This window comes from Sphingobium sp. DC-2 (assembly GCF_000722555.1).
GTDB lineage: Bacteria > Pseudomonadota > Alphaproteobacteria > Sphingomonadales > Sphingomonadaceae > Sphingobium > Sphingobium quisquiliarum.
In genome coordinates this window covers 1-56,558 of record NZ_JNAC01000028.1, presented here as the reverse complement: position 1 = coordinate 56,558, position 56,558 = coordinate 1, and the positions used below count along the sequence as shown (strand labels likewise).

Here is a 56,558-nt window from a genome sequence, read left to right as displayed (position 1 = left end):
ATGGTACTTCTTCGAACGGCGGATGATCTTGCCGTAGAGCGCATGCTTCACCTTGCGCTCCACGCGAACCACCACCGTCTTGTCAGCCTTGTCGGAAACCACCGTTCCCGTCAGCACGCGCTTGGGCATCGTGTGTTTCCTTTACTTCGCGGCCGAGCGCGAACGCTCGGTCTGCAGGGTCTTGATCTGCGCGATCGACCGGCGGACTTCACGCACGCGGCTGGGCTTTTCCAGCTGGTTGGTGGCCGCCTGGAAGCGCAGGTTGAACTGCTCGCGCTTCAGGTTGTTGAGTTCGGCCGACAGTTCGTCGTCCGTCTTGGTCTTGAGGTCGGCAACGTTCGCCACGGCTTAGCCCTCCAGGTGCGAGGTGTCGCCGAGGCGGGCAACGACCTTGGTCTTGATGGGCAGCTTCATCGCGGCGCGCGAGAATGCCTCTGCTGCGAGCGGGCCGGGAACGCCGTCCAGTTCGAACAGGATGCGGCCCGGCTTGACGCGAGCGGCCCAATATTCGACCGAACCCTTGCCCTTACCCTGACGGACTTCGGCGGGCTTCTTGGAAACCGGCACGTCGGGGAACACGCGGATCCACAGACGGCCCTGACGGCGAAGGTGACGCTGGATCGCGCGGCGCGCCGCCTCGATCTGGCGGGCGGTGACGCGCTCGGGTTCAAGAGCCTTCAGACCATAGGCGCCGAAGTTCAGAGCCGAACCGCCCTTGGCGTCGCCCTTGATCCGGCCCTTGAAGGTCTTGCGGAACTTCATTTTTTTCGGTTGCAGCATGACGCTATACCTACCTTATTCTCAGCGCGCCGGGCGCACGCCGGAGGTCTGAGCCTCCAGCATCAGCCGGTCGGTAGCCATCGGATCGTGACCAAGGATTTCGCCCTTGAAGATCCAGACCTTGATGCCGCAGACGCCATAAGCGGTGTGGGCTTCGGCTTCGGCATAATCGACGTTCGCGCGCAGCGTGTGCAGCGGAACGCGGCCTTCGCGATACCATTCCACGCGGGCGATTTCCGCGCCGCCCAGACGGCCGCCGCAGGTGATCTTGATGCCCTCGGCGCCAAGACGCAGAGCCGACTGCACCGCGCGCTTCATGGCGCGACGGAAAGCGACGCGGCGTTCCAACTGGTCGGCGATACCCTGCGCAACGAGCTTGGAATCGATTTCCGGCTTGCGGATTTCGACGATGTTCAGGCTGACGTCCGAAGAGGTCAGGCTGCCCAGCTTCTTGCGCAGCTTTTCGATGTCCGCGCCCTTCTTGCCGATGATGACACCGGGACGGGCAGCGTAGATCGACACGCGGCACAGCTTGGCCGGACGCTCGATCACGACCTTCGAGATCGCGGCCTGCGGCAGGTTCTTCATGATATACTGGCGGATCTTCAGATCCTCCAGCAGCAGGCGGCCATAGTCCGCGCCTTCGGCGAACCAGCGGCTGTCCCAGGTGCGGTTGATCTGCAGGCGCAGACCGATCGGATTGCTCTTGTGACCCATAGTCTTACGCCTCCGCTTCTTCCGCTGCCTCACGCACGACAATGCGCACGCGGCTGAAGGGCTTCAGGATCCGGGTCGACTTGCCGCGGCCGCGGGCGTGGAAGCGCTTCATGGTGAAGCTCTTGCCCACCGATGCTTCCGCGACGACCAGCGCGTCGACGTCCAGATTGTGATTGTTTTCCGCATTGGCGATGGCCGAAGCCAGCACCTTGCGCACATCGACCGCCATCGCCTTCTTCGAGAAGGCAAGGATGTTCAGCGCGTCCTCGACCTTACGGCCGCGAATAAGCGTGGCGACCAGGTTCAGCTTCTGGGCCGAACCACGGATCTGCGTGCCAACGGCCAGCGCCTCATTGTCGGCGACGCGACGGGGAGCCTTTTCCTTGCTCATTAGCGCTTGCCCTTCTTGTCGGCAGCGTGGCCGGGGAAGTAGCGGGTCGGGGCGAATTCGCCCAGCTTGTGACCCACCATGTCCTCGTTCACCGAGACCGGCACATGCTTGCGGCCGTTATAGACGTTGAACGTCAGGCCAACGAACTGCGGCAGGATGGTGGAGCGGCGCGACCAGGTCTTGATCGGACCAGCACGGCCACCGGCATCCTGAGCGACTTCCGCCTTCTTCAGAAGGCTGAGGTCCACGAACGGACCTTTCCAGACGGAACGAGCCATCTCGCTTACCTCTTCTTCTTCGCGTGGCGGCTACGGATGATGAACTTGTCCGTCGCCTTGTTGTGGCGGGTGCGCGCACCCTTGGTCGGCTTGCCCCAGGGCGTGACCGGATGACGGCCGCCCGAGGTCCGGCCTTCACCACCGCCATGCGGGTGGTCGACCGGGTTCTTCGCCACACCGCGCGTCAGCGGACGCTTGCCCAGCCACCGGTTGCGGCCGGCCTTGGCGAGGTTGGTGTTGGCGTTGTCCGGGTTCGACACGGCACCGACGGTGCCCATGCAGTCCGAACGAATGTAGCGCTGCTCGCCCGACGACAGGCGGACCATCACCATGCCACGATCGCGGCCGACCAGCTGGGCATAGGTGCCCGCCGAACGGCAGAGCTGACCGCCCTTCCCGGGCTTCATTTCGATATTGTGGATGATGGTGCCGACCGGCATCTGGCCGAGTTCCATCGCGTTGCCCGGCTTCACGTCAGTCTTCTTGCCCGCGACGACCTTGTCACCGGGAGCCAGACGCTGCGGCGCCAGGATATAGGCCTGGGTGCCGTCGGGATAGTTGACCAGCGCGATGAAGGCGGTGCGGTTGGGGTCATATTCCAGACGCTCAACCGTGCCCTCGACGTCCCACAGGCGGCGCTTGAAGTCGATGATGCGGTAACGCTGCTTGTGACCGCCCGCGATGCCGCGCGAGGTCACATGGCCCTTGTTGTTGCGGCCGCCGGTCTTGCGCTTGCCTTCGGTCAGCGCCTTGACGGGCTTGCCCTTGTGCAGGCCGCTGCGGTCGACGAGGATCAGGCCGCGCTGGGCCGGGCTCGTCGGGTTGTAGCTCTTAAGCGCCATGGTCAGCGCACTCCTTCGGTGATGTCGATCGACTGGCCGTCAGCCAGGCGAACGATCGCCTTCTTCACGTCAGACCGCGTGTAGGGCTTGCCCTTCCACTTCTTGGTCTTGCCCTTGGCGACCAGCGTGTTCACGCTCTTGACGGTCACGCCCCAGAGCGCTTCGACGGCGGCCTTGATCTCCGGCTTGGTCGCGTCATTGGCAACCTTGAAGACCACGGCGTTGTTCTCGGAGAGAAGGGTCGACTTCTCGGTGATGACCGGCGCGACAACCACGTCATAATGACGGTTGTCGACCTTCGTGGCTTCTTTCTTAGCCATTGAAACGCGCCTCCAGCTTTTCGACCGCGGCGCGCGTCAGCACCAGCGAATCCGCCCTAAGGATGTCGTAGACATTAGCGCCGACAGCCGGCAGCAGGTCCACGCCGACGATGTTCGCCGAAGCCTTCGCAAAGCTGACATTCACCGCGTCGCCGTCGATGAACAGCGCCCGATTGCCAGTTGCACTGAGGTTCAGCTTCGCGAGCTGCGCGACCAGAGCCTTGGTCTTGCCTTCCGCCACGTCGAGATTGTCGAGAACGATCAGCGATCCGTCCTTCGCCTTCGACGACAGGGCCATTTTCAGGCCCAGCGCACGCACCTTCTTGTTGAGGTCGTGACCGAAGGTGCGGGCGCGGGCGCCGTGTGCCTTACCACCGCCGATGAACACGGGCGCCTTGCGGTCGCCGTGACGAGCCGTACCGCCGCCCTTCTGGCGGCCGAACTTCTTGCCGGTGCGGGCAACGTCCGAACGCTCGCGGGTAGCGCGAGCCGGGGCGCGACGCTTTTCAAGCTGCCAGAGGACGACGCGGTGCAGGATGTCGGTGCGGGGCTCGACGCCGAACACGGCATCGTTCAGCTCCACATCGCCAGCGGCCTGCGCGTCGAGGGTCTGTACCTTGACCTTCATGATTAGCCCTCCTGGCCTTCGGTGGCTTCGGGAGCGGCGGCTTCTTCAGCCGGCGTCTCGGCCGGAGCGCTGTTGCTGTTGGCAGCCTGCTTCAGGCTGGCGGGATAGGGGGCATCCGCCGGGCGCTTCACCTTGACGGCGTCGCAAACGGTGAGCCAGGTGCCCTTGGCGCCCGGAACGCTGCCCTTGACGAACAGCAGGCCGCGCTCGACGTCGGTGCGCACGATTTCCAGATTCTGCTGAGTCCGCTCGCGGTCACCCATGTGACCTGCCATCTTCTTGTTCTTGAAGACGCGGCCCGGATCCTGACGGTTGCCGGTCGAACCATGGGCACGGTGGCTGATGGACACGCCGTGGGTGGCGCGCATACCGCCGAAACCCCAGCGCTTCATGGCGCCCGCGAAACCCTTGCCCTGGGTATGACCGGCGACATCGACCAGCTGACCGGCGATGAAATGATCGGCCGCGATCTCGGCGCCGACATCGAGGAGCGCATCCTCGGCGACACGGAATTCGACCAGACGCGCCTTGGGCTCCACTTCCGCCTTGGCGAAGTGGCCGCGCTGCGGCTTGGCGACATTCTTGACCTTCGCAACGCCCGCGCCGAGCTGAACCGCGACATAACCGTCACGATCGACTTCCTTGCGGGCTACGACCTGATTACCCTCAAGGGCCAGAACCGTAACCGGAACGTGCCGTCCGTCCTCCTGGAACAGGCGGGTCATCCCGACTTTCTTAGCGATCACGCCTGTGCGCATCACTGATTACTCCCATAGAGGCCCGCCTTAGCAGCGGGCGTATCCAACGAAAAAACCGCTCAGGATCTCTCCTTCGCGGCCCAACCCAAATAGCGATCACCCCGTCAGGGTTGGATGCCGACCCCTGCTCGGGGAAGGCGACGGGGGACCGGAGACCACGGACCTTCCAGTTCACCGGAGGAGCCGTGCGGTATCCCTTGTGCCGTTTTGAGCTTCCGGTCGCCCGGAATGCCCGATACCCTGCCCTCCCCAGGGAAAGCAGGGACTTGCCAGCCTTTTAGGCCAGCTTGATTTCGACGTTCACGCCGGCAGCCAGATCCAGCTTCATCAGCGCGTCGACCGTCTGCGGCGTCGGCTGCACAATGTCAAGCATGCGCTTGTAGGTGCGGACCTCGAACTGCTCGCGCGACTTCTTGTCGATGTGCGGGCCACGGTTGACCGTGAACTTTTCGATGCGCGTCGGAAGGGGAATCGGACCGCGGATAAGAGCGCCGGTGCGGCGGGCGGTGTCGGCGATGTCGCCGGTCGCCTGATCAAGCACGCGATGATCGAACGCCTTCAGGCGAATGCGGATATTGCTGTCCATTGTTCCTGTACCGATGCGAAAGAGCCAATAACAAACCGCCCCATCTGCTGCCCTTCTAGCTCATTCGAGCCGGAGAAAGGCGATCCGGGGCGGTGAAAATTCCGAGCGGCGCGAATCAGGCGATTCGCGCCACTGCGGTCCTATATTACTTCGAGATCGTGCCGACAACCCCGGCGCCGACGGTGCGGCCGCCTTCACGGATGGCGAAGCGCAGGCCCGCATCCATCGCGATCGGAGCGATCAGCTTGACGCCGAGCTTCACATTGTCGCCGGGCATGACCATTTCGGTGCCTTCGGGCAGGATCACTTCGCCGGTCACGTCAGTGGTGCGGAAGTAGAACTGCGGACGATAGTTCGCGAAGAACGGGGTGTGACGGCCGCCTTCTTCCTTCGAGAGGACATAGACTTCGGCGTCGAACTCGGTGTGCGGGGTGATGGTGCCGGGCTTGGCCAGAACCTGGCCGCGCTCGACTTCTTCACGGCCCACGCCACGGATCAGCGCACCGATGTTATCGCCAGCTTCACCCTGGTCGAGCAGCTTGCGGAACATTTCCACGCCGGTGACGGTGGTCTTGCGGGTATCCTTCAGACCGACGATCTCGACTTCTTCGCCAACCTTGACGATGCCGGTTTCGACGCGGCCGGTGACCACGGTGCCGCGGCCCGAGATCGAGAACACGTCTTCGATCGGCATCAGGAACGGCTTGTCAACCGGACGCTCCGGCTGCGGGATGAACGAGTCGACAGCAGCCATCAGCTTCAGAACGGCGTTCTTGCCGATTTCGTCGTTCGAACCGTCGAGAGCCTTCACAGCCGAACCGGCGATGATCGGAATATTGTCGCCGTCAAAGTCATAGGACGACAGCAGTTCGCGGATTTCCAGCTCGACCAGTTCAAGGATTTCCGGGTCATCGACCAAGTCGACCTTGTTCATGAACACGACCAGCTGGGGAACGCCGACCTGGCGGGCGAGCAGGATGTGCTCGCGGGTCTGCGGCATCGGGCCGTCGGTGGCCGACACGACCAGGATGGCGCCGTCCATCTGGGCCGCACCGGTGATCATGTTCTTGACGTAGTCGGCGTGGCCGGGGCAGTCGACGTGCGCGTAGTGGCGGGCTTCGGTCTCATATTCGACGTGCGCGGTCGAAATGGTGATGCCGCGCTCGCGCTCTTCGGGAGCCTTGTCGATATTGGCGTAATCAACGAAGGTCGCGCCGCCGGTTTCGGCGAGAACCTTGGTGATCGCCGCGGTCAGCGAGGTCTTGCCATGGTCGACGTGACCGATGGTGCCGATGTTGCAGTGCGGCTTGTTCCGCTCAAACTTAGCCTTAGCCATTTTTTCCTACCTTCTAATCAAATCAGCTTGGTCAGACCGCTCGGCCGCGCCTCGCGAAGGCGCGTCCATAGCAGCAAATTCACAGATTACCAGCCCCTAACCGAGCCGTTTGCACGGCCCGGTCAAGGAAATCGTCAGGCCATCTTCGCCTTGACTTCGTCCGCAACATTCTGCGGCACTTCGTCATAGTGGGAGAAGATCATCGAGTAGTTCGCGCGGCCCTGCGTGAAGGAGCGCAACTGGTTCACATAGCCGAACATATTGGCCAGCGGGACCATCGCCTCGACCACCTGCGCGTTGCCGCGGCTGTCGGTGCCCTGGATCTGGCCGCGGCGGCTGTTCATGTCGCCGATGACGTCGCCCAGATATTCTTCCGGGGTCACGACTTCGACCTTCATGATCGGTTCGAGCAGCTTGATGCCCGACTTCGACGCCGCTTCGCGCATCGCGCCACGGGCGCAGATTTCGAAGGCCAGCGCCGACGAGTCGACATCGTGATAGGCGCCGTCCGTCAGATGGACTTCGAAGTCGATGATCGGGAAGCCGATCAGGTGGCCCGTCTCGGCCGTCTCACGGAAACCCTTTTCCACTGACGGGATATATTCGCGGGGGATGTTGCCGCCCTTGATCTCGTCGAAGAACTGGAAGCCCGATCCACGCTCGCCGGGGATGACGGTAACCTTAACGCGGCCAAACTGGCCCGATCCGCCCGACTGCTTCTTGTGGGTGTAGTCGATGTCGACCTTCTTCGCGAGATATTCGCGATAGGCGACCTGCGGCGCACCGACATTCGCCTCGACCTTGAACTCGCGCTTCATGCGGTCGACGAGGATTTCGAGGTGAAGTTCGCCCATGCCCTTGATGATGGTCTGGCCCGATTCGTGATCGGTCGACACGCGGAAGGACGGGTCCTCGGCAGCCAGGCGGTTGAGGGCGATGCCCATCTTTTCCTGGTCGGCCTTGGTCTTGGGTTCGACCGACAGTTCGATGACCGGCTCGGGGAATTCCATCCGCTCCAGGATGATCGGCTGGCGCTCGGCGCACAGCGTATCGCCGGTGGTGGTTTCCTTGAGGCCCGCCAGCGCGACGATGTCGCCCGCATAGGCGGTGTCGATGTCCTCACGCGAGTTGGCGTGCATGAGGAGCATGCGGCCGATCTTTTCCTTCTTGTCCTTGACCGAGTTCAGATAGCTGCCCTTGGTCAGCGTGCCCGAATAGACGCGCAGGAAGGTCAGCGAGCCCACGAACGGATCGTTCATGATCTTGAACGCCAGGCCTGAGAAGGGCGCATCGTCCGCGGTCTTGCGGCTGTCGGGCTGATCGGTGTCGGGGTTGATGCCCTGCACGTCCTCGATGTCGAGCGGGCTCGGCAGATAGTCGACGACCGCGTCGAGCAGCGCCTGCACGCCCTTGTTCTTGAAGGACGAGCCGCACAGCACCGGCACGAAGGCATGGCCCAGCGTCCCCTTGCGGATCAGCTTCTTGAGCGTGGCGATGTCGGGCTCATTGCCTTCCAGATAGGCTTCCATCGCCTCGTCATCCTGCTCGACGGCGAGTTCGATCAGCTTTTCGCGATATTCGGCCGCCTTGTCGGCGAGATCGGCCGGAATCTCTTCATAGAAGAATTCGGCGCCCAGGCTCTCATCCTTCCAGATGATCGCGCGGTTCTCGACCAGGTCGACCAGGCCCTTGAAGTCCGATTCCGTGCCGATGGGCAGGTACAGGACGGCCGGGGTCGCGCCCAGGCGATCGATGATCGTCTGCACGCAATAATAGAAGTTGGCGCCGGTGCGGTCGAGCTTGTTGATGTAGCACATCCGCGGAACCTTGTACTTGTCCGCCTGGCGCCACACGGTTTCGGACTGCGGCTCAACGCCCGCAACGCCGTCGAACGCGGCGACCGCGCCGTCGAGCACGCGCAGCGAGCGCTCGACCTCGATCGTGAAGTCGACGTGGCCGGGCGTGTCGATGATGTTCAGGCGGTGATCGCGCCAGAAACAGGTCGTCGCGGCCGACGTGATGGTGATGCCACGCTCCTGCTCCTGCTCCATCCAGTCCATGGTGGCGGCGCCTTCATGCACTTCGCCGATCTTGTAGGACTTGCCGGTATAATAAAGGATGCGCTCGGTCGTGGTGGTCTTGCCGGCGTCGATATGCGCCATGATACCGAAATTGCGATAGCGTTCGAGCGGATGGCTGCGGGCCATGATGCTTCTCCGTTGCCGGCGCGCCGGCGGTCAAGTGAATGAGTCTTGCGGCTGGCCCCTAAACCAATCCGTCCGCCATGGGTAGTCCCACGGCGAACGGACCGATTGTCAAAACCAGAAAAGCAAGGCGGGCACGTAAGCGCCCGCCCTGAATTACCAGCGGTAGTGCGAGAAGGCGCGGTTCGCTTCCGCCATGCGGTGCGTGTCCTCGCGCTTCTTGACGGCATTGCCGCGGTTGTTGGCGGCGTCCAGCAGCTCGCCCGACAGGCGGGCGGCCATGGTGGTTTCGCTGCGGTTGCGCGAAGCCGTGATCAGCCAGCGGATCGCCAGCGCCTGGGCGCGCTCGGGGCGCACTTCGACGGGAACCTGGTAGGTCGCACCGCCGACGCGGCGGCTGCGGACTTCGATGCCGGGCTTCACATTGTTGAGGGCATCATGGAACATCGCGATCGGGTCCTTCTTGGACTTCGCTTCGACAGTGTCGAGAGCGCCGTACACGATGGACTCGGCGACGGCCTTCTTGCCGTCCTGCATGATGCTGTTCATGAACTTCGACAGCACGACATCACCGAACTTGGGATCGGGCAGGATGACGCGCTTTTCGGGGCGACGGCGACGTGACATATTACTGGTCTCCCCTTCTTACTTCGGACGCTTGGCGCCGTACTTCGAACGGCTCTGCTTACGGTCCTTGACGCCCTGGGTATCCAGAACGCCGCGCAGCACGTGGTAACGCACACCGGGAAGGTCGCGCACTCGGCCGCCACGGATCAGCACGACGCTGTGCTCCTGAAGATTGTGGCCTTCACCCGGAATATAGGTGATGACTTCGCGCTGGTTGACCAGGCGCACCTTCGCCACCTTGCGCAGAGCCGAGTTCGGCTTCTTCGGAGTCGTCGTGTAAACGCGGGTGCAAACGCCGCGCTTCTGCGGGTTTGCTTCCATTGCAGGGACCTTCGACTTGGTCTTCTGCAGTTCGCGGCCCTTGCGGACCAGCTGGTTGATCGTTGGCATGAAGCCCTTCACCTTTTTCAGTTACTTTACCGCCTGCATTCCCGTTTCCTGCCGCAGGAAGGCGATAGCCTCCAAACAGCAAAGGCCCCGGGCGGGCATATGCCCCCTGGAGCCGCAAGAGCAGCCGGCAATGTTCAGCTCTGTATTCACCCCGCATGTCGTCGACTGGGAAAGACGAATCTTTGCAACCGCAGGCCGCCGGGCAGGCGCGCCTATAGCGGCGGCGCTGGCCGGGGTCAAGAAAGGGCGCCGTGGCCGTTCGCCCCATGGTGAACGGAAAATTAGGAGAATGATAAGATTCTATAAAGTAACGCAATTATATGGCTTTAACCAGGAACGCCGGCTTGGAACGGATGTGACGCAGATTTCCCGCCTGACGGGCGAATTCATCAGCGCAGCGCAAGAGGCGGCTTTTCAGAAAGAGCGCCTGTCCGAATCGCGCCGCCACGCCCGCACGCTGTTCGCCCTTTCCGCCTTGCTGAACACGCTGTTCCTGCTCAGCGACTGGCGTTTCGCCGGTACGCCGCATTTCTGGGTCGCGGTGCCCGCGCGCGTCTTCGTCATCGTCAGTTCGGTCATGTGCTTCCTGCTGAGCAGGCGGATGGGCAGCTTCAGGACGGTGGAGCGCTACTGCTTCGCCTGGCAGATGACGACGGCGCTGGGCGTCGCGGTTCTGGTCTCTGCCCGCACCGATCTTGCCCTGTTCGTGCTGGCGATGCTGCCCCTTCTCTTCTATCTGGTCGTGCCCACCAGCTTCCGCGGCAATTTCGGCGGCGGTCTGGGCTGCGGCATCGCCTTGCTGATCGGCTATCTCAGCCCGGCGCCGCTCTCGCCCACCGCGCCCGGCCTGATCATCGGCTTGCTGACGCTCCACTGCGCCATGTGGATCGCCATCACCCGCACCAACCGGTTGCAGCGCCAGGAATGGACGGCGCGGCAGGTGGCGCAGTCGGCGCGGGCGGCGCTTGCCAGCAACAGCGAAACGCTGGAGCGTATGTTCATGAGCGTGCCCATCCCCCTGCTCGTCACGCGCGAGGGGACGGTGATCCGCTTCAACGATGCCGCAGCGGCCATGTTCGGGGCGGACGGCGATATTTCCGATGTGCATGTGCTGCGGGAACGGTCGCCCCTGCTTTCGACCCTGCGCGATTATGTCGCGACGGGCGAGGAGGTGAGCAATCATGAATGCCGCCTCTTCGGCCGGGGCGCCGTCGCCCATGATGTCCTGCTCGCGTCCCGCCCCATCCTGATCGGCGGGGAGGAATGCATCCTCTCCAGCATCGTCGATATTTCGGACCGCAAGGAGGCTGAGCGCCATCTCGCCCATCTGGCGATGACGGACGCGCTGACCGGTCTTGCCAACCGATCGCACTTCATGGCGACGCTGGGCCAGATCGCGGGCGCGCGGAGCCATGGCGGCAGCCAGACGGCGGTGGTGCTGATCGATGTCGACGAATTCAAGCGGATCAACGACAGCGCCGGGCATGATGCAGGCGACGCCCTGCTGCGCGCCGTCGCCCAGCGGCTGCAACAGGCGGTCCGGCCCGGTGATCTGGTCGCGCGAATGGGCGGTGACGAATTCGCCGTGCTGCTGACCCGGCTCACCTCGGCAGCGGACCTGCAAGGCATTCTGGGGCGGATGACGGCGTCGCTGCACCAGCCGCTATCCTACGGGAAGCGCGACCTCGACTGCCGCGTCAGCATGGGCGCGGCGCTGTTCCCCGAACATGCGGCCAATATCGCCGACCTGATGAAACATGCCGACATCGCCCTGTATGAAGCGAAGAATGCCGGGCGCGGCCGCGCCTGCCTGTTCGAACCGGGGCTGCTGGTGCGCTGGCAGCGCGAGGCGCGCATGCTGGACTGCGCGCGCGAAGCGCTACTCCAGGCGCCGCCCCGGCCCTGGTATCAGCCCAAGGTCGATCTGGTCACCGGCAATATCATCGGCTTCGAAGCGCTGCTCCGCTGCGTGCGGCCGGACGGCACGGTGATCATGCCCGGCGATATCGCCGCCGCGTTCGAACATTGGGAACTTGGCCGCACCATTACGGAGCGAATGGTCTCGCAAGTGCTGGCCGACTGCCGCAGGTGGCAGGACCAGGGCGTCGATTTCGGCCATGTCGCCATCAACGTTCCCGGCGTGGAACTGCATGACAGCAGCTTCCCCGGCCGCCTGCTCGCGCAATTGCGCTGCGCCGACGTGCCGCCGCACAGGATCGAGCTGGAAGTGACCGAGTCCGTCTTCCTTGGCCGCAATACCGAAGTGGTGGAACGCAGCCTTCACCGCTTGAGCCAGGAAGGCGTGTCGATCGCGCTTGACGATTTCGGCACCGGCTTTGCGTCCCTTTCGCACCTCAAGCAGTTCCCGATCGACATCATCAAGATCGACCAGCGCTTCGTGCGCGATCTTGAAACCGATCCCGATGACGCGGCGATCGTGCGCACAGTGCTGAACCTCGCCTACAGCCTGGGCATCCGCACCGTCGCGGAAGGCGTCGAAAATGAGCATCAGCTCGATTATCTTCGCGCGGGCGGGTGCCATTATGGGCAGGGTTTCCATTTCGGCGCCGCCATGCCCTCGGCCAAGATCCCCGCCATGCTCAAGCGGAACGGGGGCGAATCGACCGCCGGTAAAATTGCCTGACTTTTTTTGGAACTGAATGACGGCGCGATCGTTTCAACCCGCTTCACGTTCGACTCGTCACGAGTCCGGCGCGGTGGATTCGCGCGCCCTTCCTGGTTTTGTTAGCGGCCCCTGGTCTTTGAAAACATGCCGGGGTCGCAATTGCCATATCAGTTCAAGAGGAGGGCAGCCGCCCTTCGGGCCTGGATCATCGCCCTGTGCCCGGAGAGGGAAGTTGCGCTGCGTTCCGCCGGGCACGTCAGATCCTTCCGCCTTTCCACACGCATGCAGCTCGTCGCGGCCGCCCTGCTGGCAGGGCTGGCGCTCGCCTGGCTGGCGTTCACCGTCTCCCTTGTCAGCGCCCGGATGGAAATGGCGCGCGAACGCACCAGCCTGACAGCCAAGAAGCAAGCGGTCGAAGGCGCGGCGAGCAAGGTCGACAGCTATCGCCAGTCGATCGATGCGCTCGCCCGCGACCTGCGGCAGCGGCAGGACTTCATCGACGACCTGTACCGCACTCATTTCGGCGAAGCGGACGGGCAGCCGGGTGACGGCGCGACCTCCAGCCCCGTCACGCAAGGCGCCGTCGAGCCCCGCATTCCCGCCGATGCCTCGCCCCAGGCGGCCGCCCTGCTGAAGATCGATGCCCGCCAGCGGCATTTCGCGCTGCGCCTGACCGAAGCGGTCGAACAGCGCGCGGACAGGACAGCCGCCGCCATCCGCAGCTTCGGCCTTAACCCCAATGCGCTGGCGCGGCGGGCTGCGCAGGCGCAGGGCGGGCCCTTCGTTCCATGGCGCGGCCAGGGCGGCGATCTGCCCGGCGAATTCGAAAAGCTGGCGAGCGCCCTTGCGCGGATGGAGCGGCTGGAAAGCGGCCTTCTGTCGATTCCCTCCGGCCTTCCGACCGCAGCGCCGATGCAGTCCAGCTCCTATGGCTATCGCCGCGATCCGTTCAACGGCCATGCCGCCTTCCACGCGGGCATCGACTTTCCGGGCCGCCGTGGCCAGCCGATCCTTGCCGCCGCCGCGGGACGGATCATCTTCGCCGGGCAGCGCAGCGGCTACGGCAATGTGATCGAGGTCGAACATGGCAACGGCCTCACCACCCGCTACGCCCACCTGTCCGCCTTCGCCGCGCGCGCCGGGCAGCGGGTGCGGCGCGGCGACAAGATCGGGCTGATGGGATCGACGGGCCGCTCCACCGGCGACCATCTGCATTTCGAGGTGCGGATGAACGGCGAGGCCATCAATCCCCGCCGCTTCCTGGAAACGCCGGACGATGTGATCCGCGCGCAGAAGATGGCGCGCGCCCGCTTTGCGGAGATTGGCGGCCGGGGCTGATCCGGCGGATCAGTTGACCGGAGGCCGCCTGCGATAGCTGAGCGCTTCGGCGACATGCACGCGGCCGACCTTTTCCGCCCCGGCCAGATCGGCGATCGTCCGCGCCACGCGCAGCACGCGGGTATAGCCCCGCGCGGACAGCTTCATCGCGACCGCCGCCTGCGCCAGCAACTCCCGTCCCGGCGCATCTGGGCCCGCCACCTCCTCCAGCCTCTCGCCATCCACCTCGGCGTTGGTCCGCGTGGGCGTCCCTTCATAGCGGCGGGTCTGCCGGTCCCGCGCCTGCGCCACCCGCGCCGCCACCTCGGCCGATCCTTCGGAGGGCGGAGGCAGCACCAGATCGGCGGCGGTCACCGCCTGCACCTCCACATGCAGGTCGATGCGGTCCAGCAACGGCCCCGACACCTTCGCCTGATAGTCCGCCGCGCACCGGGGCGCGCGCGAGCAGGCAAGCGCCGGATCGCCCAGATGGCCGCAGCGGCACGGGTTCATGGCGGCGATCAGCTGCACCCGCGCCGGGAAGGTCACATGCGCATTGGCGCGCGCGACCGTCACCTCGCCGGTCTCCAGCGGCTGCCGCAGGGAATCGAGGACAGATCGCTGAAATTCGGGCAGCTCGTCCAGGAACAGCACGCCCAGATGCGCCATGCTGACTTCCCCCGGCCGCGCGCGCAGTCCGCCGCCCACCAGCGCCGCCATCGACGCGCTGTGGTGCGGGTTGCGGAACGGCCGAGCCCGGCTGATCCGCCCGCCTTCCAGCGTGCCTGCGACGCTGGCGACCATTGATGTTTCCAGCGCCTCGCCCGGCGTCAGTTCCGGCAATATGCCCGGCAGGCAACTGGCCATCAGCGATTTGCCAGCGCCAGGCGGCCCGACCATCAGCAGATTATGGCCGCCAGCCGCCGCAATCTCCAGCGCCCGCTTGGCGCTTTCCTGACCCTTGACCTGCCTGAGGTCCGCCGTGCGCGGCGGCGGTTCGACCGCCCCGGCCTGCGGCGGAGAGAGGGCGGCCGTCCCCTTGAAATGGTTGAGCAGGCCCAGCAGGTCCGGCGCGGCGATCACCTCGATCCGCCCGGCCCAGGCCGCTTCGGGTCCCTGCGCCACCGGGCAGACCAGGCCCAGATCCTTTTCCCCCGCATGCAGCGCCGCCAGCAGGACGCCGGGCGTGGAGGCGATGCGGCCATCCAGCCCCAATTCGCCCACCACCACATAGCCGGACAGGGTTTCGGCATCGATCACGCCCATCGCCCCCAGCAGCGCCAGGGCGATCGGCAGGTCGAAATGCGACCCCTCCTTGGGCAGGTCCGCAGGCGACAGGTTGACGGTGATCCGCTTGGGCGGAAGCGAAAGGCCGATGGCCGCGATCGCGTTGCGCACCCGCTCGCGGCTTTCGGCCACCGCCTTGTCGGGCAATCCCACGACGATGAAGTTGGGCAGCCCGGGGACGAGCTGACACTGAACCTCCACGCTGCGCGCCTCCAGCCCCAGATAGGCGACCGTCGATACCGTCGAAACCAAATTGCCCCCAATATGTGAAATGCCCCCGCGCGCGCGGGATCAGCCCGGCTCGTCCTGCCGTCCCTTGAAGCCCTGCGCCACCACATACCATTCGACGCTGCCCTTCCGGCTGGCGGGGGGCTTTGCATGTTTGATGGTGGTGAAATGCTTTTTCAGCACTGCGAGCAGATCGGCATCGGTGCCGCCCGCGAACACCTTCGCGACGAAGGTGCCGCCCTTGCGCAGGTTTTCGACCGCGAACCATGCGGCCGCCTCCACCAGCGCCATGGTGCGCAGATGGTCCGTCTGCGGATGGCCGACCGTGTTGGCCGCCATGTCGGAAATGACGAGGTCCGGCGCTTCGCCCAGCGTTTGCGCGAGCAGCGCTGGCGCCTTGTCATCCATGAAGTCCATCTGGAACAGGGTGACATCGGGGATCGGATCGGTCGGCAGCAGGTCGATGCCCACCACCTTCGCCTTGGGCGACAGCTTCTTCACCACCTGCGCCCATCCCCCCGGCGCGACGCCCAGGTCAACGACCGCGCGCGATCCCTTCACGAAATGGAATTTCTCGTCCAGTTCGATCAGCTTGAACGCGGCGCGGCTGCGCCATCCTTCCGCCTTGGCCTTGCGCACATAAGGATCGTTCAACTGCCGTTCGAGCCAGCGCGTCGATTGGGCAGTGCGCCCCTTCGCCGTCTTCACCCGGACCTTGCCTGCGCCAGCGCCCCTCACATCCTTGCTCCGTCGCGATCCATCAGGCCGCGCAATATGCCTTCCCTGATGCCGCGATCAGCGACGCCCAGCCGCTCGGCGGGCCAGATGTCCAGGATCGATTCCAATATGGCGCACCCCGCCACCACCAGGTCGGCCCGCTCTGTGCCGATGCAGGGCAGCTTCTGCCGCTCGGCCAGCGGCATGGTGGCGAGGCGGCTGGAAATGGCGCGCATCGATGCGCAAGGAACGATCAGCCCGTCGATCGCCTGCCGGTCATAGCGGGGCAGGTTGAGGTGCAGGCTGGCGAGCGTCGTCACCGTGCCGGACGTGCCAAGCAGCCGCACCGAGGACAGCTGGCGCGGCAGGCGGCGGGCGAGCGGCGCGAAGGCGTCGGCGACGCGGGCGCGCATCCGCGCATAGGCGTTCAACCGCTCGGCCGGGTCGGCATGGTCGAACATCTCGCTTTCGGTGAGGGAAACTACGCCCCAGGGCGCGCTCACCCAATCGACGATATGCGGCACGCCCGAACAATTGGCGTCCACCAGCACCAGTTCGGTCGATCCGCCGCCAATGTCGAAGATCAGCGCCGGGCCGTCCCCCGGCTCCAGCAGCACATGGCATCCCATGACCGCCAGCCGCGCTTCCTCCTGCGCGCTGATGATGTCGAGCGCGATGCCGGTTTCGCGATAGACCCGCTGGATGAAATCCGCGCCGTTGGACGCGCGGCGGCAGGCTTCGGTCGCGACCGACCGGGCCAGCGTGACATGGCGGCGGCGCAGCTTGTCCGCGCATACCGCCAGCGCTGAAATGGCGCGCTCAATGGCTGAGTCGCTGATCCGGCCGGTAGCGGCCAGCCCCTCGCCCAGGCGGACGATCCGCGAAAAGGCATCGACGACGATGAACCCGTCCGACGACGGCTTGGCGATCAGCAGGCGGCAATTGTTCGTCCCAAGGTCGATCGCCGCATAAGAGCGCCTGCCGCGCGCCGGATGAGGCGAGAGGCCCCGCTGCTTCGACGGGGGAGTGATGGCCGCAGCCTTGCTCCCATTACCCTGGCCGGACCGGGCGCTTTGGCCCGAAACACCTCCGGCGGGACCGGAACTCTGCGGCAATGGGCGGCTGTGCTGCACCATGGCCGTATCTCTTTTCTATCTTCGCCGACACCGATGGGGTGCGGAACTTGGTCCCAAGACTATGCGGATGCGCGGCAAAGCGCAAGACAGGGCCGGAAAAGCAATGGCATGCCGCGCCACAGACGGTGAAGCGGCACGGCGGCGCGCTTCAAAGCGGCATCAGCGCGGCGGCGATCCAACGTTCCTCCGCCCGCAACACGCCCCAGGCGCGCGCGGCGGCGCGGCTGTCCATCGCTTCGATGCCGATGTCCATCGCTTCCAGTTCGCGGACGAACGGCCGGGGCGGTTGCGCCAGACGCGCGCCGGTGCCGAGCAGCAGGAATTCGGGCCGTGGCTGCATCTCCAGCACGGTGCCGAGCGCCGCCAGCGCCAGCCCCTCGACAAGCGGCGCGTCGTCCCATGCCCAGGCGCCGTTAGGGTTGAGCAGCAGCCCCGCCGGAAAGACGTCATCCCTGACGCGGAAACCGCGCCCGGAAAAGCCGGTGACGATCGGACCCTGCCCGGTTTCGTCCCGGCGCAGTTCGATCCCGCTGCGCTTGCCGTTCAGGGCCTTGCCCCGTCATCGCGCGGGCCCATCCGCTCCGCCTGGGCGGCAAGGCCGGACTTGCTGCCCTTGCCCTCGATCTGCGGCTTCAATCCCAGGGTGATGAGCAGCGAGGAGGACACATAGACCGACGAATAGGTGCCGACGACGATGCCCAGCATCATCGCGGCGGTAAAGCCGCGCAGCACATGGCCGCCGAACAGCAGCAGCGCGCCGAGCGCCAGCATGATCGTGACCGATGTCATGACGGTACGCGGCAGCGTCTCGTTGACGGACAGGTCGATCAGCGACTTCATGTCCATCTTGCGGTACTTGCGCATATTTTCACGGATGCGGTCGTCGATCACCATCTTGTCGTTGATCGAATAGCCCACGATCGTCAGGACGGCGGCGACGATATTGAGGTCGAACTCCAACTGGGTGACGGCGAAGAATCCCAGCGTCATCAGCACGTCGTGCATGATCGCGACGAAGGTGGACACGCCGAACTGCCATTCATACCGGAACCAGGAAAAGACCGCGATGCCGATCACCGCCAGCATCACGGCCAGCACGCCATTCTGGATCAGCTCGCCCGACACCTTGCCCGACACGGTGTCGTAGCGGGAGAAGGTGACGCCGGGGAATTCCGCCGTCATCGCCCTGCGCGCCTTTTCCACGATGGCGTTGGCAGCGCCCGCGCCGCCCTCTTCGGGCAAGGGCAGGCGGATCTGCACCGTCCGGGGGTCGCCGAACTGCTGGAGCGAGCCATCGCCCACGCCCAGCCGGTCGATCGTGGTCCGCACCCGGTCGAGTTGTGCTGGCTGCTGGAACCTGGCCTCGATCATGAGGCCGCCGACGAAATCGACGCCCAGGTTCAGGCCGCGATAGGCGGTGGCTCCGACCGCCAGCACCGTCAGCAGCGCCGTCAGGGCAAAGGCCCAGTGCCGCAGCTTGACGAAGCCGATATTCGTATTGTCGGGGACGAGCTTCAGAAGTTTCATGATATTAGCCTAGGACCGATCGACATTCAGGAGATGGCGAGCAGAAAATCGTGGTTTTTCGCGTCCCGGCGCGCAGCGTATTCAAGGTATGCGAGCACCGGAAGCGCGAAGAACCGCCATTTGCAGGCCGCCAGGACGGCATGCCGATCGGTCCTGACCCCTTCGGGCCTAGGGAAGCCGGAACCCCGCGCCGGACGCGGCGAAGCGGCTTCGCCTGCGGTTCAGCCGCGCCCTTCGGCGCGCTCAGGGCGAACGGACATGCGGCGGACGCCCCTGTCATATGTGGATCTCCGTCGGGCGATGGGTGCGAAGCCAGCGCGCCACGAGCAGGCGGGTGAAGGTGACGGCGGTGAACACGCTGGTCGCGATGCCGATCAGCAGCACGATCGCGAAGCCCTTGACCGGGCCGGAGCCCAGCGCCAGCATGATGCCGCCAGCGATCGCATGGGTGACGTTCGCTTCGAAGATGGTGCGGCTGGCTTCCTTGTATCCGAACTGGATGGCCTGCACGACGCCGCGTCCGCGCCGCCGCTCCTCGCGAATACGCTCGTAGATGAGCACGTTGGCGTCGACCGCCGTGCCGATGGTCAGCACGAAACCGGCGATGCCCGGCAGTGTCAGCGTCGCGCCCAATATGCCCATCACGCCCAGGATGACCAGCACGTTGATCGCGACGGCCAGGTTCGCATACATGCCGAAACGGCCGTAGCTGACGAACATGAAGGCGGCGACCGCGACCACTGCGATGATGGACGCGACAAGCCCCGCACGGATCGAATCCGCGCCAAGCTGCGGCCCGACAGTGCGCTCCTCCACCACCGTCAGCGCGACCGGCAGCTTGCCCGACCGCAGCGCGATGGCGAGCTGGTTGGCGCTCTCCACGGTGAAATTGCCGCTGATCTGGGCGGACCCGCCCAGGATCGGCTCATTGATATTGGGGGCGGACAGCACCTTGCCATCCAGGATGATGGCGAAGGGGCGATTGACATTCTGCGACGTCACCTGGCCGAACTTGCGTCCGCCCGATCCGTTGAAGCGGATGTTGACGATCGGCTGGTTGTTCTGGTCATATCCCTGCGTCGCGTCGGTCAGGTCCTCGCCCGACACCATGACCTGCCGCTTCACCGCGATGGCCAGAATGCCGGATGGATTGTCGGGATAGGGCAGCACCTCGCTGCCCACCGGCGCGCGGCCCTGCGCGGCTTCAGCCGGATTGGCGGTCGTGTCGACCAGCTTGAATTCCAGCTTGGCGGTCTGGCCGAGAAGGTCCTTGAGCGCCTTGGGGTCCTGAAGCCCCGGCACCTGGACGACGATGCGGTTGCCGCCCTGCTGCTGGATCGTCGGTTCGCGCGTGCCCATTTCGTCGATGCGCTTGCGGATGACCTCCGTGGCGACCTCCATCGCGCTCTTGACCGCATTGTCGATGCCCGCGCTGGTCGGGGTGACGACGATGGTGGAGCTGTTCACCACCTCCACATTGAAGTCGCGCTGGCCGGTGAGCCCCGCGCCCTGCGTCAGCGGGCGGATGCGCTCGACGGCGGCGTCCACCTGCGCGGGGTTGCGGACCATGAAGCTGAGCTTGCCGCCACGGCTGGAAATGTCGCCGATCGCGATGCGCTCCCCCCCCCGGCGCAGTTCGGTGCGGACCTGCTCCTCCATATTGGCGAGGCGCTGCTTCGCCACGTCCTGGGTCGACGCTTCGAGCAGCAGGTGGCTGCCGCCCGACAGGTCGAGCCCCAGATTGACGCGCGTTTGCAGCGGCTGGGGCAGCCTGCTCACCACATTGTCGGGCAGGAAGCTGGGGATGGCGCACAGCACGCCGATCAGCAAGGGCAGCAATATCCCGGCAACGGCCCAGCGCGAGAAGTTCAGCATCTGGCGTTCAGTCGTTCGCAGGCTTGGCAGCAGCGGGATCGACGACGTCGGTCAGCGTCGCCTTGACCGCCTTGACCTTCATCCCCGGCGCGAGTTCGACGTCGCAATAGATGTCGTCCACGCGCACGACCTTGCCGACGAGACCGCCGCCGGTCACGACCTGATCACCCTTCTTCACCGCGTCGATCTTGGCCTTGTGGTCCTTCATCCGCTTCTGCTGCGGACGGATCAGGAGGAAGTAGAAGACGACGAAGATGAGGACCAGCGGGGCCAGCTGCACCAGCATGGATGCGCCGGACGATGGTTCGCCCGCAGTCTGAGCAAAGGCCGGAGTAATGAGCATGAGTGGGACTTTCGCCTTATTCTCTTGTCCAGCCGCAGACGGGAAAGTGCCTGCGGATCAAGGGCGCGCGGCTAACACAGATGCAGCTTTGGAGGCAACATGATTAGGGATTGCGCCGGACGGTAAAAAGCCTGCGCCTAATGTCTTGCATGTTGTTCGACATGCTTCTATGTGCCGCCCCTCCGGTCGGGACGTAGCGCAGCCTGGTAGCGCATCACACTGGGGGTGTGGGGGTCGGAGGTTCGAATCCTCTCGTCCCGACCAAATCATGCCGGAGAAGCGCTTGCGGCTTCTCCTCCCCTCTGATTTCCAAGCCATTCACCCGCCTCAAAGGACGCGCATTTTTCCGCTGTCCTACAACGAACCAAATGGGATAACTGATTCGCCTTCAACAACAGGGAAGGCGGATCGATGGACATTTCGGCACTGATAGATGAAGTGATCGCGCGGGAAGGCGGCTACAGCAACCATCCCGCCGATCTTGGCGGCCCCACGCGCTTCGGGATCACCCAGGTGGTGGCGCGGGCGAACGGCTATGCCGGGGACATGAAGGTAATGCCGCGGACCGTGGCCGAAGCCATTTACCGCAGGGTTTATTGGGAACGCCCCGGCTATGCCTTCGTCGCGGAAATGGCGCCGCGCCTTGCCGCCGAACTGCTGGATACGGCAGTGAATATGGGGCCCGGCACCGCCACCGGCTTCCTGCAACGGGCGCTGAACGCCTTCAACCGGAACCAGCAGGATTATCCCGATTTGAAGGTCGACCGGCGGATCGGCGCCAGGACGCTCGCCGCGTTGCGCGCCTTCCTCGCCCTGCGCGGAAAAAAGGGCGGCGAGGCGGTGCTGCTCAAGGCCGTCGATATCCTCCAGGGCGAGCGCTATCTGTCGCTGGCGGAACTGCGCCCGGCCAACGAAGCCTTCCTCTATGGCTGGTTCGCCAACCGGATCGGTTAAGGGAGGGAAGCCATGGCGGTCATCAAAAGGCGGCGGCCCGCGCGGGATGTCTGGACGTTGCGCGCGCGACCGGCCTTTCTCTACGTCATGTACGGGCTGCTTCTCTGGTCGGTGCCGCTGGGCCTGATCGGCGGCGTCAGGCCTGACGTGGCGCAAGCGATCATCGCGGCGACCCAGGCCTATTTCAACGCGCTGCCCGAACCGCTCTACGCTTTGTTCGGCACGGGTTATCTCGGCTACACGGCTGCGCGCACCTGGGGAAAGGCGAAGGGGGTGGAGCGCTGAGGCGCCCGGCCTCCTGACACCGCGGACATGAGAGGGGCCGCCGGGACAGATCATCCCGACGGCCCTTCATTGACATGGTCAGCGGCCGGAAGCGCCGCCCAGGGAAACGTTTGTCGCGCTATTTTCGATTGAGCGGCGGTGTCCGGCGGACGGCCGGTGCGACCCGAATGACAGCTCCATCGGAAATCGACGCAGATGGCGTCGCTCAGCGGCGCGTTTCCCGAAGGGACTTGACCGACCTCACTGCTGAACCATGAGACATCGGATCACCTCCTTTCGCTTGTTTAAGCCCGCGCGACCCGGCTCAAAACGACCTTTCACCTGGCCACGAACCGGACTGTGAATCAGACGGGATGCACGATCAAGACTTGTAAAATTCTTTTTTCGAATCATACTTTCGCGTCCGCCAAAACGCTTGATATGGCGTTTCGCGGCTCGAACGGGCACCAGATGTACGGTCTGGCGTCCGCCGTTCAGCCCCGGCAATCCTCTATCACGCGGCTGACCTCCGCCCACACCGGGAGGATCAGCATGTCGCCCCCCGCCACCTCCAGCGCGAAGCGGCCCCGGCTGTAGGCGATCTGATCCAGCGTCGCGTCGGCAGCAGCCCGCGTCGCGACCATGCCCGCTGGCGAAGCGCTTGCAGGCCAGCTCACCGCGCCATAGCTGGTGCGTATGATCATCGCGCCCTGACCGCCTCCGGCACGCGTCAGGCTGATCCGCCGCCCCGCCCTGTCGCAGCGCAGGACCGCCAGCGGCGCGGCGGACGCGGCTGAGAAGGTCGCGGCCGATCCCGCCGGGTCCGTGCGATAGCTCCAGTTCCCCGGCGTGGTGGCGCGATATTGCCATTCCACCGGCGCTGGCGGCGGGGCGGACGGAGCGGGCGCCGGCGCCGGAGCGCGCTCCGGCTGCGGCGGGGGCGGCTGCCGGGGAGCTCCCACGCAGGACGCGAGCAGGAACGCCAGACAGGCGGGGACGGCGGAGAGCAGTGGAAAGCGCATTGCCCCTCCATGCCCGACTGCCCCCTCCCGCTTCAACCCGAAAAGGCGCGGCGGCAGTGCGCGGGGGCTTGGATGAGCGCGGTCCCTTCCGCCGACCGGATTGACAGTCCAGCGCGGAATCGCTAGGGCGCTGCGCATCCCGGACACGCTGGTGAGCGGCAGTGCATGGCACTGGCCGTCTTTTTTGCGTCTCGGGGTCTATCGAATCGGCCGAAGTCTCTATAGGGGTCTCGGCCCGGACGCTTTGAGATGGGGCGGCGCCAACCGCCCTGTGGAGCAGGAGTACAGAATACCATGGCACGTATTGCGGGTGTCAACATCCCGACCAACAAGCGCGTGATCATCGCGCTCACCTACATCCACGGCATCGGCCGCAAGACCGCCGTCGACATTGCCGACAAGCTGGGCATCGACCACAGCCGCCGCGTTCAGGACCTGTCGGACGCCGAAGTCCTCCAGATCCGCGAGACGATCGACTCCGACCTGACCGTCGAAGGCGACCTGCGCCGCGAAACCGCGATGAACATCAAGCGGCTGATGGACCTGGCCTGCTATCGCGGCCTGCGTCACCGCAAGGGCCTGCCGGTTCGCGGCCAGCGCACGCACACCAACGCGCGCACCCGCAAGGGCAAGGCGAAGCCGATCGCTGGCAAGAAGAAGTAATTCGTCCGGGGGACGAATTACTCCGCCGGAGGCAGCACTCCTTGGGCGCAGCCTCGGTCACTCAAGATTTCAGTAGGATAGAGCAAAATGGCACGCGAACCCCAGCGCATCAAGCGGCGCGAGCGCAAGAACATTTCAGCCGGCGTCGCGCATGTGAACGCCAGCTTCAACAACACCATGGTCACCATCACCGACGCCCAGGGCAATGCGATCAGCTGGTCCTCGGCCGGCATGATGGGCTTCAAGGGCAGCCGCAAGTCGACCCCCTACGCCGCGCAGGTCTGCGCCGAAGACGCTGGCCGCAAGGCCGCCGAACATGGTGTGCGCACCCTGGAAGTCGAAGTGAAGGGTCCGGGGTCAGGCCGTGAATCGGCGCTGCGCGCGTTGCAGGCGGTCGGCTTCCACATCACCTCGATCCGCGACGTGACGCCGATCCCGCACAATGGCGTGCGTCCTTCCAAGCGCCGCCGCGTCTAATCCGGCGAGGCTTGCTGTCGGGCGGCGGACGCGTCGCCCGGTCACCCATCTGCATCGGCCGGAACGTCCTGTCTGGGTCCAGGATTTAAGCGTTTCGGCCTCATCCCCAGGGGAAATACATGACTGTCAACATGAAGAACTGGCAGGAATTGAAGAAGCCCAACAGCCTTGAAATCAAGGCGGCGGGCGACGGCAGGCGCAAGGCGACCTTCGTTGCCGAACCGCTGGAGCGCGGCTTTGGCCTGACGCTCGGCAATGCGCTGCGCCGGGTTCTTCTCTCCTCGCTCCAGGGCGCGGCGGTCACCTCGATCAAGATCGAGAACGTGCTCCACGAATTCTCGTCGCTGGCGGGCGTGCGTGAAGATGTGACGGACATCGTCCTCAACATCAAGCAGGTCGCGCTCAAGATGGAAGGCGATGGCCCCAAGCGGCTCCAGCTCTCCGCCACCGGCCCGGCCGAGGTGAAGGCTGGCGACATCAGCGTCGTGGGCGACATCGAAGTGATGAACCCCGATCTGGTGATCTGTCACCTGGACCAGGGCGCGACGCTGAACATGGAACTGACCGCCGACGTCGGCAAGGGCTATGTCCCCGCCGTCGCCAACCGTCCGGCCGATGCGCCCATCGGCCTGATCCCGGTCGATGCGCTCTACTCGCCGGTGCGCCAGGTCGCCTACAAGGTGGACAATACCCGCGTCGGCCAGGAACTGGACTATGACAAGCTGTCGCTGACCGTCGAGACCGACGGCACCGTCACGCCGGAAGACGCGGTGGCCTATGCCGCCCGCATCCTCCAGGACCAGCTCCAGCTGTTCGTCCACTTCGAAGACGCGCTGCCCGCCGCCGTTCCGGCCGCTGGCGCCGCTGCTTCGTCCGCGGCCGAGGCGGAAAGCGACACCAACCAGATCAACCGCTACCTGCTCAAGAAGGTGGACGAGCTGGAACTGTCGGTCCGCAGCGCCAACTGCCTCAAGAACGACAACATCATCTATATCGGCGATCTGGTCCAGAAGACCGAAGCCGAGATGCTGCGCACCCCGAATTTCGGCCGCAAGTCGCTGAACGAAATCAAGGAAGTGCTGTCGTCCATGGGCCTGCGCCTTGGCATGGACATCCCCGGCTGGCCGCCGGAAAATATCGAGGAAATGGCCAAGAAGCTCGAACAGGAGCTGCTGGGCTAAGCAAGCGGCGGCCGTTCGCTTCCAGCGTGTCGGGAAGCGTTTCTCGACTTCGCTCGAAACGAACGGCGGTTGCGGGATGGGCTGTTGGGCGGTGGCCCTTATCACCGCCTGGTCTGGGCTACCTCACACGGGCCCTTAACGAACGAAGGAAGAAGACATGCGTCACAAGGTTGGTCATCGCAAGCTGCAACGCAGCGCCGGGCATCGCAATTCGCTGCTCCGCAATCTCGCCGCCTCGCTCATCAAGCATGAGCAGATCATGACGACCACGCCCAAGGCGAAGGAACTGCGTCCCTACGTCGAAAAGCTGATCACCCTCGCCAAGAAGGGCGGCCTGTCGAACCGCCGTCTCGCGCAGTCCCGCTTGCAGGACGATGTTCAGCTGACCAAGCTGTTCGACGTGCTGGCGGAGCGCTATGCGGACCGCAACGGCGGCTACACCCGCGTGATCAAGGCCGGCATCCGCGCGTCGGACGCTGCCCCGATCGCGATCATCGAGCTGGTCGACCGCGACGTCGATGCCAAGGGCAAGGATTCCGGTCCGGTCCAGGGCGCCGATGAGGACGAGCTGGAAGCTGCCTGATCGATAAAAGCCGCTCGCCAGCGCGGGCGGAATGGAAAACGGGAACAGGCTGCGGTTCGATGGAACCGCAGCCTGTTTTTCATTGGCGCGGCAGGTCGTTACGGTAGCGAAATATGAGCACGGGAGAGATCGCTCAAAATGACCTATTTCACTCTCTACTTCCTCCCCCCCGTTCAGCCCGCCGACAGCCTGACGGGCTTAGCGATGCACGGCGGTCGCAAGGAGGCGGAATGATGGGTAAGCCGGTGTGGATAGCGGTATCGGTTCTGGGAATGACGCTGCTGGCAAGCGGCACGGCGGTCGCGCAGAACCAGCCTCGTTACGATTACTCCGATCCTGCCGATGATCAGGACAGCACCGGTTCGGATTACGACAACCGCGCGAACGAAGACCAGGTCTCTCCCCGGGGCCGAGGATGATTTTTCCGATGTCGCCGCCGCCGATGAGGAGCGGGCCGGATCAGCTCGCCGCGACGGCCGCGACGCCAGCGCCGCCCTGAACATCGATGACGAGGAAGTCGAGGCCATGACCGACGGCTGCGCCCGCGCCGCCCGCGAGGAGGCGGAACGCAACGGCGACTATGCCGAGGTGCGCCAGATGGAAGCCCCGCGCGAAAACCGCAACGGCTTCCGCATCGACGGCGATGTCGAAAGCCGCAGCCACTGGCGCGCGCAGGATGGCCGCCTGCGCCATTTCACCTGCACGGTCGCCAATGGCCGGATCGAGGATGTTTACTTCCAGCGGGAACGCGCCGCACGCTAAGCGGCGTATACCCCGCCCTTCCCTACGGTTCCCGCGCACCAGCAACAGCGATTTCGTTCCGCGACCCGCAGTCTCCTATTCCCTCCCGCCTGCAAAATGCCTAGGCGGCTGGCTGATCAGGAGCCGTTTACCGCATGCCCCCCAATTCTTCCTCCCCTGCCCGTCCAGCCGCGATCATCTTCATCCTGGTGACGGCGCTGCTCGACGTCATGTCGATGGGCATCGTCGTTCCCGTCCTGCCGCAGCTGATCGGAGAGCTTGCGGGCTCCACCAGCGCCGCGGGATTGTGGAACGGCCTGTTCGTGGCGCTGTGGGCGGTCATGCAATTTCTCTGCTCGCCCATCATCGGTTCGCTTTCGGACCGCTTCGGCAGGCGGCCGGTGATCCTGATCTCCGTGGCGGGACTCGCCCTGGATTTCATACTGATGGCGCTCGCCCCCAATCTCTGGTGGCTTGCGGTGGGCCGGATTTTGGGCGGCATCACCTCTTCCAGCTTCACCTCGACCTTCGCCTATATGGCTGACATTACCCCTCCTGAAAAACGGGCGCGGGGCTATGGCCTTATCGGCGCGGCATTCAGCGCTGGCTTCGTCGCCGGGCCGTTGCTGGGCGGCGTGCTCGGAGAAGTCTCCTTGCGCGCGCCCTTCTGGGCCGCAGCAGGCCTGTCGGCTCTGGCATTTCTCTACGGCCTCGTCGTGCTGCCGGAATCGCTTGCTCCGGCCAAGCGCATGACCTTTTCCTGGCACCGTGCCAATCCGTTCGGCGCGTTGAAGCTGCTGCGATCGCACCCCGAACTGTCCAGCCTGGCGATGGTGAATTTCCTCCTCTATTTCGCGCACCACCTGTTCTCGGCCGTCTTCGTGCTCTACGCGGGGGACCGTTACGGCTGGGGCGCGTGGCAGGTCGGGACGCTGCTCGCGCTGGTCGGCGTCATGGACATGGGCGTCCAGGGCCTTCTGGTCGGTCCCGTCGTCAAGCGGCTGGGCGATCGCCGGACCATGGTGACCGGCCTCAGCTTCGGCGCGATCGGCATCGCCGCCATGGGCCTTGCTCCCAATGGCTGGATGTTCGTCGCGGCCATGTTCCCCAACGCGCTGTGGGGTCTCGCCATGCCGGCGATCCAGTCGCTGATGACGGTACGCGTATCCGAATCCGAACAGGGCCAGTTGCAGGGCGCCAACAACAGCGTCGCATCGATAGCGGGGGTCATATCCCCAATCTTCTTCGGCGCGATCTATTCCATGTCCGTGGGCCCAAACCCGGCGCTGTCCCATATCGGCAGCGCCTTCCTGATCGCCGCGATCGTGCTGGCAAGTGCGGCTCTGCTGGGATGGGTCGCCGGACGGAGCGGCAACGTGCCTTCGCTGGACAAGGACGGCGCCACGCACTAACCGCGCCACATCCCATTCTCTCCGGCTCGTAAAGGCGATTCGATGACGCTGCCCCTTCAGGATTCCATCCTCATCGTGGATTTCGGCAGCCAGGTGACCCAACTGATCGCGCGGCGCGTGCGGGAGGCGGGGGTCTATTCCGAAATCGCGCCCTTCAACAGCGCAGCCGAAGCTTTTGACCGCATGAAGCCCAAGGGCATCATCCTGTCGGGCGGGCCATCGTCGGTTATGTGGGAAGACAGCCCCCGCGCGCCGCAGGCCTTCTTTGACGCGGGCATCCCGATCCTTGGCATCTGCTATGGCCAGCAGACGATGATGCAGCAGATGGGCGGCCAAGTGGAAGGCGGCGAAAGCGGCGAGTTCGGACGCGCCTTCATCGAAGTGAAGAAGCGCTGCGCCCTGTTCGACGGCCTGTGGTCCGTAGGCGAGCGGCATCAGGTATGGATGAGCCATGGCGACAAGGTGACGAGCCTTGCGCCCGGTTTCGAAGTGGTGGCGGTGAGCGAAGGCGCGCCCTTCGCCATGACCGCCAATGAGGAAAAGCGCTTCTACGCCACGCAATTCCACCCCGAAGTGGTGCATACGCCCGATGGCGCCAAGCTGATCGCCAATTTCGCCCGCCATGTCTGCGGCCTCAAGGGCGACTGGACCATGGCCGAATTCCGCGCGACCAAGATCGCCGAAATTCGCGAGCAGGTGGGCGATGGCAAGGTGATATGCGGCTTGTCCGGCGGCGTCGACAGCGCGGTGGCCGCCGTGCTGATCCATGAGGCTATCGGCGATCAGCTGACCTGCGTGTTCGTCGATCATGGGCTGATGCGCGCGGGCGAGGCGGAGCAGGTGGTTTCGCTGTTCCGGGGCAGCTACAATATCCCGCTGGTCCATGTGAACGCCGAAACGCTGTTCATGAAGGGGCTGGAAGGCGTCACCGATCCCGAAGCCAAGCGCAAGTTCATTGGCAAGACCTTCATTGACGTGTTCGAGGATGAAGCGAAGAAGATCGGCGGTGCGGCGTTCCTGGCGCAAGGCACCCTCTACCCCGACGTGATCGAAAGTGTCAGCTTCACTGGCGGGCCTTCAGTCACGATCAAGAGCCACCATAATGTCGGCGGCCTTCCCGAGCGCATGAACATGAAGCTGGTCGAACCTCTGCGCGAACTGTTCAAGGACGAAGTGCGCGAGCTTGGCCGCGAACTGGGGCTACCGGACGTCTTCGTCGGCCGTCACCCCTTCCCCGGGCCCGGCCTCGCGATTCGCATTCCCGGAGAAGTGAGCAAGGAACGCTGCGACATATTGCGCAAGGCGGACCTCATCTATCTGGAGGAAATCCGCAACGCCGGGCTGTATGATGCGATCTGGCAGGCCTTCGCTGTGCTGCTGCCGGTGCGGACCGTCGGCGTGATGGGCGACCATCGCACCTATGATAGCGTCTGCGCCCTGCGCGCCGTCACCTCGACCGACGGCATGACGGCCGACATCTATCCCTTCGACGCCGCCTTCCTGAGCCGCGTCGCAACCCGCATCATCAACGAAGTGAAGGGAATCAACCGGGTGGTCTACGACTATACATCGAAGCCGCCGGGCACGATCGAGTGGGAGTGAACCGGTAAGCGGGAGAAGTTATTCCGCTCGCAGCACGCAGCGGTGACGCGTTCCTGAGAATGCAGGAACATGGGTCAAATCGGCGGACGCTATACTCCGGGCGTGAGAGCCATTACCTCTAGCCTCATGACCATCGCTCCACTTGGCCATCCCGTTTACCGGGACATGCCCGCCACCATCTTCGAAAAGATGTCCGCGCGGGCGCGGCAGGCAGGCGCGATCAATCTGGGACAGGGTTTTCCCGACGCTCCGGGACCAGCCGATATCTTGCAGGCAGCCGCAGACGCCCTGCTAACGCGGTCGAGCCAATATCCTCCGAGCGGAGGCTTGCCCGAACTGCGCGCGGCGGTGGCGGATCATTATGCGCGGCATCAGCAACTGGACCTTTCCGCCGAAGAAGTGATCGTCACGTCCGGTGCTACCGAAGCCATCGCTGCCACCCTGCTGGCGTTGATCCAGCCGGGCGACGAGGTCATCCTGTTCGCGCCGCTCTACGACGCCTATCTGCCGCTGGTCGAGCGCGCGGGGGGCGTGGCGCGCGTAATCCGGCTTGCGCCACCCGGCTGGCGGATCACGCAGGAGGCGCTGGAGGCCGCCGCAAGTTCGCGCACCCGCCTGCTGCTGCTCAACAATCCCCTCAATCCCAGCGCCGCCGTTATGGACGGGGAGCAACTCGGCCTGATCGCGCGCTTTTGCGTTGAGCGCGACCTGATCGCCATTTGCGACGAGGTTTGGGAGCATGTCACCTTCGAAGGACTGGCACATACCCCGCTCATGGGCCTGCCTGGCATGCGCGGCCGTACTGTAAAGATCGGGTCGGCAGGCAAAATCTTCTCCCTCACCGGCTGGAAGGTAGGATGGATGTGCGCCGCTGCGCCGGTTGCGACGCTGCTCGGACGCGCACATCAATTTCTAACCTTCACCACGCCGCCCAATCTGCAATGGGCGGTGGCGGAAGGGCTCGGCAAGCCGCACGCGTGGTTCAGCGCCGTGCGCGCGGATTATCAGCGATCGCGCGACCGGCTGGCAAGCGGCCTCCGCGCGGCGGGCTATGTTGTCGATCCCGGAACTGGAACCTGGTTTTCCACCATAGATCTTGCCGCGTCCGGCATCTCTCTCTCCGATCAGGCATTTTGCGAAAGAATCATCGGCGAGGCTGGAGTGGCCGCTATTCCTGTCTCGGCCTTTTACCCCCGTGATCCCATCACCCATCTGGCACGGCTCTGTTTCGCCAAGAGCGATGCGGTGATCGACGAGGCTGTAACGCGTCTTGCCCGCTTCAGGGCATCGCTTGGTTGAGCGGCAGAGAAGGCTTGCCGTGCCGACTTTAGGCGTCTAGATTCACCTTTCGTTCCGTTGAGGGGTTTACATGGACAGTCTGATCATCCTTTTGACTGCGGTGGCCCTGTTGGCGGGACTGGGTATCGGATGGCTGTTGCGGGGCAAGGCTGATGCCCCGGCTTTGGCTGAAAAAGCGGAGCTTACCACCAAGCTGGAAAGCGCGACAGCGCAGCGGAATGGCGCGTTGCAGGAGCTTGTGGTGGCGCAGGATCGCGCCGCGCAGGCGGGAGAGCTTGCGCGGCGGCTGGAGGATGAACGCGCTGCAAGGGAAGCGGCGGCCAGGGAACTTGCGGCGCTCCGCTCGGACGCCCAGGCGCGGGCCGAAGCGTTCGAGGCGCAAATCACCGCGCTCAAGGATGCCAAGGAACAGCTTTCAGCCCAGTTCAGCGAAATCGGCGGCAAGCTGCTGCATCAAGCTCAGAGCCATTTCCTGGAGCGCGCTGATCAGCGGCTGGCGCAGGCACATGAAAAAAGCGAGGCGCAGCTCAAGCAATTGCTGCACCCGGTCAATGAGACCATCCAACGCTACGACCAGAAGATCACCCAGATCGAACAGCAGCGCACCGAAGCCTATGGCATCTTGCGCGGTGAGATCGAATCGATGCGCACGGGGCAGGAAGCAGTTCGTGCGGAGGCGCAGCGGCTGGTCGATTCGCTGCGTCATGCGCCCAAGGCGCGGGGGCGCTGGGGCGAACAGCAGTTGCGCAATGTGCTGGAAACATGCGGCCTGTCGGAGCATGTCGATTTTCGTACCGAGGTAAGTGTCGAGGGGGAAGAAGGCCGGTTGCGCCCGGACGCTATCCTGCGGGTGCCGGGCGGGCGGGCTCTGGTAATTGACGCCAAGGTGTCGCTCAACGCCTATCAGGATGCCTATGGGGCCGATGGGGAGGAGGAGCGCAAACGCCTGCTCACCGCCCATGCCACTGCGATGCGCGCTCATGTCGAAACGCTGGGCCGGAAAAGCTATGCTGAGCAGTTTGAGGAAGCGCCTGATTATGTGATCATGTTCGTTCCCGGCGAGCATTTCCTGTCCGCCGCGCTGGAGCATGATCCGCAGCTCTGGGACCATGCCTTCGCCAAGCGGGTGCTGCTGGCGACGCCCACCAACCTGATAGCCATCGCGCGGACGGTGGCGGCGGTCTGGCGTCAGGAGAAGATGGCGGACGAGGCCAAGCGAATCGGCATGCTTGGCAAAGAGCTATACGAACGGCTCGCGGGCGCGGCGGCATCCTTGCGGAAGCTTGGCAACCGGCTCAACGGAGCGGTGGGCGATTATAACGCCTTCGTCGGCAGCTTCGAAGGAAGGGTGCTCGTCACCGGGCGGAAGCTGCGCGATCTCAATATCGAAACAGGCGGCAAGGAACTGGAGCAACTGGAGCCCGTTGAAGCACTTGTGCGGGAGCCTGCTTCACCCGAAGCGCTTCGTCCCCTGGAAGCGCTGCCTAGCGCCGCAGAGTGACAGCAGCGGCTCAGTACAAAATAGCGAGCGATCTAATTGATTGTGAGCATCGCTTGAGGGCGTGACCAGATTGCGCGGGGCTGCTGCAACTGGCATGGCCCGTCCCATGGCTCGCATCGGCCTTCTTGGCGGCTCCTTCAATCCTGCGCATGGCGGCCATCGCGCCATTTCTCTCTTTGCCGCCGAGGCGCTTCGCCTGGACGAAGTCTGGTGGCTGGTGTCGCCTGGCAATCCGTTGAAGCCGCGCGCTGGAATGGCGCCCTTGCCCGCCCGGTTGCAGCACGCCAAGGCCGTGGCGCGTGGGTCCATCATCCGTCCGACAGCCATCGAAAGGCAACTTCGCACGCGCTACACGGCCGATACGCTGCGGCGGTTGCAAGCGCGCTACCCGCGTCACCGCTTCATCTGGCTGATGGGATCGGACAATCTGACTCAGTTCGCCCAATGGAGGGATTGGCGCGGCATTGCGCGGCGAATGCCCATTGCAGTTATCGCCCGGCCTTCTTATGATAAGGACGCCTATGGCTCTGTGGCCATGGCATGGCTGCGGCGTTCCGTCCGGCCCGCGCGCCAGAGTGCAGACTGGACGGAGTGGAGACCGCCGGCGCTTGTGCTTTTGCGCTTTCGCCCTGATCCAAGATCGGCGACCCTGCTGCGGCAGGCCGACCCTCTCTGGCATCGCGAATATGAACATGCACGTGTGCGCGACCCGCTCACGCGCCGGATGATTGTCTAGAATGGAGCCTCTTTGACCAGAACCCAACCCGCCAACGATACGGCGCAGGACGCCGACAGCGTTGCAGCCCTGCACGCCCTGGTGCTTAAATCGCTCGATGATGACCAGGCGCAGGAAACCATCTCCATTCCCCTGGAGGGCAAGAGCAGCATCGCCGATCATATGGTGATCGCCAGCGGCCGTTCCTCGCGGCAGGTAGCGTCCATGGCGCAGAAGCTTGCCGAACGGATCAAGCAGGCCACTGGCCGCTCCGCGCGGGTGGAAGGCCTGCCGGTCGCGGACTGGGTGCTGATCGACGCAGGCGACGTCATCGTCCACCTGTTCCGCCCGGAAGTGCGCAGCTTCTACAATCTGGAACGGATGTGGGGCTTCGTCGACGCGCCGGTGGCTGGCACCGCCTAAGCCTTCGACAAGGCGCGCGATCACGGCTAGGGGCAGGACATGCTGCTCCACATCATCGCGCGCGGAAAGATCGGGCGTTCGGCCGAGGCGGAACTGGTCGAACGCTATGTGAAGCGGCTGACGATGCCGCACAGGATCACTGAACTGCCCGACAGAGGCGGCAAGGTGCCGCCCGCTCAGCCGGGAACGGTCATGGTGATGCTGGATGAAAAGGGCCGGCAGCTCAGTTCCATGGATTTCGCCCGCCGCATCGAGGGATGGCGCGATGCGGGGACCCGCGAATGCCGCTTCCTGATCGGGGCGGCGGATGGCTTTGACGATGCGGATCGGTCCGGCGCGGACCTGCTGATCGCCTTTGGCGCGATGACATGGCCGCATATGATGGCGCGTGCGATGCTCGCCGAACAACTCTGGCGCGCCTGCTCCATCCTGTCGGGCCATCCCTATCACCGGGAAGGGTGAACCGGGGCGCGCGCCCATATGCTCGACAGGAGCCCGGCTTTGCGCCTAGACCTGTTGCGGGTTTGCGGAAGACACCGCGGTCGGGGGACAGGTTGAAACGGTCGGCGATCATCGCAGCGTTACTGGCCGCGGCCGCCATGGCGGGGACAGCGCGCCTGACCGCCGCTCCCGGATCAGGCATCATCCTGCAAGGCACCGGTCGCACCAGCCTGCAACAGGAGCAGGAAGCGCTAAGGACGGCAAGGCTGCAATACCGGCCCCGCCGTTCCGCCGCCGCCATGGCCGCGCGCATCCAGCAGGCGGAGGCGGACATTCAGGCAGCCCAGGCGCGCATCGCCATCATCGCCAGGTTGCAGCGCGCGCAGGCGGAGCGGCTGGCCGCCAAGCAGCAGCCGGTCGTGCGCCTGACCGCCGCATTGCAGATGATCGTGCGCCGGCCCTTGGCGCTTGCGCTGGTCCAGCCCGGATCGATCAGCGACGCCGTGCATATGCGTGCCGTGCTGAGCCAGGTGCTGCCCGTCATCCGCGAACGGACGGCCGGGCTGCGCGCCGAACTGGAACGCAGCCGGGCGCTGAGGGAAACGGCCGAGCAGGCGGCGGGCGCGCTGGCGCAGAGCCGCGCTGACCTTCGCGAACGGCAGGCGGCGTTGCGCACGCTGGAAACCCGCAAGCGGATGGCCGAACGGGACTATCAATCCAGTGCGGGGCTGGAGAGCGAACGCGCGCTGGCGCTGGGGGAGCGGGCGCGCGACATTGCCGACCTGATGGACCGGATCGAGACGGCGGGCGACCTGCGGGAGCGGCTGGCGCAACTGCCCGGTCCGATGCTGCGCCCCGCCCAGCCGCACCTTGCGCCTGCTTCCAACGCGGTGCGCGAACGGACGCAGGGCGGGCCGCCACCCTATCGCTTGCCGGTGGTGGGGCAGCTGGTGACCGGATTGGGGGAGATGTCCGAAAGCGGGGTGCGGTCGCGCGGGCTCACTATCGTCACGCAGGCAGGCGCGCTCGCGGTCGCGCCCACCGGCGGGCGCGTGGCTTTTGCGGGCCCCTATCGCGGCTATGGGCAGATCGTGATCATCGACCATGGCGGCGGATGGACGACGCTGATCACGGGCCTGTTGCGGCTGACCGCGGAAGTCGGCGACGTGGTGCGGCAGGGCGATCCGCTGGGCAATGCCGGACCGGGGCGGCCCAGCATCACCGTGGAATTGCGGCGCCACGGACAGCCGGTCGACATCGTGCCGCTGGTCAGCGGCTAGGCGCCCGCGGGACGCCGCCCGGCACCTTATGTAGTGAGTGAACTCTATCGCTTTTGCCTCTATTCATAAACGCGCCTATATTGACCGCTTGATGCCAGGACTCAGGACAGCAATGACTTCCAATTTCTTCCGGGGCGCGATCGCCCTTGGCGCGCTTGCGCTCATCCCCGCCACCACCGCGGCGCTCGCCGACGGGGAAGCGAGCAGCTACAAGGCGCTCGACGAGTTCATGGACGTGTTCCAGAAAGTACGCAGCGACTATGTAGAAAAGGTCGACGACGAGAAGCTGATCAAGGGCGCGATCGACGGCATGCTGGCCGGCCTGGACCCGCACAGCAGCTTCCTGGACGCGCGCGATTTCCAGAATCTGCGCACCCAGACGGAGGGCAGCTATGGCGGCCTGGGTCTGTCGGTCACTCAGGAGGATGGCGCGGTCAAGGTGATCGCGCCGACGCAGGATACCCCGGCCTGGCGCGCGGGCATCAAGGCGGGCGACTATATCACCCATCTCGACGGGCAGCTCATCTATGGCGGCACGCTGGACGAGGCGGTGGACAAGATGCGCGGCGCGCCGGGCACCGCGATCAAGCTGACGATCGTGCGGCCGGGCCGCGACAAGCCGATCGAACTCACCCTGACGCGCGAGATCATTCAGTTGAAGCCCGTCAAATGGGAAGTGAAGAACAATGTCGGCGTGATCAACATCGTCAGCTTTTCCGCCAATACCGGCGCGGACGTGCGCCAGGCGATCCGCAGCATCGACAAGGCGGTGGGCGGCAAGCCAACCGGCTACATCCTCGACCTACGGTCCAACCCCGGCGGCCTGCTGGACGAAGCGGTGGCGGTCAGCGACAGCTTTCTGGAGCGGGGCGAGATCGTGTCGCAGCGCGGGCGCAACAAGGGCGATGTCGAACGCTATTACGCCAAGCCCGGCGACGATGCGAAGGGCCTGCCGGTGATCGTGCTGGTCGATGCGGGATCGGCTTCGGCGTCCGAGATCGTCGCGGGCGCGTTGCAAGACCAGCATCGCGCGCTGGTGATGGGCGAGCGCACCTTCGGCAAGGGCAGCGTCCAGACCATGCTGCCGCTGACCAACACCACGGCGCTCAAGCTGACGACCGCGCGCTATTACACCCCGGCGGGACGGTCGGTGCAGGAAGGCGGGATCGAGCCGGACATCCGCGTGCCGCAGTTGAGCGACCCGGATTACAAGAACCGTCCCAAATTCCGCGAAAGCGACCTGCGCCGCCACCTGATCAACGAGATCAAGACGGACAATGCCGCGCTGGAAGAGGATGTGAAGGACGATCCCCGCTTCGCCGCCACAGCCGAGGAGTTGAAGAAGAAGGGCATCGAGGACTTCCAGCTCGACTATGCGCTGAAGACCATCAACCGGCTGGCGGCGCGGCCGGGCGCGGTCGTGGCCCAAGCCGAGCCCCAGCCCCAGCCGGTGGCGGCGAAGAAGCCCGCGGCCCGGTGACAGGGGCGCGGGCATCCGTCACCCCCGGCGGCGCGATATAATTGCGCTGCCGGTCCAAGTTCAGCATGACGAAAGGCGTGCGGGCGTTTAAGCGGGCGGTATGAAAAGCCTGCCCCTCGCCCGCGCGATCGCCCTGGCCGTGCCGCTGCTGCTGCTGGGGGGCGCATACGCCTTTCAATATCTGGGCGGGCTTCATCCTTGCGAAATGTGCTGGTGGCAGCGTTACCCGCATATGGCCGCCATGGCACTGGCGCTGATCGCCTATGGCGTGCGCGGCAAGCCGTGCGTCAGCGCCCTGTTCGCTGGCCTCGCGGGTCTGGCGATCGGGATCAGCGGCCTGATCGGCCTGTTCCATGCGGGGGTCGAATATGGCTGGTGGGAAGGGCTGACGTCATGTTCCACCACGCCCGCGAGCGGGGGAGCGGGGGACATATTGGAGCAGATCATGGCCGCGCCCATCACCCGCTGCGACGTTGCCCCCTGGAGCCTGCTGGGGATATCGATGGCGGGCTATAACGGCCTCTTGTCGGGGGCAAGCGCGCTCGCCATCTTGGCCCTGCTGATCAAGGGAAGGAAAGAGGCATGAGCGCGCCCAAGGATTTTCCGCGCCCCGGTCGCAAGGCGACGGCGCGCGAGCGCGCGTCCATGCTGCGGGTCGATCAGGCTGGCGAGTTCGGCGCGATCCGCATCTATGCCGGGCAGCTCGCCGTCATGGGCGACCGCCATCCCGATTCCCGTCTGATCGCGGGCATGCTGGCGCAGGAGGAACGGCACCGCAGCATCTTCGACGCGATGATCGTGGAGCGCGGCGTGCGGCCGACGCTGTTGCGGCCGGTCTGGAATGTCGCTGGCTTTGCGCTGGGGGCGGTGACCGCCGCCATCGGGCCGCATGCCGCCATGGCCTGCACCGCTGCGGTCGAAACGGAAATCGACCGCCATTATGGCGAGCAGTTGGAGGCGCTGGGCGGCGACGACGCGGAACTTGCCGCCACCATCACGGATTTTCAGGCCGAGGAACTGGAGCATCGCGACACCGCCATCGCCCATGGAGCGGAGCAGGCCGTCGCCTATCCGCTGCTGTCGGGCGTCATTCGCCTGGCTTGCCGCGCCGCCATCGCCCTGTCTAAGCGGATCTGAGGAGACGAGAAGAAATGAAGACGACACCGATCATCGCCGCGATGCTGATGGCGGCCGCCGCCCTCCCCGCTTCCGCGCAGCAGGCTGGCCCGGCGGAAGCGCAGGCACCGGCGGCGGGCGCGGCAGCCCCCGGTTCCGAACGCGTCAATCTGGTGATCGTCTATGGCGATGACCCGTGTCCGCAAAGCGAAGGCAGCGACATCGTCGTGTGCGCGCGCAAGGGCGAAGAGGAACGCTACCGCATTCCCGAACCGCTGCGCGGCGATCCCAACGCGCCTGCGAACCAGGCCTGGGGGGAACGGGTGAAGTCGATGGAATATGTCGGCCGGACCGGCACGGAAAGCTGTTCCGCCACCGGCCCCGGCGGCTTCACCGGCTGCTTTAACCAGCTCGCGCGGCTTGCGAAGGCCGAACGGCAGCAGGCGGACAATGCGAGCTGGAAGGACCTGGTCGAGGCGGAGCGCGCGCGGCGCCTTTCCACCATCGACGCGGACAGCCGCGAGATCGAGGCGCGCGCCGTCGCCGAGGAAAAGGCCAGGGCCGCCGGCACGGCCCAGACCCAGACGCCCGCGCCGCAGCCCAGCGCGCCCTGACGCACAGCGGCGAAGCTGGCATGGGGGCATGCCCGATTGGCAGGGGAGATGAAGGATGATCACCGATGCGTTTCCCCTTTGCCGCTGCCCTCGCCACGCTCCTGCTGTTGCCCATGGCCGCCCCGGCCGGGGCTGAACCGCCGCGCAAGATCTTCAACCTCATCGTCTATGGTGATGACCCCTGCCCCAAGGGCGAGGGCGACGAGATCATCGTCTGCGCGCGCAAGCCGGAATCGGAGCGCTACCGCATTCCCAAGAAGCTGCGCGAAAAGCCCGCGCCATCCGGCGGGCCGGGATGGGGCAGCCAGGTCGCGACGATGGAGCAGGTGCAGCGGCAGACGCTGCCCGGAAGCTGTTCGGCGATCGGCAGCAACGGCTTTACCGGCTGCACCGCCAAGATGCTGGAACAATGGTTCGCCGAACGGCGGATGCAGGAGTCCAGGGGCGAGCCCTGAGCCGCCCTCCAGGGCTTGCCTTGCGCGCCGATCTGGCATAGGGCGCTCCTGTCATCTGGGGAGTAGCCAGCCGTTCCGCCATGAAGGAACGGGCCGTTCGTCAACATATTTGGCCGAGAGGCCATGGCGGACGGGATGGAGAGCCTGACGGGCTTTCTTCATCGGGCGAGACCAATGGCATCGGCTTTTCCGCGTCCGGCCGGGCGGGAAGAGGCGGTGGCATTGCGTCTTTCACCTTCGCCCGGCCCGGATGTTCGCTCCATGGAAGCATTCACTACCTCCGCGGCGCTGGTCGCACTCGCCGAGATGGGGGACAAGACGCAGTTGCTGGCCATGCTGCTCGCGACCCGCTTCCGCCGTCCCCTGCCCATCATCATGGGCATATTGGCCGCGACGCTTGCCAACCATTTCCTCGCCGCGCTGGTGGGTCATTCGATCGCGGGCGTCCTCGATCATCCGTGGTTCCGCTATGCCGTCGCGGCGAGCTTCATCGCCATGGCGGGCTGGACCTTGATCCCCGACACGTTCGACGAGGACGAGCCGTTGAAGGCTCCAGGGCGCGCCGGGGTGTTCGTCACCACGCTGGTCGCCTTCTTCCTGGTGGAGATGGGCGACAAGACCCAGATCGCCACCGTCGCGCTGGGCGCGCGGTTCGACAGTCTGCTGGCGGTCACGGCCGGGACGACGATGGGCATGATGATCGCCAATGTGCCCGCCGTGCTGTTTGGCGAGGCGCTGGCGAAGAAAGTGCCGATGCGCGCGCTCCAGGTCGCGGCCGCCCTGCTGTTCCTGGGGCTTGGCCTGTGGATGATCGCCGGTCTTCTGGGCTGGATCGGCTAAAAAAGGAACAGGCGCGCCGCCGCAGCGGTTGTCAGCAGGCGGCGGCTGTTGCAAGGGGACAAGCAACGTCATTCCCCAAGCAGGACAGCCATGGAACAGGTGATGAAGGACAGTCTGGTTACAGTGTTCGGCGGCGGCGGTTTCCTGGGCCGTCATGTCGCGCAGGCGCTGATGGAAGGTGGCGCGCGCGTCCGCATCGCCCAGCGCGAACTGGCGAGCGCGATGCGGGTGCAGCCGCTGGGCGGCCTTGGCCAGAAGCAATATGTCGCGGCGGACATCCGCAAGCCGCAAAGCGTGGCGCGCGCCGTCGCGGGCAGCGACATGGTGATCAACCTGGTGGGCGTGCTGAACGGCGATTTCGAAGGCACGCACCATGACGGCGCGGCGAATGTCGCCAAGGCGGCGGCCGATGCGGGCGTCAGGGCGCTGGTCCATGTGTCGGCGATCGGCGCCGATCCGCAGAGCCCGTCGGCCTATGGCCGTTCCAAGGCGGCGGGGGAAGAGGCCGTGCGCGCCGCCTTTCCAAGCGCGACGATCATCCGCCCGTCCATCCTGTTCGGCCCGGAGGACCAGTTCCTCAACCGCTTCGCGCAGCTGATCAGCCGCCTGCCGGTGGTGCCGGTGATCGGCGCATCGACGAAGTTCCAGCCCGTCTATGTGGGCGACGTCGCGCAGGCGATCGTCAACGCGGTCAGCGATCCGGGCGCGCATGGCGGCAAGACCTATGAGCTTGGCGGACCACGGCAGCTGAGCATGATGGAATTGAACGGCTGGATCGCCAAGGCGATCGGGCGGGAACGCGGCCTGGTCGCGGTGCCCGCCCCGGTCGCGTCGATGATCGCGAAGCTGGGCTTCCTGCCGGGCGCGCCGATCACCCAGGATCAATATGCGATGCTGCAAAAGGACAATGTGGTGTCCCCCGGCGCGCCGGGCCTTGCGGAACTGGGCGTTGCCCCGACGCCGATGGAGGCGGTCGCGCAGAACTGGCTGGTGCGTTACCGGCGGCATGGCCGCTTCGCCGGACGGGTGAAGGCCTGATCCACGCCGCCCATGCCCCGCTTCCCCGGCGGGGCGACGGGCTTACGCGACCGGCCGTGCAGTGACCTGCATTGCGCCGGTCCTTCGCTTCTGCACAATAGCGCCCATTCCAGGCGCCCGTCCGGGACAGCTTTCCCTTCCATCATCATCGAGGATCAGACACGGCCATGGACCTGCATTATCTGACGGTAATCCTGCTGGGCATCGTCGAGGGGCTGACCGAGTTCCTGCCCGTATCGTCGACCGGGCATCTGATCCTGGCGAGCGAGCTGCTGGGCTATGACGCGTCCACATGGGCGATGTTCAACGTCGTCATCCAGCTAGGCGCGATCCTGGCGGTCGTGGTGCTGTACTGGCGGACATTCTGGGCCGTGGCGCTGGGATTGCTGCGGAAGGAACCTGCGAGCTGGCGGTTCCTGCGCAACCTGTTGATCGCCTTCCTCCCTTCCGCCGTGATCGGGCTGGCGCTGCATGATTTCATCGAAACGCTGCTTGGCGCGCCCAAGGTGGTGGCCTGGGCGCTGATCATCGGCGGCGTCGCCATCCTGCTGATCGAGCGGATGGTGAAGGAAAACCGCTTCCACGGCATTGCCGACATCCCCATGGCGCGGGTCGTGGGCATCGGCTTCATCCAGTGCATTTCGATGATCCCCGGCGTCAGCCGATCGGGCGCGACGATCATGGGCGCGCTCGCGCTGGGCGTCGAACGGCGCACTGCCGCCGAATTCAGCTTCTTCCTCGCCATTCCGACCATGCTGGGGGCGAGCACGCTGGAACTGCTGAAGAAGGGGGACCAGATCACCTCCGCCACGGTCGGCTGGGGCAGCATCGGCTTGGGCTTCCTGGTGTCGTTCATCGTCGCGCTGCTGGTGATCCGCTGGTTCGTGGGGCTGGTGTCGCGACACGGATTCGCGCCTTTCGCCTGGTATCGGATCGTGGCGGGAGCGGCGGCGCTGCTATGGCTGACGATGAGATAGGTCCGATCCGGTCTTTTTTCCGGTGAGACAAAGCGGCTGAACGTCGAACCGAAACAAATATGATGTGAAATTGGGTCATCTATGCTGACCTAAATAGCAGAATCCGCGTGACTCCGCGGGTATTTCTGCTATGTGCGCCCTGAATTCATTTAGGGACTCATCATGGCTGACAATCCGATGCTGAAATTCGTGGGAACCGGCCAAGCCTATCCCGAGAAGCGTTCGGCCGGCGATCGCGCCGACGACTTCATGGAAATCAGCGTCAGCTTCCTGCTGGAAAAGGCGGAGGAGCAGGCGTCGCGCTGCTCGCAATGCGGCGTCCCCTATTGCGCGACTCATTGCCCGCTGCACAATCATATCCCCGACTGGCTGCGCCTGACGGCCGAAGGACGGCTGCGCGAAGCCTATGAGCTGTCCAACCTGACCAGCACCATGCCGGAAATCTGCGGCCGCATCTGCCCGCAGGACCGCCTGTGCGAGGGCAATTGCGTTATCGAATTTTCGGGGCACGGCGCCGTCACCATCGGGTCGGTCGAAAAGTTCATCACCGACACCGCCTGGAAGGAAGGCTGGGTGGAGCCGCTGGTTCCGGGCAAGCCGCTGGGCCAGTCGGTCGGCGTCATCGGCGCGGGTCCGGCGGGCCTGACCACCGCCGAATATCTGCGCGTCGCGGGCTATGAGGTGCATGTCTATGACCGGCATGACCGTGCTGGCGGGCTGCTGACCTATGGAATCCCCGGCTTCAAGCTGGAGAAGGATGTGGTCATGCGCCGCGTCCAGCGGCTGAAGGACGGCGGCATCATCTTCCATGAAGGGTTCGAGGTCGGCCGCGATGCCAGCCTTGAGGAATTGCGGGGGCGTCATGACGCCATCCTGATCGCGACCGGCGTCTACAAGCCGCGCGACATCAAGGCGCCGGGCGTGGGCGCGGCGGGCGTGGTCAAGGCGCTCGACTTCCTCACCGCGTCGAACAAGGCCGGGTTCGGCGATGCCGTGCCGGAGCATGAGGACGGCACGCTGCACGCCAATGGCAAGAAGGTCGTCGTCATCGGCGGCGGCGACACGGCGATGGACTGCGTCCGCACCGCGATCCGCCAGGGGGCGACGTCGGTGAAGTGCCTCTACCGCCGCGACCGGGAAAATATGCCCGGATCGCAGCGCGAGGTGCAGAATGCGGAGGAGGAAGGCGTCGAGTTCGTCTGGCTGTCCGCGCCGATCGCGTTCGAAGGCACGGAGCATGTGACCGGCGTCAAGGTGACCAAGATGCGCCTGGGCCAGCCTGACGCGTCAGGCCGCCGCGCGCCGGAAGCCGATCCGGGCAGCGAATATTCGATGGACGCCGACATGGTGATCAAGGCGCTGGGCTATGATCCGGAGGACCTTCCCAAGCTGTTCGGCGCGGAGGACCTGTCGGTCACCCGCTGGGGCACGTTGCGCGTCGATCACAAGACGATGATGACGTCGATGGACGGCGTGTTCGCCGCTGGCGACATCGTGCGCGGCGCTTCGCTGGTCGTGTGGGCGATCCGCGACGGCCGCGACGTGACCGAGCATATGCACCGCTACCTGAAGGCGAAGGCCAAGGCGGCGGCGGGCGAAAGGCAGGCGGCGTGAGACGCGCCGTCAGGGCATGCGTGACCGGCCTGGCGCTGCTGGCCGCGCCCCTGGCCCATGCGCAGGCGCCGCAGGGCGCGCCCGCGGCCGATCCGGCGCGGGTCGCGGCGGCGCGGCCTGTGGTGGACAAGATCTTTCCGGCGGGCACTTACCGCCGGATGATGGACGGCACCATGTCCAAGATGATGGACAGCATGATGGATGGCGTCATGAAGATGCCGATCGCCCAGCTCGCGCGCATCGGCGGGGTGCCGCAGGACAGGCTGGCCAGCCTGGACGAAACGTCGATGGAGCAGATCAGCGCCATCGTCGACCCCAATTTCCGCCAGCGCACCAAGCTGGGCATGGACGCGATGATGGCGTCGATGGCCGACATGATGGACGGTTTCGAACCCAAGGTGCGCGACGCGCTGACCCGCGCCTATGCGCGCAAGTTCGACGGCAGGCAGCTCAGCGAACTGGCGGCTTTCTTCAACACGCCGACCGGCGGCCTGTATGCCCGCGAGTCCATGATGATGTTCATGGACCCGGAGATCATGGGCGAGATGCAGGCGCTGATGCCTGAGATGATGCAAAAAATGCCCGATATGGCGGCCAGGGCGGAAGCGGCGGCGAAAAGCCTGCCGCCGCCGCGCAAGATCGCCGACCTGTCGCCTGATGAGCGCGGCAAGCTGGCGAAGCTGTTGGGTGTCAAGGCGAGCGATCTGACCGATCAGCCCGCCACCAGTGACGAAGGGACGAAGTGATGACCGACCAGACCCGCTATATGGCGAGCCCCGAGGAGCGCGCTCGCATCGCGGCCGAGGGCATGTATCATCCCGAAATGGAGGGTGACGCTTGCGGCGTCGGCCTGGTCGCCGCGACGGACGGCCGCCCAAGCCGCCGCGTGGTCGCCAGCGCGATCGATGCGCTCAAGGCCGTGTGGCACCGTGGCGCGGTGGACGCCGATGGCAAGACCGGCGACGGCGCGGGCATCCATGTCGACCTGCCGGTGCGCTTCTTTGACGACGCGATCGCGGATTCGGGGCACAAGCCGCTTCCCAACCGGCTGGCCGTCGGCATGATCTTCCTGCCGCGTACCGATCTTTCGGCGCAGGAAACCTGCCGCACCATCGTCGAGAGCGAGATCATCGACGCTGGCTACACCATCTATGGCTGGCGCCAGGTGCCCGTCGACGTGTCCGTCATCGGCGAGAAGGCGCAGCGCACGCGCCCCGAAATCGAGCAGATCATGATCGCCGGGCCGATGCCGGAGGAACGCGACATCGCCGAGTTCGAGAAGGACCTCTACCTCATCCGCCGCCGGATCGAGAAGAAGGTGATCGCCGCGCAGATCCAGGATTTCTACGTCTGTAGCCTGTCCTGCCGGTCGATCATCTACAAGGGCCTATTCCTCGCGGAATCGCTGTCGGTCTTTTACCCCGACCTTCAGGACGAGCGGTTCGAGAGCCGCGTCGCGATCTTCCACCAGCGCTATTCGACCAACACTTTCCCGCAATGGTGGCTGGCCCAGCCCTTCCGCACGCTGGCGCATAATGGCGAGATCAACACGATCCGCGGCAACAAGAACTGGATGAAGAGCCACGAGATCAAGATGGCTTCGCTGGCCTTCGGGGATCATAGCGAAGACATCAAGCCCGTGATCCCGGCCGGCGCGTCGGATACCGCCGCGCTCGACGCCGTGTTCGAGGCGATCTGCCGTTCAGGCCGCGACGCGCCGACCGCGAAGCTGATGCTGGTGCCCGAAGCCTGGCAGGCGGCGAACGAAACGCCGCAGCCGCACATGGATATGTATGAATATCTCGCCTCTGTGATGGAGCCGTGGGACGGCCCCGCCGCGCTGGCGATGACGGACGGCCGCTGGGTCGTGGCGGGCGTGGACCGCAACGCGCTGCGTCCGCTGCGCTATACGCTGACGGGCGACAATCTGCTGATCGTGGGTTCGGAAACCGGCATGGTCGTGGTTCCCGAAGCGACCATCGTGCGCAAGGGCCGCATGGGTCCGGGGCAGATGATCGCCGTCGATCTGGCCGAAGGCGTGATCTACGACGACAAGGAGATCAAGGATCAGATCGCGGGCGAACGGCCCTATGCGGAACTGATCAAGGACTTCATGCGCGTGGATGACCTGCCGCAGGCGCAAAGCGCCCTGCCGCAGTGGGACAAGGCGGAGCTGACGCGCCGTCAGGTCGCGGCCAATATGTCGCTGGAGGATATGGAGCTGATCCTGGCCCCCATGGTCGAGGATGCGAAGGAAGCCGTTGGCTCCATGGGCGACGACACGCCGCTGGCGGTCATTTCCGACAAGCCGCGCACGGTCAGCCATTTCTTCCGCCAGAATTTCAGCCAGGTCACCAATCCGCCGATCGACAGCCTGCGCGAACGGCATGTGATGAGCCTGCGCACCCGCTTTTCCAACCTGCACAACATATTGGAGCAGGATGCGCAGAACAGCCATGTGCTGGTGCTGGATTCGCCGGTGCTGACTTCGTCCGAATGGGCGCGGTTGAAGGCGCATTTCGGCCCGGCGGTGGCGGAAATCGACTGCACTTTCCCGGCCGAGGGCGGGCAGGAGCAGCTGCGCGCGGCGATCGCCCGTATCCGCGAGGAAGCCGAGCAGGCGGTGCGCGAAGGCCGCACCGAAATCTTCCTGACGGACGAGCGTAGCGATGCCGGCAGGATCGCCATCGCGGGCGTGCTGGCGGCGGCGGCGGTGCACACGCACCTCGTCCGCAAGGGGCTGCGCAGCTACGCGTCGATCAACGTGCGCTGCGCCGAAGCGCTCGACACCCATTATTTCGCCGTGCTGATCGGCGTGGGCGCGACGACAGTGAACGCCTATCTGGCCGAAGCGAGCATCGCGGACCGCCATGGGCGCGGCCTGTTCGGCGACCTGACGCTCGACCAATGCTTCGAACGGTTCCGCACCGCCATCAACGAAGGCCTGCTCAAGATCATGTCCAAGATGGGCATCGCGGTCATCAGCAGCTATCGCGGCGGCTATAATTTCGAAGCGGTCGGCCTGTCGCGCGCGCTGGTCAACGACCTGTTCCCCGGCATGCCCGCGAAGATTTCGGGCGAGGGCTATCAGTCGCTCCACTACAGCGCCAAGCTGCGCCACGACATGGCCTATGACAGCGCGGCCGTGCGCCTGCCGGTCGGCGGCTTCTACCGCCAGCGCAACGGGGGTGAGACCCACGCCTATTCGGCGCAGCTCATGCACCTGTTGCAGACATCGGTCGCGACCGACAGCTATTCCACCTATCTGCAATTTTCGCGCGGAGTGCGCGACCTGCCGCCGGTCTATCTGCGCGACCTGCTGGAGTTCAACTTCGCGCGCGAAGCGGTGCCGATCGACGAGGTCGAGGCGACCACGGAAATCCGCAAGCGCTTCGTGACGCCGGGCATGTCGCTGGGGGCATTGTCGCCCGAAGCGCATGAGACGCTGGCGATCGCAATGAACCGCATCGGCGCGAAGGCCGTTTCCGGCGAGGGCGGCGAGGATGCGAACCGCTTCAAGCCCTATGAGAATGGCGACAATGCCAACAGCGTGATCAAGCAGATCGCGTCGGGCCGCTTTGGCGTCCATGCCGAATATCTGGGCAGCGCCGAGGAAATCGAGATCAAGGTCGCACAGGGCGCCAAGCCCGGCGAAGGCGGCCAGTTGCCCGGTTTCAAGGTGACCGAGTTCATCGCCAAGCTGCGCCATTCGACGCCCGGCGTGACGCTGATCTCGCCGCCGCCGCACCACGACATCTATTCGATCGAGGATCTGGCGCAGCTCATCTACGACTGCAAGCAGATCAACCCGCGCGCGCGGGTGTGCGTCAAGCTGGTGAGCCAGGCGGGCATCGGCACGGTCGCGGCGGGCGTGGCGAAGGCGCATGCAGACGTCATCCTGGTCGCGGGCCATGTCGGCGGCACCGGCGCTTCACCGCAGACGTCGATCAAATATGCGGGCACGCCGTGGGAAATGGGCCTGTCGGAAGCCAATCAGGTGCTGACGCTCAACGGGCTGCGCCATCGGGTGAAGCTGCGCACGGACGGCGGGCTCAAGACCGGGCGCGACATCGTGATCGCGGCGATCCTGGGCGCGGAAGAGTTCGGCATCGGCACGCTGTCGCTGGTCGCCATGGGCTGCATCATGGTGCGCCAGTGCCATAGCAACACCTGCCCCGTGGGCGTGTGCGTGCAGGATGAAAAGCTGCGCCAGAAGTTCACCGGCACGCCGGAGAAGGTCATCAACCTCATGACCTTCATCGCCGAGGAAGTGCGCGAGATATTGGCGCGGCTGGGCTATCGCAGCCTGGACGAGGTGATCGGGCGGACGGAGCTGCTCAAGCAGGTCAATCGCGGGGCCGAGCATCTGGACGACCTCGACCTCAACCCCATCCTCGCCAAGGTGGATGCGCCCGACGAGCAGCGGCGTTTCAGCCTGACCGAATGGCGCAACGAGGTGCCCGACAGCCTGGATGCGCAGATGATGCGCGACGCCAAGGCCGTGTTCGAGCGTGGCGAGAAGATGCAACTCACCTACACGGTCCGCAACACGCATCGCGCGGTCGGCACCCGGCTGTCGGCGGCGGTGACCGAGCGGTTCGGCATGTCGACGCTGGCGGACGGCCACCTGACCGTGCGCCTGCGGGGGAGCGCGGGCCAGTCGCTGGGCGCGTTCCTGTGCAAGGGCATCACGCTGGAAGTCTTTGGCGACGCCAACGACTATGTGGGCAAGGGCCTGTCGGGCGGCATGATCGTCGTGCGCACGACCGTGTCCTCGCCGCTGTCGAGCAAGGACAACACGATCATCGGCAACACCGTGCTGTATGGCGCGACGGCGGGCAAGCTGTTCGCGGCGGGCCAGGCGGGCGAGCGTTTCGCCGTCCGCAACTCCGGCGCGCAGGTGGTGGTCGAGGGCTGCGGAGCCAATGGCTGCGAATATATGACCGGCGGCACGGCGGTGATCCTGGGCCGCACGGGCGCGAATTTCGGCGCGGGCATGACCGGCGGCATGGCCTTCATCCTGGACGAAGACGGCAGCTTCGGCGCGCGGGCGAACCCGGAAAGCATCGTCTGGCAACGGCTCGACAGCGCCTATTGGGAAGCGCAGCTCAAGGCCCTGATCGCCGAGCATGCGGTGGCGACCGACAGCAAATGGTCGAACACCATCCTTGACGACTGGGACCGCTGGCGGCGCTATTTCTGGCAGGTCTGCCCCAAGGAGATGGTGAACCGGCTGGCGCATCCCCTGAGCGACGCGCAGACGGTGGCTGCCGCGGAATAAGGGATAAGGGCGGCCTTGTTTGCTGATCTTTCCGCGTCAGGCGCGAAGATCAGCGGGGCCGCCCCGTCTCCGCGATATCAGGGTATCGCCACCACAGGCTGGACCTGAACCGGCGCCGACGCCGCAACGCCCTGTGCGATCCGCATGGGCGAAGGCGCGGCATCCTCACCCTTGGCGAAGCGCTCTATGCGGTCTGGAAGCTGATGGACGGGAGACGGTGGCGTGTCATCCACCTGCGCCATCAGGTCCTCCGGCTCATCGGATCCTCTCGCCTCATAATCCTGCACCACCGGATCGTCATAGCCACTCCATGAGCCGTAGGACGCCTGCATCTGCCGCTGCGCCAACGTAGGCCCGCAGCCGGTGCACCGCACCTCGACCGGCCCGTTGAGCGCGGTGGAATCCAGCGGCATCCCCTGCCCCTCTTCCGAAAAGGCCATGCCGTCATCATAGGCTGCAACAGCAGCGCGCGGCGGCGTGACGGCATAGAAGCCCAGCCCAAGACCGCCCGCGAGCGCCGCGCCTGCGCTCGCCATGCTGAACAACCAGAAACGGGCCGACATGCTGGCACTCTCCATCATCTGTCCCGCCCCGCCATTCCCTTCACGGAAAAGAAAACGCGCATGAAGATCGGTTGTTGCATGGGTCCAAAGCCTTTGCTAAGGGCCGCCTCCTATCAGGTGCCGGTCCTGCCGGTTTCCCTTCAGATGTGCGGTCGTGGCGGAACTGGTAGACGCGCAACGTTGAGGTCGTTGTGGCCGAAAGGCCGTGGAAGTTCGAGTCTTCTCGACCGCACCATCTCCATAAATCCGGCTCTCAGGATCACCGGCGCATATGCCGGTTCGGGCGCGGCTTTGCGCTTCCTGATATTAAGCAGTTCCCTCCCGCACCGGCTGGTGTCCGCTCATCTCAGCGCCTGCATCTGGAGCGAAACGCCGGTTCCAGATGATGGCGCAAGCGGAGATGCTCGCCACGATCATGAAGGCGACGGAGAAATCAGCCAGCGTGAGGCTGGCGCGCCCCGCAAGCAGCGGCCCCAGCTCAAGCGCCGCCGCCGCCGTGCAGATGCCGAGCGATAGCGTGAGTTGCTGAAAGGTGGCGTAGAAGCTCGTCGCCGCGCTCATCCGGCCTTTGTCGACGTCGGCATAGGCGATCGCGTTATAGCCGGTAAACTGGAAGGAGGTGAAAAAGCCGGACAGGGCCAGCACGCCGACGATCGCAGCCATCGGCCAGTCAGGACGGAACAGGGCGCAGGTGGCGTAGCCTGCGCTGCTTATCAGCCCCGATACGATCAGGCTGTTGCGGAACCCCCACCGCCGCAGCACGCGCGGGGCCAGCGCCTTCATCGCCAGCGCGCCGATCGCGCCCGCCATGGTGATCGTGCCAGTGGCCGCAGCCGACAGGCCGAAACCGATCTGAAACATCAGCGGCAGCAGGAACGGCTGCGCGCCCTGGGTTATGCGGGTAAGCGAACCGCCGATGACGGAGAGGCGGAAAGTCGCCACCCGCATGAGCGCCGGGTCGAGGATCGGGTCGGCGGTGCGGCGCGCATGCCGCGCATAGCCGATGCCGAGCAGCGCACCGGCGACGAGCAACGCCAGCGCGATGCGCCCCGTGCCTGGACGGCTCGCCAGTTCGAAGCCGAACAGCAGGCAACTGAGCGTCAGACCGGAGAGCAGGAAGCCGGGAATGTCGAAGCGCGCGCGGGCGTCTCCACGCACCTCTGGCACGATCATCAGCGCGCCCGCCACGCCCAGCAGCCCGATCGGCAGGTTGAGATAGAAAATCCAGCGCCAATCGAGCCAGGTGACGATCAGGCCGCCGAGCGGTAGGCCAAGGATGGGTCCCGCCAGCGCGGGCATGACCAGCCATGACAGCGCCTGGACCATATCCTCCTTGGCGACGCTGCGCAGCAGCAGGAGGCGGCCCACCGGCACCATCATCGCGCCGCCAATCCCCTGCGCGAACCGGGCCGCGACGAGCATCGGCAGCGACGCCGCCTGAGCGCAGGCGATCGATCCCAGGAGGAAAAAGACGATGGCCCAGCAGAAAATCGTTCGAGAACCGAACCTGTCGCCCAGCGTGCCACTGGCCGGAATGAACAGTGCGAGCGCAAGCAGATAGCTGGTGAGCGCAAGGCTGAGGCTGGTCGCGGGTACGCCCAGGTCGCGCGCCATGGTGGGCAGCGCGATGGTCAGCACCGTGCCGTCGAGCTGCTGCATGAACAGGGCGGACGCGACGACAAGCGCGATCATCTGGTAACGCCGCGGCGCTGCCTTTCCCGGCGGCGTTCCCGCGACCGCATCGACGCCGGGCGCCAACCCATCGCCCGCATCCGCGCTCATCGACGCCAATCTGCTTCTCCGCCACCGCATCCGTACCTGCTCGCATCCTGAAGGGTCTCGGATGTCCAAACACTCCTGAAGCGTTTCCGGCAACAGGACGCCCGGATTTGCTTTGGAAACGGTGCGTTGTGAAAATTGGAGCTGGGCCCGCGCATGTGAGCTTCGTTCATCTCACATGATGACGGCGGCGGTGCCCAATCGGCCGATGGCGGCACCCACGACATAAAAAAGGGCGCGCCGAATTCGGCGCGCCCAGTTGTTAGGGGTAAGAAGAATTTAGAAACCGAAGCTGATGCCGCCCCGGATCTGTCCCAGGCTGTTGTGCCCGCCGAAGCCATAGCCACCGGATAGGAACAGATTGACGCGCTTGTTGACCGAGGCGTCGATACCCAGTTCGACAAGGCCATGGCCATCCGGGTCCACGCCATCCAGGCGGAAGGCGTTGCCGCCACCCACATATTGGACGGTGCGGTCGCTGCCGATGTTACCCTGGAAGCTGTACTGCACCTTGGCATAGGGGCGGTAAGCAATGCCTTCGGCATCACCCAACAGAGCTCCCGCCTTCACGCCGATGACCGGCTGGAAGACTGTCTTGGACGCATCGTCCACATGGAGTCCAATGCCCGCACCACCTTCTTCGGTGAAGCCGTTCATCGACCAACGGCGGAGCGCCAGCTTGCCGAAGGGCGTCACGACAAGGCCGTTACCCGCGGCGAAGTCGTAGCCCAGTTCCAGGCTGGCATCCCACTGCGAACCCTTGAAGTCGCCTTCAATGGTCCGGGCCAGCAAGGCCAGATCGCGTTCGACTTCAAATTTGGAGAAGCCATAGGCGAACTGGAAGCTGCCATAGAAGGGGCCGAAACCCTGGGTCGCATAGGCACCGATGGTATAGGTGCGAACCTGCGCTTCTTCCGGCGAACCCTTCGCGGTCACGTCATGCTGGCCATAACCGAAGCCGATGCCGAAGGCGCCGTCTTCCTGGTAAGCCACATCAACACCGAACGCGCCGCCATAGCTGTTGGTCTTAATCTTCGAAGCGCCAGACTTGGTGCCGCCCGTCTTGGCGAAATTCGCCGAGGGGTTGAACCAGATCTGGGTGCCCAGCGCTTCGCCATAGCCACGGCGAGCCGCAAGACGATTGATCGTGGTGTTGAACACTGCGTTCTGATCAACCGCGGCAAGCGAACCGTAGATCTCAGCCGAGGAAAGCTCGTTGAAGACCTGCGCTGCTTGCGCGCTGTTCAGGCGCCAGTCGAGACCGGCGGCGATGTTGGCGATGTCCTGCGCATTGGCGATTTCGGTGACCGAAGCAAAGCCGTTGCCGCCAGCGGCGTCCGTCTTCACCCGGGCGATGACATCCGCCAGAGCACTATCCAAACCAACGGCGGCTGCCGCAGCATTGGGGTTGGTCGCGCCAACCGCATAGCTGTTGCGGGTCGCCTCGATCGACACGGTCTTGGCGGCCGCGTCATGCTTCAGTCCGAAAGTCACGAACTGCGAGCTTAGCGAAGACGCTGCGGTCGCCGTCACGTCACCCGTGCCGGTATAGGTGAACAGCGTATAGCCATCGCCGGTCGAATAGAGGCTGTCCTTCGACACCGTCACCGCGACCTTACCAGCCAGGTTCAGGTTACCATCCACCGTGACCGAGGACGGGGTCGAGAAGACACCGGCATTGGTCGGAGTGGTGAAGTAGGGAACGCTTACGCCGCCGGTGATCGGCCCCAGCAGTTCAGGCGAACTGCCGCCATCATTGACGGACAAGTTGCCGAAGCGAACCAGCGAGGGGTTGACGCCGACCACCGTCGTGCCGGTGGCACTCTGGTTATAGTCGCCCTGCTGATAGACTTCGATGCCCTTGATCGCTTCCGGCCCCGGAGTGACGATGCTGTTGCCGACGGACTGAACAAAGGTCGGAGCGCGACGGCCCAGGACAAGGGTGGCGTCATTGTTGATATTGCCCTTGATCCCGAACACTTCGTCAGTGCCGGTCACATCGAGCTGAACTTCGCCAGCCTGAACGTTGAAGTTGCCGACATCCAGCGTCCATGCAGCCGGGTTTGCACCTTCCGCCGGGACATATTCCGACCCGGTGATGACGAAGGTGCCGGTGCCGGTCTTGTTCAGCGCCGTTGCGCCAAGCACCCGCACTCCGGTGGTGCCGAACAGCCCCTGCGCCTCTTCCGGCAGTTCAGCGGCCGGACTGAAGTTGGCGAAGGCCGCGGGCGATACCGGCTTGAACTCGCTGGCACCCAGGAAGCCGCTACCGTTCAGGTTGACGGTCGTGTTCGTCAGATATGCGCCGCTATCGTCGCGCTGTGCGTCGATATCGCCCAGCGTGATCGACCCGTTGTTCAGGTTGATCGTAGCATTGATATCAGCCGTCTTGGCCGCCTGTTCGCCATTGACGCTCAGGTTGAACTTCGCCGGATCGACTTGGCTGGCATCCAGAGCGACGCCGTAGGAGGCGAGCGCCGAACCCAGATCAGAGGCGACATCATCCTGCGTCACGACTGCGCCACCGACCACGAAACCGCGCGATACGCCATTCTGGTCCACGGTGTAGGTCTGGGCCGCCAGGACGGGATCGACCGTTACGCTCGTGGTCGTGATGTCAGCATTGACGGTAGCCGTGCCGCTGAACTGCGATCCGCCAAGCGTGGTCGTGCCAGTCAGCACGCCATTGTTCGTGACAGTGCCGGTGATACCTTCCAGTTCGAGATCGCCGAATGCGATTCCGCTGTTGGTGAAGGTTGCGCTGCCGCCGGCGGGCGTGGCGTTGACAGTCGCAACCACGTTGCGGCTACCGATATCGGCCGGATTGGTGTCGGTGACGGTAAGGCTGCCGCCGCCATCCAGCGCAGAAACGCTGAACTGATTGCCGAAGCCTTCCGTGCCGAGCGTGCCGTTGTTGGTCAGCGAGGCCGACGTCAGGCCTTCGACAAAGACATCTCCAATGGCCGTCCCATTGTTGATGACAGATGCCGAACCACCCACGGGCGTACCCGTGAAGGTCGTCACTTCACTGACAGGAGTAAATCCGTCGGCTGCATAGGTGGTGACGACCTCTTCCGTGCTGTCAAAGCCGAGGCTGGTGGCGTACAGGCTGCCGCCAGAGCCGAAACCGGCATCTCCGATGACGCTGCCTTCTTCGATGGTGATCGATGCGCCGCCCTGGCCCGAGGCGAAGAGGTTACCCGCAACGCTCGGAACGCCCTGCTTCGAAGGTGCATTCACGGCGATGGAGGCTTGTCCGCCAACGGACGTATCACTGTTCCGGCTGGTTACCTGGGTCAGCCTGTCCACGCCGCCCGTCACCGCATATTCGGCGATGTCTTCGCTGTTGAACAGGGCGCTGTTAGCGGACGCGCTGACCGAACCGCCAACGGAGCCGGTAATGTTGGCTGTGGCGTTGCCGAAGCTCGACTGGACATCGGCGCCGCCTTCAATGCGTCCCGCATTGTTGAGCGTCGCATTGCCTGCGACGGCAGGGACCGAATTCACCGTCGAACTGGTGACCGTGGCTGTGCCGTCACCCGCCGCATCGGTGGTGCGAGTGCTGGACGAAGTGATGCTCGCGTCAGCTGCCGTGCCGAAGGTGGGACCCGTCAAACCGGTGCTGACGAACACATTCTGGCCCACCGTCGCCGCCGAACCGATGTCCGCAGAGGCGGAGGCCGTACCCCGAACGGTGACCCCGCCATCGACATTGCTCGCGCCCTGGATCGACACGGAAGCCGCGCCGCCGGTCTGGCTCTGGCTGACTTCGAAATCGCTCGTGGACGTGGTGCCTTGCAGAACGCCCGCATCATAGGAGTCGGTGGTTTCTGAGCTGGACGCAACGTCGATCAGGAAACCCTGGCTAGTCGAGTTGACACTGCCGGAAATCTGACCGCCATTGATGTTGACGGCGCTGCCGCCGTTGCCGGAAGAATTCACATTGCCGCCGAAACCCAGATCATTGCGGGCAACCGCGCCACTGACATTCACCGTGCTAACGCCGCCGGTGGAGGTGACCTGATTGGTGGCAGTGCTGCTGGACACGACAGTGCCGGTGCCAGCCCCATCGCGGGAATCCGTGACCACACCGACATTTTCGCTGTTCTGCGAAGTGCCCTGAGCCGTCGACGAAACATTGCCGTAGACGGTGCCGCTGACGGTCGCGGTGCTGTTCTTGCCCGAGACCTGGCTGATGCTGCCGTCATTGCCGGCGCCGAAGTTCAGCGATCCGTTGATGCCGGCATAGGTGCCGGTGACATCGCCGCCGACGGTCTGCGACGAGCTGCTGGATTCCGTGGTGGTTGTCGTGCCCGAAACAGTGACCGTCGGCCCCGTGCTGGTGAAAGTGCTGTTCTGGCTGGTAGCGTTGGTCCGGCCCAGCACTTCGCCATTATTGGCGATGGTGATCGCGCCCGATTCCGAATCTGCCGTCACGTCGCCGCTGATGCGCCCGGACGCGCCATTGCTGACCGAGATTGCGCCACTGGTAGTCGAGGCTAAGGCATCGCCATCGATGCTGCCGCTGTTCGCGATGCCGACTGTTCCGGTCGTGGCAGAGCCCAGCACATTGCCTGCAACCGAACCGTCATTGTTGATTTGGACATTTCCCGCGTCGAGCGCCGATGCGGAAAGGCTGCCATCCACGGCGCCCGTCAAGCCATTTGCGAGGCTGACATCCCCAAAGGCCGAGCCGGTGACGCTGCCACCCACCGCGCCATTATTGGTGATCGCCACCGCGCCGCCGAAGTTCGCCGCACCGATATTGCCGATGACTTCCCCGTCATTGGTGCCAGTGAAGCTGTTAGCAGCGCTGGCAGCACCTACGCCGCCAAAGCTGACACCTGAGACGCGACCGTCATTGGTGAGCGTGATCGCCCCGTCGCCTTCGCCAGCGGCGTAGCCGCCCGCCACGAAGTCGTAGCCGATGCTCGCCCCGCTAATGTCCGCGCCAGTAGCGACGGTGACCGTCAGATCAGGATTGGCGGGGGTGGTGATTGCAGTGTCAATGTCAGCGTTGACCGCAGCGCCAGTGCCTGCGCCGCTAGGCACGGCGACCGTAGCAGGCGCCGCCCAAGCTCCGCCTGCATTGGCGATAAGAGCCACCGCTGGCATGGATGCTGACAACAGCAACATCCGATGCAGTTTCGAATTATTTCTCATTCATCTTTCCCCTAGTCCATCGTGCGAAGCCGCGACGGGAATGGCGCAAGGGATTAGGTGACCGGAGCAACGCCGACGGTCATGAGCCGCATGTGTCTATGCGGTGAAGTCTCTTCATGTCGTTGCCCCTTAATTCCCGGACAGTTCCTCACTGGTTGAACGTGTGA

55 protein-coding genes, 2 tRNA genes and 1 riboswitch (1 of these 58 running past the window's edge) are annotated in these 56,558 nt (G+C 64.9%); of the genes, 31 read left to right on the top strand and 26 right to left on the bottom strand.

From position 1 onward, the window contains the following. From rpsQ to rpsL, 15 genes are all read right to left on the bottom strand, one after another. A protein-coding gene (gene rpsQ, locus ET21_RS0105330; RefSeq protein ID WP_021239755.1) for a 30S ribosomal protein S17 crosses the window boundary here: on the bottom strand, positions 1 to 129 show its start. Its footprint begins 135 nt before the window's first position; 129 of the gene's 264 nt are visible here — the first part of the coding sequence; the start codon lies at positions 127 to 129; the stop codon falls past the left edge of the window. Between the two features lie 12 nt (positions 130 to 141). Beyond that, positions 142 to 345 (bottom strand): 50S ribosomal protein L29, encoded by a 204-nt coding sequence (gene rpmC / locus ET21_RS0105325; RefSeq protein WP_021239756.1) that lies wholly within the window; start codon positions 343 to 345, stop codon positions 142 to 144. A gap of 3 nt (positions 346 to 348) precedes the next feature. Beyond that, on the bottom strand, positions 349 to 780 hold the full coding sequence (gene rplP, locus ET21_RS0105320; protein WP_007686573.1) for a 50S ribosomal protein L16: 432 nt from the start codon (positions 778 to 780) through the stop codon (positions 349 to 351). Between the two features lie 21 nt (positions 781 to 801). Continuing rightward, the gene (rpsC, locus tag ET21_RS0105315) at positions 802 to 1,497 is read right to left on the bottom strand and encodes a 30S ribosomal protein S3 (RefSeq protein WP_021239758.1); all 696 of its coding nucleotides are present in this window, start codon (positions 1,495 to 1,497) and stop codon (positions 802 to 804) included. 4 nt (positions 1,498 to 1,501) lie between these two features. After that, positions 1,502 to 1,888 (bottom strand): 50S ribosomal protein L22, encoded by a 387-nt coding sequence (gene rplV / locus ET21_RS0105310; protein ID WP_021239759.1) that lies wholly within the window; start codon positions 1,886 to 1,888, stop codon positions 1,502 to 1,504. Continuing rightward, positions 1,888 to 2,166, bottom strand: a complete 279-nt coding sequence (gene rpsS, locus ET21_RS0105305) for a 30S ribosomal protein S19 (protein ID WP_021239760.1) — start codon at positions 2,164 to 2,166, stop codon at positions 1,888 to 1,890. Before rpsS ends, rplV begins: the two co-directional genes overlap by 1 nt. A gap of 5 nt (positions 2,167 to 2,171) precedes the next feature. Beyond that, the gene (gene rplB, locus ET21_RS0105300) at positions 2,172 to 3,008 is read right to left on the bottom strand and encodes a 50S ribosomal protein L2 (protein WP_021239761.1); all 837 of its coding nucleotides are present in this window, start codon (positions 3,006 to 3,008) and stop codon (positions 2,172 to 2,174) included. Positions 3,009 to 3,010: 2 nt separating this feature from the next. Further along, positions 3,011 to 3,328: a 50S ribosomal protein L23 gene (locus ET21_RS0105295; RefSeq protein WP_030538851.1), complete on the bottom strand. Its 318-nt coding sequence runs from the start codon at positions 3,326 to 3,328 to the stop codon at positions 3,011 to 3,013. Beyond that, positions 3,321 to 3,956, bottom strand: a complete 636-nt coding sequence (gene rplD, locus ET21_RS0105290) for a 50S ribosomal protein L4 (protein WP_021239763.1) — start codon at positions 3,954 to 3,956, stop codon at positions 3,321 to 3,323. The genes ET21_RS0105295 and rplD overlap by 8 nt, the downstream gene beginning before the upstream one ends. A gap of 2 nt (positions 3,957 to 3,958) precedes the next feature. Further along, a complete protein-coding gene (gene rplC / locus ET21_RS0105285) occupies positions 3,959 to 4,714 on the bottom strand; it encodes a 50S ribosomal protein L3 (protein ID WP_021239764.1) in 756 nt (251 codons plus the stop codon). A gap of 277 nt (positions 4,715 to 4,991) precedes the next feature. After that, positions 4,992 to 5,300, bottom strand: coding sequence for a 30S ribosomal protein S10 (rpsJ, locus tag ET21_RS0105280; protein WP_007686587.1), 309 nt, complete (start codon positions 5,298 to 5,300; stop codon positions 4,992 to 4,994). A 145-nt stretch (positions 5,301 to 5,445) separates the two neighbouring features. Further along, a complete protein-coding gene (tuf, locus tag ET21_RS0105275; protein ID WP_021239765.1) occupies positions 5,446 to 6,636 on the bottom strand; it encodes an elongation factor Tu in 1,191 nt (396 codons plus the stop codon). Between the two features lie 134 nt (positions 6,637 to 6,770). Beyond that, positions 6,771 to 8,843 carry an elongation factor G gene (gene fusA / locus ET21_RS0105270; protein ID WP_030538850.1) on the bottom strand — a complete coding sequence of 691 codons (2,073 nt, stop codon included), beginning with the start codon at positions 8,841 to 8,843 and terminating at the stop codon, positions 6,771 to 6,773. A 153-nt stretch (positions 8,844 to 8,996) separates the two neighbouring features. Next, entirely contained in the window at positions 8,997 to 9,467 is a 471-nt protein-coding gene (rpsG, locus tag ET21_RS0105265) for a 30S ribosomal protein S7 (protein ID WP_007686590.1), read from the bottom strand. 18 nt (positions 9,468 to 9,485) lie between these two features. Next, the gene (gene rpsL, locus ET21_RS0105260; protein ID WP_007686591.1) at positions 9,486 to 9,857 is read right to left on the bottom strand and encodes a 30S ribosomal protein S12; all 372 of its coding nucleotides are present in this window, start codon (positions 9,855 to 9,857) and stop codon (positions 9,486 to 9,488) included. 355 nt (positions 9,858 to 10,212) lie between these two features. Between rpsL and ET21_RS0105255 the strand changes: the two genes are divergently transcribed. Both ET21_RS0105255 and ET21_RS0105250 read left to right on the top strand, forming a co-directional pair. Next, a complete protein-coding gene (locus ET21_RS0105255; protein WP_030538849.1) occupies positions 10,213 to 12,501 on the top strand; it encodes a bifunctional diguanylate cyclase/phosphodiesterase in 2,289 nt (762 codons plus the stop codon). A 141-nt stretch (positions 12,502 to 12,642) separates the two neighbouring features. After that, positions 12,643 to 13,821, top strand: coding sequence for a M23 family metallopeptidase (locus ET21_RS0105250; RefSeq protein WP_237751493.1), 1,179 nt, complete (start codon positions 12,643 to 12,645; stop codon positions 13,819 to 13,821). Positions 13,822 to 13,830: 9 nt separating this feature from the next. Here ET21_RS0105250 and ET21_RS0105245 read toward each other — a convergent pair whose 3' ends face one another. The 7 genes from ET21_RS0105245 to yajC form a co-directional block, all read right to left on the bottom strand. Then, entirely contained in the window at positions 13,831 to 15,339 is a 1,509-nt protein-coding gene (locus ET21_RS0105245) for a YifB family Mg chelatase-like AAA ATPase (RefSeq protein WP_030538847.1), read from the bottom strand. A 39-nt stretch (positions 15,340 to 15,378) separates the two neighbouring features. Beyond that, entirely contained in the window at positions 15,379 to 16,053 is a 675-nt protein-coding gene (locus tag ET21_RS0105240) for an RlmE family RNA methyltransferase (RefSeq protein WP_021238874.1), read from the bottom strand. Then, on the bottom strand, positions 16,050 to 17,168 hold the full coding sequence (locus ET21_RS0105235) for a Ppx/GppA phosphatase family protein (RefSeq protein ID WP_030538846.1): 1,119 nt from the start codon (positions 17,166 to 17,168) through the stop codon (positions 16,050 to 16,052). Before ET21_RS0105235 ends, ET21_RS0105240 begins: the two co-directional genes overlap by 4 nt. 148 nt (positions 17,169 to 17,316) lie before the next feature. Then, positions 17,317 to 17,658, bottom strand: a complete 342-nt coding sequence (locus ET21_RS0105230) for an Mth938-like domain-containing protein (protein WP_337587951.1) — start codon at positions 17,656 to 17,658, stop codon at positions 17,317 to 17,319. Positions 17,659 to 17,711: 53 nt separating this feature from the next. Next, positions 17,712 to 18,695 carry a protein translocase subunit SecF gene (gene secF / locus ET21_RS0105225; RefSeq protein ID WP_021236808.1) on the bottom strand — a complete coding sequence of 328 codons (984 nt, stop codon included), beginning with the start codon at positions 18,693 to 18,695 and terminating at the stop codon, positions 17,712 to 17,714. 276 nt (positions 18,696 to 18,971) lie between these two features. After that, positions 18,972 to 20,570 carry a protein translocase subunit SecD gene (gene secD, locus ET21_RS0105220; RefSeq protein ID WP_030538844.1) on the bottom strand — a complete coding sequence of 533 codons (1,599 nt, stop codon included), beginning with the start codon at positions 20,568 to 20,570 and terminating at the stop codon, positions 18,972 to 18,974. Positions 20,571 to 20,577: 7 nt separating this feature from the next. Further along, positions 20,578 to 20,913, bottom strand: a complete 336-nt coding sequence (gene yajC / locus ET21_RS0105215; RefSeq protein WP_021236810.1) for a preprotein translocase subunit YajC — start codon at positions 20,911 to 20,913, stop codon at positions 20,578 to 20,580. A 187-nt stretch (positions 20,914 to 21,100) separates the two neighbouring features. Between yajC and ET21_RS0105210 the strand changes: the two genes are divergently transcribed. The 3 genes from ET21_RS0105210 to ET21_RS0105200 all read left to right on the top strand — a co-directional run bounded on the left by ET21_RS0105210 (position 21,101) and on the right by ET21_RS0105200 (position 22,152). Next, positions 21,101 to 21,177 (top strand) — tRNA-Pro (locus tag ET21_RS0105210). Between the two features lie 147 nt (positions 21,178 to 21,324). Continuing rightward, positions 21,325 to 21,867 carry a glycoside hydrolase family 108 protein gene (locus ET21_RS0105205; RefSeq protein ID WP_030538843.1) on the top strand — a complete coding sequence of 181 codons (543 nt, stop codon included), beginning with the start codon at positions 21,325 to 21,327 and terminating at the stop codon, positions 21,865 to 21,867. Between the two features lie 12 nt (positions 21,868 to 21,879). Next, on the top strand, positions 21,880 to 22,152 hold the full coding sequence (locus ET21_RS0105200; RefSeq protein WP_021236812.1) for a 3TM-type holin: 273 nt from the start codon (positions 21,880 to 21,882) through the stop codon (positions 22,150 to 22,152). A gap of 473 nt (positions 22,153 to 22,625) precedes the next feature. On the opposite strand, the gene ET21_RS0105195 is transcribed toward ET21_RS0105200, so the two are convergent. Further along, positions 22,626 to 23,153 (bottom strand): hypothetical protein, encoded by a 528-nt coding sequence (locus ET21_RS0105195; protein ID WP_030538842.1) that lies wholly within the window; start codon positions 23,151 to 23,153, stop codon positions 22,626 to 22,628. Between the two features lie 294 nt (positions 23,154 to 23,447). On the opposite strand from ET21_RS0105195, the gene rpsM reads away from it, so the two are divergent. From rpsM to gltB, 25 genes are all read left to right on the top strand, one after another. Continuing rightward, positions 23,448 to 23,816 (top strand): 30S ribosomal protein S13, encoded by a 369-nt coding sequence (rpsM, locus tag ET21_RS0105190; protein ID WP_021236987.1) that lies wholly within the window; start codon positions 23,448 to 23,450, stop codon positions 23,814 to 23,816. An 87-nt stretch (positions 23,817 to 23,903) separates the two neighbouring features. Then, a complete protein-coding gene (gene rpsK, locus ET21_RS0105185; RefSeq protein WP_004208752.1) occupies positions 23,904 to 24,293 on the top strand; it encodes a 30S ribosomal protein S11 in 390 nt (129 codons plus the stop codon). Positions 24,294 to 24,412: 119 nt separating this feature from the next. Beyond that, entirely contained in the window at positions 24,413 to 25,474 is a 1,062-nt protein-coding gene (locus ET21_RS0105180) for a DNA-directed RNA polymerase subunit alpha (RefSeq protein ID WP_030538841.1), read from the top strand. Between the two features lie 157 nt (positions 25,475 to 25,631). Continuing rightward, the gene (gene rplQ / locus ET21_RS0105175) at positions 25,632 to 26,057 is read left to right on the top strand and encodes a 50S ribosomal protein L17 (protein WP_030538840.1); all 426 of its coding nucleotides are present in this window, start codon (positions 25,632 to 25,634) and stop codon (positions 26,055 to 26,057) included. A 230-nt stretch (positions 26,058 to 26,287) separates the two neighbouring features. Next, positions 26,288 to 26,476 (top strand): hypothetical protein, encoded by a 189-nt coding sequence (locus tag ET21_RS27585; protein WP_156029024.1) that lies wholly within the window; start codon positions 26,288 to 26,290, stop codon positions 26,474 to 26,476. Positions 26,477 to 26,582: 106 nt separating this feature from the next. Next, entirely contained in the window at positions 26,583 to 26,819 is a 237-nt protein-coding gene (locus tag ET21_RS27580) for a hypothetical protein (protein WP_156029022.1), read from the top strand. 134 nt (positions 26,820 to 26,953) lie between these two features. Beyond that, positions 26,954 to 28,210 (top strand): tetracycline resistance MFS efflux pump, encoded by a 1,257-nt coding sequence (locus tag ET21_RS0105160; protein WP_030538839.1) that lies wholly within the window; start codon positions 26,954 to 26,956, stop codon positions 28,208 to 28,210. Between the two features lie 42 nt (positions 28,211 to 28,252). Continuing rightward, positions 28,253 to 29,812, top strand: a complete 1,560-nt coding sequence (gene guaA, locus ET21_RS0105155; protein ID WP_030538838.1) for a glutamine-hydrolyzing GMP synthase — start codon at positions 28,253 to 28,255, stop codon at positions 29,810 to 29,812. A gap of 126 nt (positions 29,813 to 29,938) precedes the next feature. Continuing rightward, positions 29,939 to 31,111, top strand: a complete 1,173-nt coding sequence (locus ET21_RS0105150) for an aminotransferase (protein WP_030538837.1) — start codon at positions 29,939 to 29,941, stop codon at positions 31,109 to 31,111. A gap of 70 nt (positions 31,112 to 31,181) precedes the next feature. Then, the gene (locus ET21_RS0105145; RefSeq protein WP_030538836.1) at positions 31,182 to 32,612 is read left to right on the top strand and encodes a DNA recombination protein RmuC; all 1,431 of its coding nucleotides are present in this window, start codon (positions 31,182 to 31,184) and stop codon (positions 32,610 to 32,612) included. A gap of 106 nt (positions 32,613 to 32,718) precedes the next feature. After that, positions 32,719 to 33,348 (top strand): nicotinate-nucleotide adenylyltransferase, encoded by a 630-nt coding sequence (locus ET21_RS0105140; RefSeq protein ID WP_030538835.1) that lies wholly within the window; start codon positions 32,719 to 32,721, stop codon positions 33,346 to 33,348. 12 nt (positions 33,349 to 33,360) lie between these two features. Further along, positions 33,361 to 33,750: a ribosome silencing factor gene (gene rsfS, locus ET21_RS0105135; protein WP_021236996.1), complete on the top strand. Its 390-nt coding sequence runs from the start codon at positions 33,361 to 33,363 to the stop codon at positions 33,748 to 33,750. A 39-nt stretch (positions 33,751 to 33,789) separates the two neighbouring features. Continuing rightward, positions 33,790 to 34,212, top strand: coding sequence for a 23S rRNA (pseudouridine(1915)-N(3))-methyltransferase RlmH (locus tag ET21_RS0105130; protein ID WP_021236997.1), 423 nt, complete (start codon positions 33,790 to 33,792; stop codon positions 34,210 to 34,212). Positions 34,213 to 34,304: 92 nt separating this feature from the next. Further along, positions 34,305 to 35,471 carry a murein hydrolase activator EnvC gene (locus tag ET21_RS0105125; RefSeq protein WP_030538834.1) on the top strand — a complete coding sequence of 389 codons (1,167 nt, stop codon included), beginning with the start codon at positions 34,305 to 34,307 and terminating at the stop codon, positions 35,469 to 35,471. Between the two features lie 112 nt (positions 35,472 to 35,583). After that, on the top strand, positions 35,584 to 36,951 hold the full coding sequence (locus tag ET21_RS0105120; RefSeq protein WP_030538833.1) for a S41 family peptidase: 1,368 nt from the start codon (positions 35,584 to 35,586) through the stop codon (positions 36,949 to 36,951). A gap of 100 nt (positions 36,952 to 37,051) precedes the next feature. Further along, positions 37,052 to 37,537 (top strand): disulfide bond formation protein B, encoded by a 486-nt coding sequence (locus tag ET21_RS0105115; protein ID WP_021237050.1) that lies wholly within the window; start codon positions 37,052 to 37,054, stop codon positions 37,535 to 37,537. Continuing rightward, entirely contained in the window at positions 37,534 to 38,088 is a 555-nt protein-coding gene (locus tag ET21_RS0105110) for a demethoxyubiquinone hydroxylase family protein (RefSeq protein ID WP_021237049.1), read from the top strand. The genes ET21_RS0105115 and ET21_RS0105110 overlap by 4 nt, the downstream gene beginning before the upstream one ends. A gap of 14 nt (positions 38,089 to 38,102) precedes the next feature. Next, positions 38,103 to 38,681, top strand: a complete 579-nt coding sequence (locus tag ET21_RS0105105) for a hypothetical protein (protein WP_030538832.1) — start codon at positions 38,103 to 38,105, stop codon at positions 38,679 to 38,681. Between the two features lie 65 nt (positions 38,682 to 38,746). Beyond that, entirely contained in the window at positions 38,747 to 39,136 is a 390-nt protein-coding gene (locus ET21_RS0105100; protein ID WP_030538831.1) for a hypothetical protein, read from the top strand. Positions 39,137 to 39,180: 44 nt separating this feature from the next. Continuing rightward, positions 39,181 to 39,312, top strand: a riboswitch (yybP-ykoY riboswitch). Between the two features lie 85 nt (positions 39,313 to 39,397). Next, a complete protein-coding gene (locus tag ET21_RS0105095) occupies positions 39,398 to 39,976 on the top strand; it encodes a TMEM165/GDT1 family protein (RefSeq protein ID WP_021237046.1) in 579 nt (192 codons plus the stop codon). 90 nt (positions 39,977 to 40,066) lie between these two features. Beyond that, on the top strand, positions 40,067 to 41,014 hold the full coding sequence (locus tag ET21_RS0105090; RefSeq protein ID WP_037470301.1) for a complex I NDUFA9 subunit family protein: 948 nt from the start codon (positions 40,067 to 40,069) through the stop codon (positions 41,012 to 41,014). A 167-nt stretch (positions 41,015 to 41,181) separates the two neighbouring features. Next, on the top strand, positions 41,182 to 41,991 hold the full coding sequence (locus tag ET21_RS0105085) for an undecaprenyl-diphosphate phosphatase (RefSeq protein ID WP_021237044.1): 810 nt from the start codon (positions 41,182 to 41,184) through the stop codon (positions 41,989 to 41,991). Positions 41,992 to 42,153: 162 nt separating this feature from the next. Continuing rightward, a complete protein-coding gene (locus ET21_RS0105080) occupies positions 42,154 to 43,605 on the top strand; it encodes an NAD(P)-dependent oxidoreductase (protein ID WP_030538829.1) in 1,452 nt (483 codons plus the stop codon). Next, positions 43,602 to 44,351 carry a DUF2059 domain-containing protein gene (locus tag ET21_RS0105075; RefSeq protein WP_156029020.1) on the top strand — a complete coding sequence of 250 codons (750 nt, stop codon included), beginning with the start codon at positions 43,602 to 43,604 and terminating at the stop codon, positions 44,349 to 44,351. The genes ET21_RS0105080 and ET21_RS0105075 overlap by 4 nt, the downstream gene beginning before the upstream one ends. Further along, on the top strand, positions 44,351 to 48,886 hold the full coding sequence (gene gltB / locus ET21_RS0105070; protein ID WP_021240071.1) for a glutamate synthase large subunit: 4,536 nt from the start codon (positions 44,351 to 44,353) through the stop codon (positions 48,884 to 48,886). The genes ET21_RS0105075 and gltB overlap by 1 nt, the downstream gene beginning before the upstream one ends. 77 nt (positions 48,887 to 48,963) lie before the next feature. On the opposite strand, the gene ET21_RS0105065 is transcribed toward gltB, so the two are convergent. After that, complete coding sequence (locus ET21_RS0105065) at positions 48,964 to 49,449, bottom strand: hypothetical protein (RefSeq protein ID WP_037470293.1); 486 nt, start codon at positions 49,447 to 49,449, stop codon at positions 48,964 to 48,966. A gap of 148 nt (positions 49,450 to 49,597) precedes the next feature. On the opposite strand from ET21_RS0105065, the gene ET21_RS0105060 reads away from it, so the two are divergent. Continuing rightward, a tRNA-Leu gene (locus tag ET21_RS0105060) sits at positions 49,598 to 49,684 on the top strand. Between the two features lie 71 nt (positions 49,685 to 49,755). Here the strand turns inward: ET21_RS0105060 and ET21_RS0105055 are convergent. Both ET21_RS0105055 and ET21_RS28015 read right to left on the bottom strand, forming a co-directional pair. Beyond that, complete coding sequence (locus tag ET21_RS0105055) at positions 49,756 to 51,231, bottom strand: MFS transporter (RefSeq protein ID WP_037470290.1); 1,476 nt, start codon at positions 51,229 to 51,231, stop codon at positions 49,756 to 49,758. Between the two features lie 276 nt (positions 51,232 to 51,507). Beyond that, positions 51,508 to 56,343 (bottom strand): autotransporter domain-containing protein, encoded by a 4,836-nt coding sequence (locus ET21_RS28015; protein ID WP_193378961.1) that lies wholly within the window; start codon positions 56,341 to 56,343, stop codon positions 51,508 to 51,510. Positions 56,344 to 56,558: the final 215 nt, after the last annotated feature.

Excerpts from the sequence above, each read along its gene's own strand:
- ET21_RS0105295 (WP_030538851.1), bottom strand. The coding sequence starts at position 3,328 with ATGGCTAAGAAAGAAGCCACGAAGGTCGACAACCGTCATTATGACGTG.
- rplD (WP_021239763.1), bottom strand. The coding sequence starts at position 3,956 with ATGAAGGTCAAGGTACAGACCCTCGACGCGCAGGCCGCTGGCGATGTG.
- secD (WP_030538844.1), bottom strand. The coding sequence starts at position 20,570 with ATGCTGAACTTCTCGCGCTGGGCCGTTGCCGGGATATTGCTGCCCTTG.
- rplC (WP_021239764.1), bottom strand. The coding sequence starts at position 4,714 with ATGCGCACAGGCGTGATCGCTAAGAAAGTCGGGATGACCCGCCTGTTC.
- ET21_RS0105195 (WP_030538842.1), bottom strand. The coding sequence starts at position 23,153 with ATGCGCTTTCCACTGCTCTCCGCCGTCCCCGCCTGTCTGGCGTTCCTG.
- ET21_RS0105105 (WP_030538832.1), top strand. The coding sequence starts at position 38,103 with ATGAAGACGACACCGATCATCGCCGCGATGCTGATGGCGGCCGCCGCC.
- rpsM (WP_021236987.1), top strand. The coding sequence starts at position 23,448 with ATGGCACGTATTGCGGGTGTCAACATCCCGACCAACAAGCGCGTGATC.
- ET21_RS0105095 (WP_021237046.1), top strand. The coding sequence starts at position 39,398 with ATGGAAGCATTCACTACCTCCGCGGCGCTGGTCGCACTCGCCGAGATG.
- ET21_RS0105235 (WP_030538846.1), bottom strand. The coding sequence starts at position 17,168 with ATGGTGCAGCACAGCCGCCCATTGCCGCAGAGTTCCGGTCCCGCCGGA.
- rplB (WP_021239761.1), bottom strand. The coding sequence starts at position 3,008 with ATGGCGCTTAAGAGCTACAACCCGACGAGCCCGGCCCAGCGCGGCCTG.
- tuf (WP_021239765.1), bottom strand. The coding sequence starts at position 6,636 with ATGGCTAAGGCTAAGTTTGAGCGGAACAAGCCGCACTGCAACATCGGC.
- rpsS (WP_021239760.1), bottom strand. The coding sequence starts at position 2,166 with ATGGCTCGTTCCGTCTGGAAAGGTCCGTTCGTGGACCTCAGCCTTCTG.
- rplP (WP_007686573.1), bottom strand. The coding sequence starts at position 780 with ATGCTGCAACCGAAAAAAATGAAGTTCCGCAAGACCTTCAAGGGCCGG.
- ET21_RS0105110 (WP_021237049.1), top strand. The coding sequence starts at position 37,534 with ATGAGCGCGCCCAAGGATTTTCCGCGCCCCGGTCGCAAGGCGACGGCG.
- ET21_RS0105090 (WP_037470301.1), top strand. The coding sequence starts at position 40,067 with ATGGAACAGGTGATGAAGGACAGTCTGGTTACAGTGTTCGGCGGCGGC.
- rpsJ (WP_007686587.1), bottom strand. The coding sequence starts at position 5,300 with ATGGACAGCAATATCCGCATTCGCCTGAAGGCGTTCGATCATCGCGTG.
- rplQ (WP_030538840.1), top strand. The coding sequence starts at position 25,632 with ATGCGTCACAAGGTTGGTCATCGCAAGCTGCAACGCAGCGCCGGGCAT.
- guaA (WP_030538838.1), top strand. The coding sequence starts at position 28,253 with ATGACGCTGCCCCTTCAGGATTCCATCCTCATCGTGGATTTCGGCAGC.
- ET21_RS0105160 (WP_030538839.1), top strand. The coding sequence starts at position 26,954 with ATGCCCCCCAATTCTTCCTCCCCTGCCCGTCCAGCCGCGATCATCTTC.
- ET21_RS0105145 (WP_030538836.1), top strand. The coding sequence starts at position 31,182 with ATGGACAGTCTGATCATCCTTTTGACTGCGGTGGCCCTGTTGGCGGGA.
- ET21_RS27585 (WP_156029024.1), top strand. The coding sequence starts at position 26,288 with ATGATGGGTAAGCCGGTGTGGATAGCGGTATCGGTTCTGGGAATGACG.
- ET21_RS28015 (WP_193378961.1), bottom strand. The coding sequence starts at position 56,343 with ATGCCAGCGGTGGCTCTTATCGCCAATGCAGGCGGAGCTTGGGCGGCG.
- ET21_RS0105130 (WP_021236997.1), top strand. The coding sequence starts at position 33,790 with ATGCTGCTCCACATCATCGCGCGCGGAAAGATCGGGCGTTCGGCCGAG.
- ET21_RS0105100 (WP_030538831.1), top strand. The coding sequence starts at position 38,747 with ATGCGTTTCCCCTTTGCCGCTGCCCTCGCCACGCTCCTGCTGTTGCCC.
- ET21_RS0105200 (WP_021236812.1), top strand. The coding sequence starts at position 21,880 with ATGGCGGTCATCAAAAGGCGGCGGCCCGCGCGGGATGTCTGGACGTTG.
- ET21_RS0105115 (WP_021237050.1), top strand. The coding sequence starts at position 37,052 with ATGAAAAGCCTGCCCCTCGCCCGCGCGATCGCCCTGGCCGTGCCGCTG.
- rpsL (WP_007686591.1), bottom strand. The coding sequence starts at position 9,857 with ATGCCAACGATCAACCAGCTGGTCCGCAAGGGCCGCGAACTGCAGAAG.
- gltB (WP_021240071.1), top strand. The coding sequence starts at position 44,351 with ATGACCGACCAGACCCGCTATATGGCGAGCCCCGAGGAGCGCGCTCGC.
- ET21_RS0105120 (WP_030538833.1), top strand. The coding sequence starts at position 35,584 with ATGACTTCCAATTTCTTCCGGGGCGCGATCGCCCTTGGCGCGCTTGCG.
- rplV (WP_021239759.1), bottom strand. The coding sequence starts at position 1,888 with ATGAGCAAGGAAAAGGCTCCCCGTCGCGTCGCCGACAATGAGGCGCTG.
- ET21_RS0105080 (WP_030538829.1), top strand. The coding sequence starts at position 42,154 with ATGGCTGACAATCCGATGCTGAAATTCGTGGGAACCGGCCAAGCCTAT.
- ET21_RS0105150 (WP_030538837.1), top strand. The coding sequence starts at position 29,939 with ATGACCATCGCTCCACTTGGCCATCCCGTTTACCGGGACATGCCCGCC.
- ET21_RS0105065 (WP_037470293.1), bottom strand. The coding sequence starts at position 49,449 with ATGTCGGCCCGTTTCTGGTTGTTCAGCATGGCGAGCGCAGGCGCGGCG.
- ET21_RS0105205 (WP_030538843.1), top strand. The coding sequence starts at position 21,325 with ATGGACATTTCGGCACTGATAGATGAAGTGATCGCGCGGGAAGGCGGC.
- rpsC (WP_021239758.1), bottom strand. The coding sequence starts at position 1,497 with ATGGGTCACAAGAGCAATCCGATCGGTCTGCGCCTGCAGATCAACCGC.
- ET21_RS0105085 (WP_021237044.1), top strand. The coding sequence starts at position 41,182 with ATGGACCTGCATTATCTGACGGTAATCCTGCTGGGCATCGTCGAGGGG.
- ET21_RS0105055 (WP_037470290.1), bottom strand. The coding sequence starts at position 51,231 with ATGAGCGCGGATGCGGGCGATGGGTTGGCGCCCGGCGTCGATGCGGTC.
- rpsG (WP_007686590.1), bottom strand. The coding sequence starts at position 9,467 with ATGTCACGTCGCCGTCGCCCCGAAAAGCGCGTCATCCTGCCCGATCCC.
- rpsK (WP_004208752.1), top strand. The coding sequence starts at position 23,904 with ATGGCACGCGAACCCCAGCGCATCAAGCGGCGCGAGCGCAAGAACATT.
- ET21_RS0105180 (WP_030538841.1), top strand. The coding sequence starts at position 24,413 with ATGACTGTCAACATGAAGAACTGGCAGGAATTGAAGAAGCCCAACAGC.
- ET21_RS0105140 (WP_030538835.1), top strand. The coding sequence starts at position 32,719 with ATGGCTCGCATCGGCCTTCTTGGCGGCTCCTTCAATCCTGCGCATGGC.
- yajC (WP_021236810.1), bottom strand. The coding sequence starts at position 20,913 with ATGCTCATTACTCCGGCCTTTGCTCAGACTGCGGGCGAACCATCGTCC.
- secF (WP_021236808.1), bottom strand. The coding sequence starts at position 18,695 with ATGAAACTTCTGAAGCTCGTCCCCGACAATACGAATATCGGCTTCGTC.
- ET21_RS27580 (WP_156029022.1), top strand. The coding sequence starts at position 26,583 with ATGACCGACGGCTGCGCCCGCGCCGCCCGCGAGGAGGCGGAACGCAAC.
- fusA (WP_030538850.1), bottom strand. The coding sequence starts at position 8,843 with ATGGCCCGCAGCCATCCGCTCGAACGCTATCGCAATTTCGGTATCATG.